Annotated in this window: 45 protein-coding genes and 2 pseudogenes (1 of these 47 running past the window's edge); 29 read left to right on the forward strand and 18 right to left on the reverse strand. The window is 58.9% G+C overall.

Annotated elements, in window-relative coordinates:
- Positions 1-181 (forward strand): hypothetical protein (locus CDA63_RS21135; RefSeq protein ID WP_206780461.1); only part of this gene is annotated, 181 nt, incomplete at its 5' end.
- A 17-nt stretch (positions 182-198) separates the two neighbouring features.
- Here CDA63_RS21135 and CDA63_RS13785 read toward each other — a convergent pair.
- Entirely contained in the window at positions 199-1,428 is a 1,230-nt protein-coding gene (locus tag CDA63_RS13785; RefSeq protein ID WP_088465045.1) for a hypothetical protein, read from the reverse strand.
- On the reverse strand, positions 1,421-2,407 hold the full coding sequence (locus CDA63_RS13790) for a DUF2157 domain-containing protein (protein ID WP_088465046.1): 987 nt from the start codon (positions 2,405-2,407) through the stop codon (positions 1,421-1,423). Before CDA63_RS13790 ends, CDA63_RS13785 begins: the two co-directional genes overlap by 8 nt.
- A gap of 157 nt (positions 2,408-2,564) precedes the next feature.
- Between CDA63_RS13790 and CDA63_RS13795 the strand changes: the two genes are divergently transcribed.
- Both CDA63_RS13795 and CDA63_RS13800 read left to right on the forward strand, forming a co-directional pair.
- Entirely contained in the window at positions 2,565-3,221 is a 657-nt protein-coding gene (locus CDA63_RS13795) for a SadB/YajI family lipoprotein (protein ID WP_088465047.1), read from the forward strand.
- A 63-nt stretch (positions 3,222-3,284) separates the two neighbouring features.
- Positions 3,285-3,767, forward strand: coding sequence for a PRC-barrel domain-containing protein (locus CDA63_RS13800; RefSeq protein ID WP_088465048.1), 483 nt, complete (start codon positions 3,285-3,287; stop codon positions 3,765-3,767).
- Positions 3,768-3,937: 170 nt separating this feature from the next.
- Here the strand turns inward: CDA63_RS13800 and hemH are convergent, their stop codons facing one another.
- Complete coding sequence (gene hemH, locus CDA63_RS13805) at positions 3,938-4,972, reverse strand: ferrochelatase (RefSeq protein WP_088465049.1); 1,035 nt, start codon at positions 4,970-4,972, stop codon at positions 3,938-3,940.
- 211 nt (positions 4,973-5,183) lie between these two features.
- On the opposite strand from hemH, the gene era reads away from it, so the two are divergent.
- The 3 genes and pseudogenes from era (at position 5,184) to CDA63_RS13820 (ending at position 8,070) form a co-directional block, all read left to right on the forward strand.
- Positions 5,184-6,092: a GTPase Era gene (era, locus tag CDA63_RS13810; RefSeq protein WP_088465050.1), complete on the forward strand. Its 909-nt coding sequence runs from the start codon at positions 5,184-5,186 to the stop codon at positions 6,090-6,092.
- A 219-nt stretch (positions 6,093-6,311) separates the two neighbouring features.
- Positions 6,312-7,633 (forward strand): annotated as a pseudogene (der, locus tag CDA63_RS13815) (ribosome biogenesis GTPase Der).
- Positions 7,634-7,830: 197 nt separating this feature from the next.
- Positions 7,831-8,070 carry a hypothetical protein gene (locus CDA63_RS13820; protein ID WP_088465051.1) on the forward strand — a complete coding sequence of 80 codons (240 nt, stop codon included), beginning with the start codon at positions 7,831-7,833 and terminating at the stop codon, positions 8,068-8,070.
- A 131-nt stretch (positions 8,071-8,201) separates the two neighbouring features.
- On the opposite strand, the gene CDA63_RS13825 is transcribed toward CDA63_RS13820, so the two are convergent.
- The 4 genes from CDA63_RS13825 to CDA63_RS13840 form a co-directional block, all read right to left on the reverse strand.
- A complete protein-coding gene (locus CDA63_RS13825; RefSeq protein ID WP_088465052.1) occupies positions 8,202-8,768 on the reverse strand; it encodes a hypothetical protein in 567 nt (188 codons plus the stop codon).
- A 263-nt stretch (positions 8,769-9,031) separates the two neighbouring features.
- Entirely contained in the window at positions 9,032-9,835 is an 804-nt protein-coding gene (gene murQ / locus CDA63_RS13830) for an N-acetylmuramic acid 6-phosphate etherase (protein WP_088465053.1), read from the reverse strand.
- A 150-nt stretch (positions 9,836-9,985) separates the two neighbouring features.
- Positions 9,986-10,222 (reverse strand): cytochrome b5 domain-containing protein, encoded by a 237-nt coding sequence (locus tag CDA63_RS13835; protein WP_242434672.1) that lies wholly within the window; start codon positions 10,220-10,222, stop codon positions 9,986-9,988.
- Between the two features lie 81 nt (positions 10,223-10,303).
- A complete protein-coding gene (locus CDA63_RS13840) occupies positions 10,304-11,497 on the reverse strand; it encodes a formimidoylglutamase (RefSeq protein WP_088465055.1) in 1,194 nt (397 codons plus the stop codon).
- Between the two features lie 199 nt (positions 11,498-11,696).
- Here CDA63_RS13840 and CDA63_RS13845 point away from each other — a divergent pair, with 199 nt between their 5' ends.
- The 6 genes from CDA63_RS13845 (at position 11,697) to CDA63_RS13870 (ending at position 21,803) form a co-directional block, all read left to right on the forward strand.
- Positions 11,697-13,478 (forward strand): AMP-dependent synthetase/ligase, encoded by a 1,782-nt coding sequence (locus CDA63_RS13845; RefSeq protein WP_088465056.1) that lies wholly within the window; start codon positions 11,697-11,699, stop codon positions 13,476-13,478.
- A 181-nt stretch (positions 13,479-13,659) separates the two neighbouring features.
- The gene (locus CDA63_RS13850) at positions 13,660-14,139 is read left to right on the forward strand and encodes a MarR family winged helix-turn-helix transcriptional regulator (RefSeq protein ID WP_088465057.1); all 480 of its coding nucleotides are present in this window, start codon (positions 13,660-13,662) and stop codon (positions 14,137-14,139) included.
- Between the two features lie 146 nt (positions 14,140-14,285).
- Positions 14,286-16,694 (forward strand): 3-hydroxyacyl-CoA dehydrogenase/enoyl-CoA hydratase family protein, encoded by a 2,409-nt coding sequence (locus CDA63_RS13855; RefSeq protein ID WP_088465058.1) that lies wholly within the window; start codon positions 14,286-14,288, stop codon positions 16,692-16,694.
- A gap of 193 nt (positions 16,695-16,887) precedes the next feature.
- A complete protein-coding gene (locus CDA63_RS13860; protein ID WP_088465059.1) occupies positions 16,888-18,066 on the forward strand; it encodes an acetyl-CoA C-acyltransferase in 1,179 nt (392 codons plus the stop codon).
- 298 nt (positions 18,067-18,364) lie between these two features.
- Positions 18,365-20,152 carry an acyl-CoA dehydrogenase family protein gene (locus CDA63_RS13865; RefSeq protein ID WP_088465060.1) on the forward strand — a complete coding sequence of 596 codons (1,788 nt, stop codon included), beginning with the start codon at positions 18,365-18,367 and terminating at the stop codon, positions 20,150-20,152.
- 226 nt (positions 20,153-20,378) lie between these two features.
- On the forward strand, positions 20,379-21,803 hold the full coding sequence (locus tag CDA63_RS13870; protein WP_088465061.1) for a Glu/Leu/Phe/Val family dehydrogenase: 1,425 nt from the start codon (positions 20,379-20,381) through the stop codon (positions 21,801-21,803).
- Between the two features lie 151 nt (positions 21,804-21,954).
- On the opposite strand, the gene CDA63_RS13875 is transcribed toward CDA63_RS13870, so the two are convergent.
- The 5 genes from CDA63_RS13875 to mutY form a co-directional block, all read right to left on the reverse strand.
- A complete protein-coding gene (locus CDA63_RS13875) occupies positions 21,955-23,406 on the reverse strand; it encodes a hypothetical protein (protein WP_126546873.1) in 1,452 nt (483 codons plus the stop codon).
- A 703-nt stretch (positions 23,407-24,109) separates the two neighbouring features.
- Entirely contained in the window at positions 24,110-26,206 is a 2,097-nt protein-coding gene (gene recG / locus CDA63_RS13880; protein ID WP_088465063.1) for an ATP-dependent DNA helicase RecG, read from the reverse strand.
- Positions 26,207-26,312: 106 nt separating this feature from the next.
- The gene (gene gldD, locus CDA63_RS13885) at positions 26,313-26,912 is read right to left on the reverse strand and encodes a gliding motility lipoprotein GldD (RefSeq protein ID WP_088465064.1); all 600 of its coding nucleotides are present in this window, start codon (positions 26,910-26,912) and stop codon (positions 26,313-26,315) included.
- Between the two features lie 145 nt (positions 26,913-27,057).
- Positions 27,058-27,486, reverse strand: coding sequence for a single-stranded DNA-binding protein (locus tag CDA63_RS13890; RefSeq protein ID WP_088465065.1), 429 nt, complete (start codon positions 27,484-27,486; stop codon positions 27,058-27,060).
- Between the two features lie 95 nt (positions 27,487-27,581).
- On the reverse strand, positions 27,582-28,682 hold the full coding sequence (mutY, locus tag CDA63_RS13895) for an A/G-specific adenine glycosylase (RefSeq protein WP_088465095.1): 1,101 nt from the start codon (positions 28,680-28,682) through the stop codon (positions 27,582-27,584).
- Between the two features lie 197 nt (positions 28,683-28,879).
- Between mutY and CDA63_RS13900 the strand changes: the two genes are divergently transcribed.
- From CDA63_RS13900 to CDA63_RS13910, 3 genes are all read left to right on the forward strand, one after another.
- A complete protein-coding gene (locus CDA63_RS13900) occupies positions 28,880-29,182 on the forward strand; it encodes an HU family DNA-binding protein (RefSeq protein WP_088465066.1) in 303 nt (100 codons plus the stop codon).
- Positions 29,183-29,274: 92 nt separating this feature from the next.
- Entirely contained in the window at positions 29,275-30,186 is a 912-nt protein-coding gene (locus CDA63_RS13905) for a tetratricopeptide repeat protein (RefSeq protein ID WP_242434670.1), read from the forward strand.
- Positions 30,187-30,625: 439 nt separating this feature from the next.
- The gene (locus tag CDA63_RS13910) at positions 30,626-32,233 is read left to right on the forward strand and encodes an Rne/Rng family ribonuclease (protein ID WP_088465068.1); all 1,608 of its coding nucleotides are present in this window, start codon (positions 30,626-30,628) and stop codon (positions 32,231-32,233) included.
- A 163-nt stretch (positions 32,234-32,396) separates the two neighbouring features.
- On the opposite strand, the gene CDA63_RS13915 is transcribed toward CDA63_RS13910, so the two are convergent.
- On the reverse strand, positions 32,397-33,062 hold the full coding sequence (locus CDA63_RS13915; RefSeq protein ID WP_088465069.1) for an outer membrane beta-barrel protein: 666 nt from the start codon (positions 33,060-33,062) through the stop codon (positions 32,397-32,399).
- A gap of 108 nt (positions 33,063-33,170) precedes the next feature.
- On the opposite strand from CDA63_RS13915, the gene gldB reads away from it, so the two are divergent.
- Positions 33,171-34,178, forward strand: a complete 1,008-nt coding sequence (gene gldB, locus CDA63_RS13920; RefSeq protein ID WP_126546874.1) for a gliding motility lipoprotein GldB — start codon at positions 33,171-33,173, stop codon at positions 34,176-34,178.
- Positions 34,179-34,351: 173 nt separating this feature from the next.
- A complete protein-coding gene (locus CDA63_RS13925; RefSeq protein WP_088465071.1) occupies positions 34,352-35,578 on the forward strand; it encodes a glycosyltransferase family 4 protein in 1,227 nt (408 codons plus the stop codon).
- A gap of 51 nt (positions 35,579-35,629) precedes the next feature.
- Here CDA63_RS13925 and nth read toward each other — a convergent pair whose 3' ends face one another.
- The 4 genes from nth to CDA63_RS13945 form a co-directional block, all read right to left on the reverse strand.
- Positions 35,630-36,340 carry an endonuclease III gene (gene nth / locus CDA63_RS13930; protein ID WP_088465072.1) on the reverse strand — a complete coding sequence of 237 codons (711 nt, stop codon included), beginning with the start codon at positions 36,338-36,340 and terminating at the stop codon, positions 35,630-35,632.
- Between the two features lie 128 nt (positions 36,341-36,468).
- On the reverse strand, positions 36,469-36,660 hold the full coding sequence (locus tag CDA63_RS13935; protein ID WP_088465073.1) for a hypothetical protein: 192 nt from the start codon (positions 36,658-36,660) through the stop codon (positions 36,469-36,471).
- Positions 36,638-37,273 (reverse strand): RNA polymerase sigma factor, encoded by a 636-nt coding sequence (locus CDA63_RS13940; protein ID WP_088465074.1) that lies wholly within the window; start codon positions 37,271-37,273, stop codon positions 36,638-36,640. The genes CDA63_RS13935 and CDA63_RS13940 overlap by 23 nt, the downstream gene beginning before the upstream one ends.
- A gap of 286 nt (positions 37,274-37,559) precedes the next feature.
- Positions 37,560-38,141, reverse strand: a complete 582-nt coding sequence (locus CDA63_RS13945; protein ID WP_126546875.1) for a DUF6799 domain-containing protein — start codon at positions 38,139-38,141, stop codon at positions 37,560-37,562.
- A 187-nt stretch (positions 38,142-38,328) separates the two neighbouring features.
- Here CDA63_RS13945 and CDA63_RS13950 point away from each other — a divergent pair, with 187 nt between their 5' ends.
- Positions 38,329-39,618, forward strand: coding sequence for an MFS transporter (locus CDA63_RS13950; RefSeq protein WP_088465076.1), 1,290 nt, complete (start codon positions 38,329-38,331; stop codon positions 39,616-39,618).
- 147 nt (positions 39,619-39,765) lie between these two features.
- Here the strand turns inward: CDA63_RS13950 and CDA63_RS13955 are convergent, their stop codons facing one another.
- A complete protein-coding gene (locus CDA63_RS13955) occupies positions 39,766-41,232 on the reverse strand; it encodes an alpha/beta hydrolase family protein (RefSeq protein WP_165768303.1) in 1,467 nt (488 codons plus the stop codon).
- A 738-nt stretch (positions 41,233-41,970) separates the two neighbouring features.
- Between CDA63_RS13955 and uvrA the strand changes: the two are divergent.
- From uvrA to CDA63_RS14010, 11 genes and pseudogenes are all read left to right on the forward strand, one after another.
- Positions 41,971-44,879, forward strand: a pseudogene (gene uvrA, locus CDA63_RS13960) (excinuclease ABC subunit UvrA).
- 126 nt (positions 44,880-45,005) lie between these two features.
- Positions 45,006-45,380, forward strand: a complete 375-nt coding sequence (locus CDA63_RS13965; protein ID WP_088465078.1) for a VOC family protein — start codon at positions 45,006-45,008, stop codon at positions 45,378-45,380.
- Positions 45,381-45,427: 47 nt separating this feature from the next.
- Entirely contained in the window at positions 45,428-46,240 is an 813-nt protein-coding gene (locus CDA63_RS13970) for a hypothetical protein (protein WP_126546876.1), read from the forward strand.
- 51 nt (positions 46,241-46,291) lie between these two features.
- The gene (tpiA, locus tag CDA63_RS13975) at positions 46,292-47,059 is read left to right on the forward strand and encodes a triose-phosphate isomerase (protein ID WP_088465080.1); all 768 of its coding nucleotides are present in this window, start codon (positions 46,292-46,294) and stop codon (positions 47,057-47,059) included.
- A 111-nt stretch (positions 47,060-47,170) separates the two neighbouring features.
- Positions 47,171-47,554, forward strand: coding sequence for a DUF6150 family protein (locus tag CDA63_RS13980; RefSeq protein WP_242434671.1), 384 nt, complete (start codon positions 47,171-47,173; stop codon positions 47,552-47,554).
- A 270-nt stretch (positions 47,555-47,824) separates the two neighbouring features.
- On the forward strand, positions 47,825-48,586 hold the full coding sequence (locus CDA63_RS13985; RefSeq protein ID WP_088465081.1) for an ABC transporter ATP-binding protein: 762 nt from the start codon (positions 47,825-47,827) through the stop codon (positions 48,584-48,586).
- Positions 48,562-49,947: a hypothetical protein gene (locus tag CDA63_RS13990; protein ID WP_088465082.1), complete on the forward strand. Its 1,386-nt coding sequence runs from the start codon at positions 48,562-48,564 to the stop codon at positions 49,945-49,947. The genes CDA63_RS13985 and CDA63_RS13990 overlap by 25 nt, the downstream gene beginning before the upstream one ends.
- An 84-nt stretch (positions 49,948-50,031) precedes the next feature.
- Positions 50,032-50,868, forward strand: coding sequence for a 50S ribosomal protein L11 methyltransferase (gene prmA / locus CDA63_RS13995; RefSeq protein WP_088465083.1), 837 nt, complete (start codon positions 50,032-50,034; stop codon positions 50,866-50,868).
- A 317-nt stretch (positions 50,869-51,185) separates the two neighbouring features.
- Positions 51,186-56,336: a hypothetical protein gene (locus tag CDA63_RS14000; RefSeq protein WP_126546877.1), complete on the forward strand. Its 5,151-nt coding sequence runs from the start codon at positions 51,186-51,188 to the stop codon at positions 56,334-56,336.
- A 113-nt stretch (positions 56,337-56,449) separates the two neighbouring features.
- The gene (plsY, locus tag CDA63_RS14005; protein WP_088465085.1) at positions 56,450-57,091 is read left to right on the forward strand and encodes a glycerol-3-phosphate 1-O-acyltransferase PlsY; all 642 of its coding nucleotides are present in this window, start codon (positions 56,450-56,452) and stop codon (positions 57,089-57,091) included.
- 446 nt (positions 57,092-57,537) lie between these two features.
- Positions 57,538-57,671, forward strand: partial view of a hypothetical protein gene (locus CDA63_RS14010; protein WP_088465086.1) — the 5' portion only. Its footprint extends 310 nt past the window's final position; only the first 134 of its 444 coding nucleotides appear in the window; the start codon lies at positions 57,538-57,540; the stop codon falls past the right edge of the window.

Raw genomic sequence — 57,671 nt, forward strand, 5'->3', positions numbered from 1 at the left:
CGATGCCGTAGCCAGCGAAACTGAAGAGGACTACAACCGCGAAACGGCTCAGCTCAAATCCGACTTCGACGCCAAAGTAGCCTCGGTAGATAAGTACGCAGGGACTTTTTGCTCTATGAAGGAGGGTTTTTACGAGCTGAGAAACATAGATTGCTTCGTGCTGCCCGCAATAGCAGCATAGCGCACTCATTCCCTGTCTCACCATTGTCCTTCCGCGCCGCCGCCGCCCGATTGGCCGCCGCCGAACTGGAAACCAGGTTCCGGGGCTTGGGGGGCGTGAGCGGTTTGAGCAACAATGAGGGCTTCCAGATTGAGGCCCGGGCGTTCGGTGGCCTCGTCGTCGGAGGCGGCGGTGAGGCCGTGGCGGGGCGTACGCAGGTAGCGTAAGGCCAGCGCCATGAGCGCCACCAGGAACGCCCCGAGCAGTGCACTCGCCAAGGTGGGCGGTAGCACCGAGTGGTAAAACCGCACCGTGTAGCCCGAAAAAGCTAGCGCCGCGAGGCCCGTCAGCAACCAGACGCGGTTGGGCCGGTGCAAACCATAGGCGAGGTAAACCAGCGGAATAACGGCCGTAAGCAGGTAGAACACCAGCGCGAAGGGAAGCTGTTGGGAAATGAGTTCCCCGCTGAGGGCTGCGTTAGCTTCGCGGACCACCAAATAGTTGCCGCCCAAATAGAACGTAGCCAGCGCCAGTGCCTGAAGGGTGAGCAGGCAGGAGCGGTAATACCAATAGTCGGCGCGCTGGCCCAAGCGGCGTACCAGATAGTAGAGCCCCGCGGCGGCCGCCATAACGGCAAAAGGCAACAGCAGCCTGCCGCTACCGAAGCGGAGCAGGATATTGGCTACCAATGCCAGCCCGGTTAGGTAAGCGGTGGCCGCTACTAATGGGTCGGCGTAGCTGACGCTCGCCAGTATCAATAGCCCCAGCACGGGCAACAGCAACAGGGGCAGGTAGGGGGAATTGAGCGTGAGCCAATCTCCTCCGATGGAAGGGCGCCCAGTCTCCACGAAGCAGAATATGGCGGCGGCCGCCAACCCCAGGCTGATGTAGAGCAGCGCCTGATCGGAGCCAGCACGGTAGGTGCGGCTGGATCGGATGATGTTTAAGAGGAGGGAATGTCCCCCCAACGAGGCCAACAGACAGGTGATTCCGAAGACTATTTCCTCGTGATTAGACCCGAAAGACTGATCCTGCCCAGCAGAGTAAATGAACAAGCCCAGTATACCGGTGGCTGCGAAATAGCCCAGGGCCACCAGCAGAAACAGCAGAATGCGCAGGTAGATAACGGGCCGGTAAAAATCGAGCGGGTAGGTTTCGTTGATGGTTTGAAGTTGGGGCTGGCTGATTTGGCCGCGGCGTTGCCAGCGGCGGGCCGCCTGCCGCAAGGCCTCTTGGTGCGCCCAGGTGGGATTATAGGCCTTAATCATGGGCAGCGGTGCTGGTTAGGCGTTTGAGGTGGGTAAGAAACCAGACGGCTGCCGCCGTGGAGGCCATGAAATAGCACAGGGCCGGCTCGAATACGACATCATTGCCTACCAAACTTAACAGGAGAAACAGCCCGTAGGTAAAGGCCACATAGCCGTACGCCGCGCCCAGCAGCAGAAATATGGCCGCGTGGGTCCGGCGCCCGTACCAGAACAGCCCGGCACTCACGCCCAGAATCAGGAGCACCAGCACGCCGGCTGGCCGCAGCACCTCTTCGAACATGGCGGCCGTGCTGGCAGCCAGTAGCAGATTGCCGCCCAGCAGCACGTAGGTATAAGCAAAGTGAGCTTTGCGGTGGCGGGTTTCACTCAGCCAGCCCACAAGCAGTAGCGCTGCCCCCAGCCCAATAGCGGCTCGGCTAACCGACCCGGTCAGAAACTGATTCTCAAACACCGACAGCGGCTGCACCGTGAGGCCGGCCCAGGCGGCCAGGGCTGTAATGCCCATCGAGAGCACGCCCCGGTGGTCGAGGCGGTAAGCCAGGTAGAAGAACAGCGCCGCCGGCAATATGAGGGCCAAGCCGTAGCGGGTACCGAAAAGCGTGTATTGAGCCTGCAAGTAGCCTTCCAGGGCCAGAAATAGCAGGCAGCCGAGCAGCAGCAGGTAGTCGGGGAGCAGGCCGGAGCTGGGTACCTGGGCCCAACTGAAGGGGCGGCGGTGACGGGCGGCGTAGGCAAAGCAGGCGGCCATCAGCAGGGTGATGGTGGCTACCACCACGCCGTGGCCGATACGGTCGATATGGTCGTAGAGCAGAAACCCCAGGCCGCCGCTGAGCAGGGTGATGCCCACGTACAGCAGCGTGCGGATTTCGTAGTGCAGCGAGAACGGGCGGGTTTGCTCGTCGGCCATTATGGTGCTGGCCTGTTCGGGAGTAAGCAGGCCCCGGGTCCGGAGCTCGGCAATAAAAGAAGCCACGTGCATAGAACAGACCAGGAGGTTACAAGCCTAAACATAGCAACTCCCCGGCACTGTTGGGCCAGCTATACGCGGCAGAGCGAATATTTAAAAACCGAATCATAATTTGGCCGGGCCGCGTAAGGCTAGCGCGTACTCCCGTCTTCTTTTTCCTTGTTTCTCCATGGCTGACATCAATATTCAACGCAAAAAAAATACTCCCAGCCCCTGGCTGCTGCTGCTGCTTGTGCTGGCCATTGTGGGCGTAGGGGCCTGGTTTCTGTTCAAGGCCGAAATCAATGCTTCCCGCGACCTGCCGCCGCCACCCCCGCCCGCCAGCACGCCCGCTGCACCCGACAGCCTGATCGGCGCCGAAACTGGGCCCCGCCCCGACAATAATGCTGTGAACGAGTTGGCCACGTCGGCCCCCGTAACGCCCGAGGTGCTGGCGGCCTTCGCGACTAGCGATGCGGGTCGCCCTGGCTATGCCACCGAAGGCCTGCGCCTGCTGACTTCGGCCCTAGTGAGCTTGGCCGACCGCGATGACCTGCGCACCCCGGAGGTCCAGACCCGCCGCGACGATCTGACCAGCGCCACCAGCCGCCTCGACGAGCCCGCTGCCCGCCTGCGCCCCGGTCTGGTAGCAGCGGCCAGCCTGATCGAAACCATGCAGCAGCAAGGCTACCCCGAGTTAGAGGCCGAAGTCCAACGCCTCAACAGCCAGGCCGGGGACCTGACCGGCCAGACGGCTACGGCCGAGCAGCAGCAGGCCCTGCGCGCGTATTTCGGCCGGGCTGCCGCGCTAGTACGTGCCCTCAATACGCCTCCAGCAGTCCGGTAAGGCCAACTCAACTAGTTTCTTTTTACCTGCACGCAAGCGTCCGCCCGGTGACGCATCACTCTTATGGAATCCACTCCCGACATTCCTTCCGGCCAGGGCCTGCACCTGCGCCGCCTGCGCGACCTCACTGAGTTTGAGGTGGCCGACGACAATCCCGATATCCGGGGCTGGGCCGTGCGTGGGGCCGATGGCCGCCAGTTCGGCCAAATATATGAGCTGATCGTGGACGTGGACGCTCTCAAAGTGCGCTACCTCGACGTGCTGCTCGACGATAGTCTGGGCGCTGATGAGCGTACCAACCATATCCTGCTGCCCATCGGCGTGGCTGCCCTCGACGAGGAGGCCGACAACGTGTTCGTGCCCTCGCTCACCTACGAGTCGGTGCCGGAATACCCGCCCTACACCGAAATCCAGATCACCCGCGCCTACGAGCAAGCCATGCTGCAGGCCCTGCGTTTACCGCTGCCCGCCAGCTCGGAGCCCGATTTCTACGACCAACCTAGTTACGACGGAACCACCTTCTACCAGCGCCGGCGGCTGAAATAGAAGGGTTAAAACCAGCACGTCATTCTGAGCGAAGGCGGAGCCGTAGTCGAAGAATCTCGCGTGCAATAGTAATCCTGACGTTAGGAATTATTACTGCACGCGAGATTCTTCGACTACGGCTCCGCCTTCGCTCAGAATGACTTTTTTATACTGGCAACTGAACCAGCAGACTAATTTCGGCGGAGCATGCCGGCCACGGCTTCCACCCACATCGGGTTCGAGTTGAGGCTGGGCACGAGCTGCCAGTGCTGGCCGCCGGCTTCTTCGAACAGCTCCTTGAACTCCTCACCCACTTCGATGGTGGTTTCCAGGCAATCGGCTACGAAGGCCGGGCTGAAGGCCAGCACGCTGTTGATACCTTTGGCCGGATACTCCTTGATAACCTCGTCGGTATAGGGCTGTAGCCACGGGTCGCGGAGGCGGCTTTGCAGGCGGCTCTGGAAGGTAGTGGTGTACTGCTCGGGTGTCAGGCCCAACGCCTTGCCCAGTTGGCGCGACGTTTCGAAGCACTGTGCCCGGTAGCAGTAGCGGTTGTTTTTGTTGTAGCTGGCGCAGCAGCTACCCAGCTTGCAGTGGCCGTTGTGGCTGCCTTTCAGCACGTGCCGCTCGGGAATACCGTGGTAGCTGAATACCACGTGGTCGTAATCGTGCTTGGCCATTTCGGCCTTGCCCAGTGCGGCGAAAGTTTCGATGAAGCCCGGCTCCTCCACGAAGTTGCTGATGAAGCTAATGTTAGGCACAATCCACCATTTGCTCACAATATTCATCACCTTCTCCTGCACCGAGCCGGTGCTGGCCGAAGCGTACTGCGGAAACAACGGCAGCACAATAATCCGGCTGACGGCCGCGTCGCGTAGCTCCTGCAGGGCGCTTTCGATGCTCGGGTTCTGGTAGCGCATCCCGAAGGCCACTAGGTAATCAGCCCCCAACTCCTGTTGCACTTTCTCCTTCAAATCGAGGCCGTGGAAGAGTAGGGGGGAGCCACGCTCCGTCCAGAGCTGCTGGTAGATTTTGGCCGATTTGGGGGCCCGTAGCGGAACCACCAGCCCCCGGAACAGCGGGTAGCGAATGGCCGCCGGCATATCGACCACCCGGGCATCGGTCAGGAATTCGTTGAGGTAGCGCCGTACGTCGGGCGTCTGGGGCGAGTCGGGCGTGCCGAGGTTGACGAGTAGCACGCCAATGCGGCCTTGGGAAGCGGACATATATTTTTGAGCTATTAGCTGACAGCTGTTGGCTGGTAGCTTTTTTCGGTAGAGCTGCCAATACTGCTGGTCAGCGGCAGTTGACTGGCTATGTAACCGTAAAGTTGGCCGGTTATCCTTAATTCAGCCGTAAAAAAAGCTAACACCTAACAGCCAATAGCTAACGGCTCAAAATAGCCGTACCTTTGCAGCCCAAATTTCAGCTGCTGAAATGACTACCGACCTCCCTGAACCTACTCCGCACCGCGCGGGCTTCGTGAGCATCATTGGCAAGCCCAACGTGGGCAAGTCCACGCTCATGAACGCCTTAATGGGTGAGCGGCTCAGCATCGTCACGAGCAAGGCCCAGACCACCCGCCACCGCATTCTGGGCATCCTCAACGGCGACGACTTCCAACTCATATACTCCGACACGCCCGGCATCATCCAGCCCAAATACGAGCTGCACAATGCCATGATGTCGTTCGTGTACTCCTCGCTCGAAGACGCCGATGTGGTGCTGTTCGTGACCGATATCTACGAAAAGCACGACGAGGAGCCCGTAGTGGAGCGCCTGCGCAAGATGGTGGATACGCCCATTCTGCTGCTGGTCAACAAAATCGACCAGGCCGACCAAGCCGAGGTGGAAGCCAAAGTAGAGTACTGGCGCGAGCACCTGCCCAACGCGGCCCGGGTGCTGCCTATTTCGGCCCTCGAAAAGTTCGGGACCGGCGAACTGCTCGACCTGGTGCTGGCCTATCTGCCCGTGCACCCGCCCTACTACCCCAAAGACGAACTGACCGACAAGCCCGAGCGTTTTTTCGCGGCCGAGATGATTCGGGAGAAAATCTTCAAGCTCTACAAAAAAGAAGTGCCCTATAGCTGCGAAGTGGGCATTGAGGAGTTCAAAGAAGACGAAACCATCATTCGGATGCGGGCCGTGATTTACGTGGAGCGCAACAGCCAGAAAGGCATCATCATCGGCCAGCAGGGCGCCGCCCTCAAGAAGGTAGGCACTTGGGCCCGCGAGGAAATGGAGAAGTTCTTCCAGAAAAAGGTCTTCCTCGAAATCTACGTCAAGGTCAACGAGAACTGGCGCACCGACCCTAAGGCGTTGAACCGCTTTGGGTACAGTCAGTAAAGTGAAAAGGAACGTCATGCTGAGCGAAGCCGAAGCATCTCTACTGAAGTGCTAATTCTGATAATTGAGTTAGCACTGCAACGAAGCAGTAGAGATGCTTCGGCTTCGCTCAGCATGACGTTCCAACCAAAAACAGCAACAAAATCCGACCACTCACAACTCACTTAACTACTCCGGGCACTGCCGAATTTGGTCGGGCCGGCGGCTGGAGTCAGACATATGAAGAACACCATTGCCATTGTCGGGCGCCCCAATGTGGGCAAATCGACCCTTTTTAACCGCCTCGTCGGCGAGCGTAAAGCCATCATGGACGACGAGAGCGGTGTAACCCGCGACCGGCACTACGGCTACGGCGACTGGATCGGGAAGTACTACACCGTGATTGACACCGGAGGCTACGTGCACAACTCCGACGATATCTTCGAAGGCGAAATCAACAAGCAGGTGAAGCTGGCCATCGATGAGGCCGACGTCGTGCTGTTCATGGTCGATACCATTGCCGGGGTACATAGCCTCGACGAGGAATTCGCCAGCGTGCTGCGCCGCTACCAGGGCAAAAAGCCCATCTACATCGTCGCCAACAAAGCCGACACCAATAACCGTATTCACGCGGCCGGCGAATTCTACGCTTTGGGCGTGGGCGACGGCGAAATCTACCCGATTTCTTCGGCCAGTGGCTCGGGCACCGGCGATTTGCTCGATGCCGTGGTCAGCCACTTCGAGGACGAAGGCGTGGAAGAGCCCGATCTGGGCATTCCTAAGATTGCCATCGTGGGCCGGCCAACGTAGGCAAGTCGTCGTTCGTGAACCTGTTGCTGGGTACCGACCGCAGCATCGTGACCGATGTGGCCGGCACGACCCGCGACTCGATTCAGGCCCGCTACAACGCTTTCGGCAACGAGTTCATGCTGGTGGATACGGCCGGTCTGCGCCGCAAAACCAAAGTCCACGAAGACGTGGAGTTCTACTCGGTGCTCCGCTCGCTGCGGGCCCTGGAAGAAGCCGACGTGTGCGTGGTGATGCTGGATGCCACCCGGGGCATCGAGTCGCAGGACGTGAACATCATCGGCCTGGCCGACAAGAACCGCAAGGGCATCGTGATTCTGGTGAACAAGTGGGACCTGATCGAGAACAAGGAAACCAACACAGCCAAGGAGTTCGAAGCCAAAATCATGGAAAAGATTGCGCCTATCGCGTATCCGCCCGTAATTTTTACTTCGGTGCTTACCAAGCAGCGCGTGCACAAGGCTATCGAAACGGCTATTGAGGTGTATAACAACAAGCGCCGCAAAATCCCAACTTCGGAGCTGAATGAGGTGATGCTGAAGGAAATCGAGAAGTACCCGCCGCCCATCCAAAAGGGCAAAATGGTACGCATCAAGTACGCTACCCAGCTACCAACGCACAATCCGGTGTTCGCTTTCTTCTGCAACCTGCCCCAGTACGTAAAGGAGAGCTACACGCGCTACCTCGAAAACCGCATGCGCGAGCATTTCGACTTCACCGGCGTGCCCATCGGCATCGTGTTCCGCAAGAAATAATCCGATTAGAAAAGTTACTCAGCATCGGCTGAAGTGCTTTTTTAGCCAGGGATGAAAAAAAGATGAGTTTTTTCTCACTGTCCGGGTTACCTCTCCGCTTTTTAGGTATAAAGCCCCAAATCAGCCGATAGTTCTTCGGAACCGGTGGTCTGGTTTATCAAAAACGACTTTCCAATTTCCTCAACAACCCCCCCATCATGAAAAAAGTACTGTTCCTCGCCCTGGCCGCTGTTTCTTTCTCGTTCGCTTCGTGCGACAGCAAGACTGAAGATGCAGTAGAAAACTCTGCTGACAACGTAGAAGAGGCCGGCGAAATGAAGGCTGACGCTATGGAAGAGAAGGCTGACATGGTTCGTGACTCGGCCGATGCTAAAGCTGACGCTATGGAGAACTCGGCTGATGCCATGGATGCTCCTGCTACCACGCCTGCTCAGTAATTACTGAAGTATCCTTCACCGGATACAAAAAAAGAGGCCTCCCGCTTGCGGGAGGCCTCTTTTTTGCGTTTATCGATAACTGGTTGCCCGTGCTAACTGAGTGTAAAGCAGAGGAACCGGACGCTTTGCACTTACCCCAGCCGCCGTTGCAATAGCCCATCGACAACCTCGAACAGCTTGCCGGGTGCGTAGGTCCGCCAGGGCAGCTCGTCGAGCTGGCCGCCGAAGTTGAGGTAGGAGTCGATGTTGTACTGGCGCATTTCGCGGCTCACATGCTCCTGGAAGTTCACGGCGGCAATCCAGCCGTCTTCCACGTCCTCGAACCACTCCTCGTAGTAGTCATCTTCGGAGCCATGGAAGTTGAATACGTTTTCGCCAATGAGGATGAATTTGCGGATTCCCTCGTGCGTCATCAGGTCGATGATATTGCGCTTGAGCTGCATCACATCGTTCTCAATGGCGTCGTTCCACTCCCCAATAAACTCAATGATGGCCGCGCCCAACTCGTAATCGACGAACAGGATTTTCAGAAACAGCGTCTCCGAGCCCAGGCTGTCCCACTGCGGATGGATGTAGTAGCCGTAGATGGTATTGACGTAGGAATCGAGGCTATTTTCAGCCTCGTGCAGGGGCGAAATTGGGTCTTCGGAGGCCGAGTACTGGTCGACCCAGGCATAGTGCGGCTCAATGGTGTGCATAGGTAATGAGCTGTTGGCTTTCAGCTGCTAACTTTTTCCTTGTTTGACAAACAGTACGCATCGAAGGCAACGTGCGATTAGGCAGATAGTGCTACTCATGGAAAAAGGAAGCAGTAGACAGGCTGTTTCTATCAAATCCTCAGTCTATCGGCTCTTGATAACTCCGAAAAAAGCCCACCGGTTTCCTGCTGCCCTAATATGTAGAAGTTCTGGGCTCATTAGAAACCAAGAACAACAGCTGCTAACCGCTAGCAGCCAAGAACCTAATGCCCGTTGTAGGCTGCCAGAGCGGCCCGCACCGAGCCGTGCAACTCTAATAGTTCGGCGGCTTTGGGCTGCTCGATGCGCAATTCTTCCATCAGCATCCGTTCGCCCCGGTCTACGAGCTTGGCGTTGCTGAGCTGCATGTCTATCATTTTGTTGCCCTGCACGCGGCCTAGCCGGATAAAGGTGGCCGTGGTAAGCATGTTGAGTGCGAGCTTCTGGGCAGTGCCGGCCTTGAGGCGGGTGCTGCCCGTCACGAACTCCGGCCCGGTCACAACTTCCACCGGAAACTCGGCCGCCGCTGCTACCGCCGAGTTAGCATTGCACACGATGCAGCCTGTAGCCAGTCCGTGCTGCCGAGCCTGTTCCAGCCCGCCAATTACATATGGCGTACGGCCCGAGGCGGCGATGCCCACCACAATGTCCTTGTTCGTAATGTTGTGAGCCGAAAGGTCGCGCCAAGCCTGCTGGGCGTCGTCCTCAGCGTTTTCCACCGCCTTGCGGATAGCGGTGTCGCCACCCGCAATAAGGCCTACTACCAGGCTATGGGGCACCCCGAACGTGGGCGGGCACTCCGAAGCGTCGAGGATGCCAAGCCGGCCGCTGGTACCCGCCCCAATGTAGAACAGCCGCCCGCCCGCCCTCAGCCGCGCCACGGTGGCTTCTACCAGCGCCTCCAGCTGCGGCAGGGCTTTGGCCACGGCCCGGGGTACCGTCTGGTCGACCTGGTTCATGGCGGCCAGCAGTTCCGGCGTGCTAAAGTTTTCGAGGTGGTTGAATTCGGAGGGGCTTTCGGTCGTCATAAAACAAAGGGAGGGTACTTACGAACCCGTTGCATGGAACAATGGTGTACACTACGGCCGGAGCCAGCCAAACGATATGGTAAGACCAGACAATTCCGCCGTATCACGTAATTAAGCCCGACCATACCGCCAAGCGCGTACAACGCGCCCCTATAACCGGCCGATAACCGGGAACCGGTCGAAAACATTGGGCGTGTGTGGGGCGTCTTGGTCCAGCTCGCGGGTCAGGTCCTGGCCAGCCCAGTGCTCGTAGTGGTTGCCGCGCTTCCAGAGTCGCGAGCGGGTCACGTCGTAAATCAGCCCCCGGTAAGCCACCCAGATTTCGTCGCGGTCCTGCCCGTTGCGTAGGGCCAGTTGGCTGCGGGTGTAGAGTGGCTGCTCGGCCACGGGCCGGCCGTCGGCGGTAACCGGCTCAAAACTTTCCTCTAACCCTTCCATTCGTAGCCTTCTGAATAAAATTTTCCTGCCTCAACCCAGCAGCGCCTGGGTCAGAATCCAGCGGTGGGGCACGTCGCCTTGGGCGGCGCGTAAGTAATCCTGGTAGCTGCAGGGCACAATGCGGCGGGCACTGCCGGTCATATTCACCACTTCCATCCACCAGCGGTCGGTTTGCTGCGACTTGTAAAACACGATGCGGTCGGGGCTTTCGTCGTCATCTTTTGCATCTGCCTGAAAGCTGTAGCGGACCGGGCCGTGCAGGCCGGCGGCGTAGCGCACGAAACTCGGGCCCCGGAAATCGGTTTCACGACGGCGGTAATAAAAGCCCTCCACGAAGTACCAGAGCATGGTAGCCAGCACGGTGGCGGCTAGGGCGTGGGGGTCGTAGTCGGGGCGGTAGCCGTAAAGGCCGAAGGAGGTGAGCTGGTCGTTGCAGCCGGCGTACCAGGCTAGCTTGGCGGCCTCCTCGTTGGTGAGGCCGAAGGGGTTGGCCGGGTAGTAGGCCGGGGCATCCTGCCAGCGCAAAGCCGCCACGTCGAAGCTCACGAAATCGGCCTGGCGCAGCAACGGTTCGGCCTGCCGGATGTCGTCGCGGATCTGGCCCACGCGCAGGGTTTCAAAGTGCAGCTTTTCGAGGGCTGTTAGCACGTCGGGAGCCACCAAATACTGCTGGTGGGCCAACTGGGCGAAGTTGAACAGGAAGCTGGGCGCGTGCACCAGCATCCGGCGCAGGTGGCTGTCTTCGGGGTAGGTACTGCCCCCCTGCTCGGCCATGTCTACGCGGGCATCCACGGTGGCAAAGCTCACGGGCCGATCGAGGGTTTCGTAGGCCAGAAACTGGCCGTAGTCGAGGTCGTGGGAGCCGCCCAGCAGCAGGGGCACCGTATTCTGCTCCAGCAGGGCGGCAATAATTTCGCGCAGCCGCTGGTAGGTGTCTTCCAGGGTGAGGCCGGGCCGCAGATTGCCCAAATCGACGAGCCGGCAGGGGCTGCTGCTTTTCTGGAGTTGATAGAACTGTCGGCGCACGGTATTAGCCCCGTGCGTAACCGGCGCCCCGGCCGCGCTGCCCCGCCACTCGTCGAGGCCAATCAGGGCCAAGTCGGCCGTTCGCCAGTCGGGAAAGGTGTGCAAAAAGGGCGTAACGGCTCCGGCCAGGGTGGTTGCTGCAGCAGGCGCGGCCACCAGGTCCTCAGGAAGCGGATCGAAAAAAATGGCCAGATTCATCGGTCGTAGAAGAGGCGGACTCCGCCAAAGCTACGCAAAACCCGGCCACGCGCCTACCGGTATTTCGGGTTGAATTACCGTTTTTCCCCGAAAAAAGTAGTTATTTAAGCAGGCATTGTAGTTGGCTTCCGGCTCTTGGTAGCCCAACTGCGCCTGTACTCTGTATTTTGCTTCTCCAACTCCCGAGCCCACCCATTTCATGGATATTCGCCGTACGTTCGATATTCTGCCCCATCTCCAGCAGAAATACAACAAAGCCGACTGCTTTGCCGCCAAAATCGACGGCCACTACACGCCCCTGAGCACCGATGCGGTGGTTGAGCAAGTCAACCAGGCTAGCCTGGGGCTACGGGCCCTCGGCATCGGCAAAGACGACAAAGTGGCCCTGATTTCGATGAACCGGCCCGAGTGGATGATTGCTGACTTCGCCATTGCCCAGCTCGGTGCCACCAGCGTGCCGATGTACCCCAGCATTACGGTGGAGGACTATAAGTACATCTTCGCCGATGCGGGCGTGAAGGCCGTGCTGGTGGCCGACCAGAAGCTGCTCGATAAAGTATTGGAAGCCACCGAAGGCCTCGACATTCCGGCCGAAAACGTGTTCACGTTTGACAAGCTCGCCGGAGCCCGCCACTTCTCCGAGCTGCTGGCCTTGGGCCAAAAGGGCAACCCCGCCGACCTGGAGCCCCTCAAAGCTGCCGTGCAGCCCGACGACCTGCTCACGCTCATCTACACCAGCGGCACCACCGGCAAGCCCAAGGGCGTGATGCTCACCCACAACAACCTGCTCAGCAACTGCCGCAACACCCAGCCCTTCGTGCCAGTGAGTGAGCGGGACAAGGCCCTGAGCTTCCTGCCGCTCTGCCACATCTTCGAGCGTATGGTGACCCACCTGTACCTCATCAACGGCGTAAGTATTTACTACGCCGAGAGCATGGAGAGCATTGCCGACAACCTGCGCGAGGTGAAGCCCGACATCTTCACGACTGTGCCCCGCCTGCTCGAAAAAGTGTACGACAAGATCGTGGCTAAAGGCCATGAGCTAACCGGCGTCAAGAAAAACCTGTTCTTCTGGGCCCTCGATCTGGGCCTCAAGTACGACAACCAGCAAGACCACGGCTTCCTGTATAATGCCCAGCTGGCGCTGGCCAACAAGATTATCTTCAACAAGTGGCGCGAGGCGCTGGGCGGCAATCTGCGTTGCATCGTGAGCGGGGGCGGAGCGTTGCAGCCCCGGCTGGCCCGCGTGTTCTGGGCCGCCGGCATTCGCGTGATGGAGGGCTACGGCCTCACCGAAACCTCACCCGTGATTGCCGTGGGTGGCTTCGAGCCCGAAAACAACATGATTGGTACGGTGGGCCCCATCATCAACAACACGGAAGTCAAAATCGCGGCCGACGGCGAAATCCTGACCAAGTCGGAGTCGGTGATGAAAGGCTACTACAACCAGCCTGAACTCACGGCCAAGGAATTCGACCAGGATGGCTGGTTCCATACCGGCGACATCGGCGAGATGGTGCAAGGCAAATTCCTGAAGATTACCGACCGTAAGAAGGAGATGTTCAAAACCTCGGGTGGCAAGTACATTGCCCCGCAGGTAATTGAGGGTAAAATGAAGGAGTCGCCGCTCATCGAGCAGTGCATGGTGGTCGGCGACGGCCAGAAATTTCCCTCGGCCCTCGTTGTCCCGTCCTTCACCGACCTAAAGGGTTGGTGCAAGCGCAACAACGTGCCCTGCGACGGTTCGCCCGAGGAGTTGGTAAAAAATGAGAAAGTGGTGAAGATGTACGAAGACCTCGTGCACAAATACAACAACGGCTTCGCCCAGTGGGAGCAGGTGAAGAAAATCGTGCTCCTGCCCGAGCAGTGGACCGTGGAGTCGGGGGAGATGACGCCCACCATGAAAGTGAAGCGTAAAGCTATTACGGCCAATAACCAGGACGTCATCGAGGGACTTTACAGCCAGGGTAATCAGCGGTAAGCCGCCGCTTGGTAATCTGCCCGGCAACGCCCCGCTTCCGCACCGAAGCGGGGCCGTTTAAATTGATGAAATAAGGCGGGCAAAAGCCTGACTGGCGGGAAGGGCAAAACTTTTTTCGGGTGATTTAGTATGCAAGCATAACATATTATCCGTATGTTTACCAGACTTGCTACTGCTCCCCATGACTCCCGAAGAAACCGTCGATTACAATATTAAAGTTGCCTGGCATGCCATTTCGCGCATGTACAATACGCAGGCCGCCAAGCACGACATCACGACCAGCATTGGATTCGTGCTGCTCAACATCGACCAGGAAAACGGTACTCCGGCTACCAAAATAGCGCCGTTGCTGGGTCTGGAAACCCGCTCGCTGACCCGTATCCTACGCTCGATGGAGGAAAAGGGGTTGATTTACAAGCAGGCCGATACCCAGGATAAGCGCTCGGTGCGCATTTTTCTGACCGAAGACGGGCTGCGCAACAAGGAAATCTCGCGCCAGACCGTGCGCCACTTCAACCTGAAGGTTCGCGAGGATATTCCACAGAGCGACCTGGATATTTTTTTCCGCGTCGTGACCCATATCACGAGTCTGATTGAGGGCAAAACCCTCTACGAAGACTTCAAGCTCAAGCCCCTGCGCCCCGAACCATCGGCCGCGTAAGGGGCTTTCCTATTGGAGCTTAGTGGCTCAGGTGCTGGGAGCTTTTCCTGAAATTACAGAAGCCCCAGAGTGTCCGAAGTGCTAGGGTTTATCCACTAAGTGCCAACAACCTACGACTAATTTACCACTACTTCTTTCCCATCAGAATGAACCGTACCATCAAGAAAGTAGCCGTTTTGGGCTCCGGGGTGATGGGCTCGCGCATTGCGTGCCACTTCGCCAATATCGGAGTTCAGGTACTGCTGCTCGACATTTCGCCGAGAGAACTGCTGCCCGCCGAGGAAGCCAAAGGCCTGAAACTGGACTCGCCACTGGTGAAGAACCGCTTGGTGAACAGTGCGCTGGAAGCCACCGTGAAGGCCAACCCTTCGCCGCTTTACCGCAAGCAGGACGTGAGCCGCATCAAAACCGGCAACTTCGACGACAACCTCAAGGATATTGCCGGCTGCGACTGGACGATTGAGGTAGTGGTGGAGCGGCTCGACATCAAGCAGAGCCTGTTTGAGCGCGTGGAGCAGTTCCGCAAGCCCGGCACCCTGATTACGAGCAACACCTCGGGCATCTCGATTCATATGATGACCGAAGGCCGTTCCGACGACTTCAAAAAGCACTTTTGCGGCACCCACTTCTTCAACCCGCCCCGCTACCTGAAGCTGCTCGAAATTATCCCGACCCCGGATACAGACCAGGCGGTGGTGGATTTCCTGATGCACTACGGCGACCTGTACCTGGGCAAAACTACGGTGCTGGCTAAGGATACGCCCGCGTTCATCGCCAACCGTGTGGGCGTGTTTGCCATCATGGATGTGATTCAGGTGATGCAGCAGCTCGGCCTCTCGGTGGAGGAAGTGGACAAGCTGACTGGACCGGTTATCGGCCACGCCAAGTCGGCCACCTTCCGCACCTCCGACGTGGTGGGCCTGGATACGCTGATGAACGTGGCCAACGGCCTCGCCCAGAACCTGCCCAACGACGAAGTCAAAGCCGTATTCGAGCTACCCGACTATCTGAAGAAGATGGGCGAGAACAAGTGGCTCGGCGACAAAACCGGCCAGGGTTTCTACAAGAAAACCAAGGACGACAAGGGTAAAACCGCCATTCTGGCCCTCGACCTGAACACGCTGGAGTACCAGCCAGGCCAGAAGGTGAAGTTTGCCACCCTCGAAACAACCAAGGCCATTGAGAAGCTGGCCGACCGTTTCAAGGTATTGGTAGCCGGCAAAGACAAGGCCGGCGAGTTCTACCGCAAGAGCTTTGCGGGCCTGTTCGCCTACGTGAGCAACCGGATTCCTGAAATCACCGACGCGCTGTACAAGATTGACGACGCCCTGCGTGCCGGCTTCGGCTGGGATATGGGTCCGTTTGAAACCTGGGACGCGCTGGGCTTGCAGAAGGGCTTGGAACTAGCCAAGGCCGAAGGCAAAACCGTTGCGCCGTGGATTGAAGAGATGCTGGCCGCCGGCCACGAAACCTTTTACAAGGTGAGCGAGGCGGGCGTGAAGCAGTTCTACGACCTCGACTCGAAAAGCTACCAGCCCATTCCGGGCATGGAGAACTTCGTGATTCTCGACAACCTGCGGGCCACCGGCAAGGTGGTCTGGAAGAACTCGGGTGCATCGGTGCTCGACATGGGCGACGGCATCCTGAACGTGGAATTCCACAGCAAGATGAACGCGCTGGGCTCCGACGTAATTCAGGGTCTGATGAAGGGCGTGGAACTGGCCGAAAAGGACTTCCGCGGCCTCGTGGTGGGCAACGACGCGCCAAATTTCTCGGCCGGTGCTAACCTGGGTCTGGTGTATATGTATGCCCTCGACCAGGAGTACGACGAGCTGAACCTAATGATTGCTCAGTTCCAGCAGGCTATGATGCGGATGCGCTACAGCAGCATTCCGGTGGTAAGCGCCCCTCACGGCCTGGCCCTGGGCGGCGGCTGCGAGCTGAACCTGCACGCCGATAAGGTGGTGGCCGCGGCCGAAACCTACATGGGCCTCGTGGAATTCGGCGTGGGCCTGATTCCGGCTGGTGGCGGCACCAAAGAAATGACCCTGCGCACCGCCCTCAAATACGAGGAAGGTGAGCCCGAGTACAACCTGCTCCGCAACACGTTCGTGACGGTGAGCACGGCCAAAGTATCTACTTCAGCGGCCGAAGCCTTCGATCTAGGCTTCCTGCGCCGGGGCGACGAAATCGTGGTGAACAGCAGCCGGGTACTGGCCCAAGCCAAAGCCGCCGCTATCGAGCTGGCCGAGGACGGCTACACCCAGCCAGTGCAGAAAACCAATATCAAGGTGCACGGCAAGGGCGCGCTGGGCATGTTCCTGACCGGCGTACACGCCATGAAGGAAGGCCGCTACATCTCTGACCACGACATGAAGATTGCCAACAAGCTGGCCTTCATCATGTGCGGCGGCGACCTTTCGGCCCCCACTGAAGTATCGGAGCAGTACCTGCTGGACTTGGAGCGCGAAGCGTTCCTTTCGCTGACTGGTGAGCGGAAGACGCTGGAACGGATTCAGTCGATTCTGACTACGGGCAAGCCGCTGCGTAACTAACAACGGCCGCCTCACCCCCTAGCCCCCTCTCCGAAAAGGAGAGGGGGAACTAGTGCTAGAAAACTAGATTTTTGTTTAAGACTGTGCCTCATAGCAGACCGAAAACTAGCTTCTAGTTCCCCCTCTCCCCTTGGAGAGGGGGCTAGGGGGTGAGGCGACTAGAGCTATCCACCTTCTCTAAGACTCAAAAACAATGAACGCATATATCGTAGCCGGTTACCGCACGGCCGTTGGCAAAGCCACCCGCGGCGGTTTCCGCTTCACCCGCCCCGACGACCTCGCCGCCGACGTCATCAAGCACCTCGTGGCCTCGGTGCCCGCCCTCGACCCCACCCGCATCGATGATGTGATTGTGGGTAACGCTGTGCCGGAAGCCGAGCAGGGTCTGCAAATGGGCCGTCTGATTTCGTTGCTGGCCTTGCCCATGAACGTGTCAGGCCTCATCGTGAACCGCTACTGCGGCTCGGGCGTGGAAACCATTGCCATGGCCACCGGCAAAATTGCCGCTGGCATGGCCGACTGCATTGTGGCCGGTGGTACCGAAAGCATGAGCTTAGTGCCTACTGTGGGCTGGAAAACGGTGCCTAATTACAACCTGGCCCAGAAGCACCCTGATTACTATCTCGGCATGGGCCTCACGGCCGAAGCCGTCGCCCAGGACTACAAAATTACCCGCGAAGACCAGGACCAATTTTCCTACAACTCCCATCAGAAGGCCATTAAGGCCATTGAGGCGGGCAAGTTCAAGGAGCAGATTGTACCCATCACGGTCAACGAAACCTATCTTGATCAGGCCAGCGGCAAGAAGAAAACCCGCTCCTACGTGGTAGATACCGACGAAGGCCCCCGCGCCGATACCTCGGTGGAAGTGCTGGGCAAGCTGCGCCCCGTATTCGCCGCCAACGGCTCGGTAACGGCCGGCAACTCCTCGCAGACTTCTGACGGGGCGGCCTTCGTTATCGTGATGTCGGAGCGCATGGTGAAGGAACTGAATCTGGAGCCGATTGCCCGCATGGTGACCTATGCAACTGAGGGCATCGACCCGCGCATCATGGGCATGGGCCCCGTGAAGGCTATTCCGAAGGCCCTGAAGCAGGCCGGCATGAAGCTGCAGGACATCGACCTGTTCGAACTGAACGAGGCCTTCGCCTCCCAGAGTCTGGCCGTGATGCGCGAGCTGGAGATGGACCAGAGCAAGGTGAATGTGAACGGCGGCGCCATCGCCCTCGGCCACCCCCTCGGCTGCTCCGGGGCCAAGCTCAGCATCCAGCTCTTCCACGAGCTGCGGGCTCAAAACAAGAAGTACGGCATGGTAACCGCCTGCGTAGGCGGCGGCCAGGGCGTAGCCGGCATCTACGAGCTGCTGAAGTAGCATTTGACTGTCATCCTGAGCGGAGCGAAGGATCTGGCGAGATGCTACTTTCTTCTGACGTCAGCATCCTCTCAGATTCTGCGCTCCGCTTAGGACAACAGGAGGCACCAAGGCCAAAACCTTAGCCCGAACGGAAACCCCGAAATACTTTTCGGGGTTTTCTTAACGCAAAGTACTCGGCAAGCATAACAAATTTATGTATCTTGCGGTACCTATAATAGCTCGGCCGCCTTAGCTGCCAAATAGTAGGCAAGCCGAACATCTTTCCCCGATTTCCCACTTCAACCCTCACATTATCATGGAAGTAGCCAATCAGCTTGTAAAAGGCGGCGAGTTCATCATCAAGGAAACCGACGCCCAGGACGTATTCACGCCCGCCGATTTCTCGGAGGAGCAGAACATGATGCACCAGACGGCGCTCGACTTCGTGCAGAAGGAAGTTACTCCGCTGCTGGACCGCCTCGATAACCACGAAGAAGGCCTCATGCGCGGCCTGATGGAAAAGGCCGGCGAGTTGGGCCTGTTCGGTGTAAGCATTCCGGAGCAGTACGGCGGCCTCGACATGGACTTCCCGACTTCGCTGCGCGTGACGGAAGGCGTAGGCGGCGGCCACTCGTTCCCGGTGGCTTTCGCGGCCCACACCGGCATTGCCATGCTGCCCATCCTGTACTTCGGCAACGAGGAGCAGAAGGCTAAGTACTTGCCCGGCCTCACCAACGGCGAGTTGATGGGCGCTTACTGCCTCACTGAGCCCGGCTCCGGTTCCGACGCCCTGGGCGCGAAAACCAAAGCTATGCCGACGGAAGACGGTGAGCATTATGTGCTCAACGGCCAGAAAATGTGGATCACGAACGGCGGTTTCGCCGACGTATTCATCGTTTTCGCCCAGGTGGATGGCGACAAGTTCACGGGCTTTATCGTGGATAAAGAGACGCCCGGCCTGACCCTCGGCAATGAGGAGCACAAGATGGGCATCAAGGGTTCTTCGACCCGCCAAGTGTTCCTGTCCGACGCGAAAGTGCCGAAATCGGCCGTGCTGGGCGAGATTGGCAAGGGCCACCTGATTGCCTTCAACATCCTAAACATTGGCCGCATTAAGCTGGCTGCTGCCTGCCTGGGCGCCACCAAAATGTGCGCTACCCAAAGCGTGAAGTATGCCAACGAGCGGGTGCAGTTCAAAATGCCCATCAGCAAGTTCGGCGCTATCAAGTACAAGCTGGCCCAGCAGGCTATCCGCATCTACGCCGTAGAATCGGCTATTTACCGCGCTGGCATGGACATCTTCCGCATGGAGCAGGAACTGCTCAGCCAGGGCCAGAGCCACAATGAGGCCCTGCTGGGTGCCGCCCGCGAATTTGCCGTGGAGTGCGCCATTCTGAAAGTGGAAGGCTCGGAAGTGCTCGACTACGTGGTGGACGAAGGTGTGCAGATTTATGGCGGCTACGGCTTCTCGGCCGACTACCCGATGGACCGCGCTTACCGGGATTCGCGCATCAACCGCATCTTCGAGGGCACGAACGAAATCAACCGTATGCTGGCCGTTGATATGATCCTGAAAAAGGGTCTGAAGGGCGAGTTGGACCTGATGGGCCCTGCCCAGGCGGTTCAGCAGGAGCTGATGGCCATTCCGGACATGAACTTGGAAGAGGAAACCGGCCTTTTCGCCACCGAGAAAAAAACGCTGGCTAAGCTGAAGAAGGCCATCCTGATGGTGGCTGGCACGGCCGTGCAGAAGTACATGAACTCGCTGGCCAAGGAGCAGGAAGTGCTCATGAATATCGCCGACATGGCCATCAAGGTCTACACCGCCGAAAGCATCCTGCTCCGCGTGGAGAAGGAGGCCGAAGCCAAGGGCGAAGAGGCCGTTTCGACCCAGATCGACATGGCTCGCGTCTACCTCTACGACACGGTGGACCAAGTGAACAAGTTCGGTAAGGACGCCATCGGCACCATGACCGAGGGCGACGAGCAGCGCCTGCTGGCCATGGGCCTCAAGCGCTTCACCAAGGCTGACCTCTACAACGCCAAGGAAGCCCGCCGCCGCATTGCCGATAAGCTGATTGCCGCCAACGAGTACGCCTACTAAGGCGCACGGATTAGCGTGGGTTTCAACGGATTGCCCGGATTTTGTAGTTGGCTTCGGCTGGCGCTAAATCGGGTCGAATTCAGTGGATTTAGTAGCTTGAACAACCAGCCGCTCCCATTTAGGGGCGGCTGGTTGCTTTTCAGTAGCTTTCGGGGGCCGGGCAACACCTGGGCCGCCAACGCCGTTTGTGCTATAATTCCACCATCCCACCCAAATCCTCCTACCTATGGCCAACGAACAGGTTCAGGGCAAAGACTTTTACGAAAGCGTGCTTCGGTTCTACGACCACGCGGCCAGCTTCTCGAAGCTGGACCCCGGCATTCTGGCCCAAATCCGGGCTTGCAACAGTATTTATAAAGTTAATTTCCCGGTTGAAGTTGACGGCCACGTGCAGGTATTCGAGGGCATCCGGGTGCAGCACAGCCACCACAAGCTGCCCAGCAAGGGCGGTATCCGCTACAGCATTCATGTGGATGAGGACGAGGTAATGGCGCTGGCCACCCTCATGACTTTCAAATGTGCCCTCGTCGATGTGCCGTTTGGCGGCGCTAAGGGTGGCGTCAAAATCAACCCTCGTACCACGCCCGAGCACGTGTTAGAGCGCGTAACGCGCCGCTACGCCAGCGAGCTGGTTAAGAAAAACCTGATTGGCCCGGGCATGGACGTACCAGCGCCCGACTATGGTACCGGCAGCCGCGAAATGGCCTGGATTGCCGATACCTACATGACCTTTAAGTACGGCGACACCAACGCCCTGGGCTGCGTTACGGGCAAACCCGTTGGCCAGGGCGGCATCCGGGGCCGGACTGAAGCCACCGGCCTGGGCGTATTCTACGGCCTGCGCGAACTGATGGCGGATGAGCCGCTGCTGAAAAAAATGGGCCTGAGCGAAGGCATGGCTGGCAAGCGCATTATTGTGCAAGGTTTGGGCAACGTGGGCTACTACGCGGCCAAGTTCTGCCAGGAGGCGGGCGCCCTCATTATCGGTATTGCCGAGCGCGAAGGCGGTATTTACAGCGAGAAAGGCCTCGATGTGGAAGCCGTCTTCCAGCATCGCCAAAGTACCAGCTCGATACTGGGTTTTAAAGGTGGGCAGGACATTGAGGAGTCGCTCGACTTGCTCGAATACGAGTGCGACGTACTGCTTCCCGCCGCCCTCGAAAACCAGATTACCGAGGAAAACGCGCCGAGGGTGAAGGCCAAAATCGTGGCAGAGGGTGCCAACGGCCCCACCACCCAAGGAGCCGAGAAAATCCTGCTGGAGCGTGGTGTCGTCATTCTGCCCGATCTGTACCTGAACGCCGGCGGCGTGACGGTATCCTATTTCGAGTGGCTGAAAAACCTGTCGAACGTGCGCTTCGGGCGCATGGGCAAGCGGGCCGAAGAAGGAGCCATGCGCCGCTTGGTAGCCACCATCGAGCGCACTACCGGCCGCACGGTGACAGACGTGGAGCGCCAGTCCATTATCCACGGTGCCGACGAAATCGACCTCGTGCATTCGGGTCTCGAAGACACGATGATTACCGCCTACCAGTCCATCCGCAAGGTGATGAACGACGTGCCCGGTATCACCGACCTGCGCACGGCCGCCTTCTACAGCGCTATCGAGAAAATCGGTATCAGCTACCAATCGCTCGGTATCTTCCCGTAACGGTTAGCTGATAGCTGATAGCTGATAGCAAAAAGCGCCCCTTCCCGCATATGTGGAGAAGGGGCGCTTACTTTTTACGCTAGAAATTCGGCTACAACATCCGTGTAATCCGCTAAAATCTGTGCTAATCCGTGATCCTGCTATGTGTTTCTCATTTAAGAACAATTTTGTTGAGCATCAGGGCCGCTGATTTCTTGCTGGGGCGGCTGACGCCGATAATGGTTTTGGCATCGAGCCAGGCCGTAAAGTCCTTTACGTAGGCCGGGTTTTGGTCGGCAGCTACGCTCAGCCCTAACGCCTTGGGCTCACTCACGACGCCCGTGGGCACGCTAATGCGGCGCAGGTAGAGGTCGGATTTGCCATTGATCTTCTCCCAGGTAACCAACTCCACATCGGACCCGAAGGTGGCAGCCTGGTAGCCGATGGCGCTGTAGCCCTCGGCGGCCGGCGCCACCTGGTCCTTGGCTACGATGCCGTGCCAGTCGGGCCGCAGAAACTCGTTGTAGCCAAACACATGCAGCTCGCGGGTGTGGCCGGGCGAGCCCTCGCCGCCTTCCTCAAACTTCTTTTCGGCCATAACCACCACCTGCTGTGCGTCGGTAAGCAGCAGGTCGGTGAGGTAGATGTCGTCGAGGCGGGTAGCTTTAGCGCCGGTCGCCTGGTTGGTCTGGGCCAGATATTCGGGCGAAAACAGCATCTCGGTGGCTAACTTCAGATCACCTTCGCCCGCAAAATCGAATTTCACCAGCTTGAGGCTGTGATAGAGGCCAGTCGCCCGCTCGTTGCAAATGGCGGCGGCGTAGAGTGTATTGTCGGGCCGGAGCACGAAGCGCGAGTCGAAGATATTAACCTCCTTGCCCCCGAACGTGCCGCCCACCGACACCGACATCACTTTCACGTCGGGCGAATCGTTGAGGTAGCGGCGCACGGCTAGCTTCTTCATATGGTCGCCGGCCAGCGTCACGAACTGCGTGCCGTCGTTGCCGATATGCACTGTTACGGAGAAAAAGTCTCCCTGATCCTGAAAATCGTAGCTGCGGTTCTTGAGCTTGAGCAGTTGGCCGTCGTAGACGCTGGCGCTGAGTGATTTGATCTGGTTGTTCTGAGTAAGGTAGCGCCAGGCCACGAGCCGGGTACCGTCGGGCGAGAAGGCCACGCCGGGGCGCCGGTCGCGGGAGTTGGCTTCAATGAGCTTCCTGGCGGGGCTTTTCTGGCCGGTAGCCAGATTCAGGGTATAAGCCACGAGGCGCTGAGTACCTGCCTCATTCTGGTGGACCACTACTGTCGCCTGGTCCTTGCTGCGGGCAAACCCATCCACGACTTCGCCGGCGGCCAGCGGCAGGGGCGTGCTCCACTGCCGCTTCAGGTCGGCATCGTAGCGCTCCACTGCGTACTGGCCGGCAGCCTGGTGGGCCAGAATCAGGAAGCCACCCGCCGCCAACGGCAGCGTTTTGCGGGCCACCCGCTGGTTATAGCGGTCAGCACTGACTTCGGGCAGATAATTGAACGCCGCCGACTTCACGCGCTGGGCCGCAACCGGGGCCGGATGTAAGGTGGAGGCAACCACCAGAAAAGCGGAAGTAAACAGAAAGGAAAAACGCACAGGCAAGAAGTATTTAAAAAGCAGGAAGGATAAAAATTAAAAAAAAGGTACTCTTCAAAGGTATCCAACTTTCAATGAATTGCGTACATGCGTCGGTTTGGGTACGCTTACTAGCTAAGTCTTTGGCAGTTAATTGGTATTATTTATTTGCAGACTGTAACCTCAACATGAACAATACGTTGTGAATAAGAGGGTAAAATGATGGTTGAATAAATATTTTGCCAATAAAATATATTATTTATCTGATAGAATGCCATAATTATTTTTAATGCTCTAAATACTCTTTTAACCGTCTTTTCTGTTTTTTTAGGCTTCCGGGCAATTCCTTTGGATTGGTTTTTGGTAGCCGTCAGTCGTTCCTTAAAGTCTTTATATAGAATGAAATCCATACTTCGTTTTTCCCTCATGATTGCCTTGGTGGTAGTTGGAAAGCTTAATCAGTCGTCAGCAGTGCCAGCCGTTATCACGCGAACCAGCAAACCGGCCGAGGCTATTCCGGTTAACCGGGTTTCTTCACACAATCAGCATTCGGCTCCGGTACGGTTGCGGGCCGCGGAAGAAGGCAAATTCAGATCGTGGCAGCTGGTTAATTGGCGGCAGAGCACCGAATAGGATTATGGCTGAAAAGCGGTTCCGAGCGAGCCGCTTTTTTTATACCCGCCGGGTAGCCGTTGCGTTGCGGTCTGGCAGCCGGTAGTAGCACTCAACTAATACGGCTCCAGTTTACGGCCGTAGCGGGCAGGCTCTCGATATGGTGACGAATGGCTTGGTTGGCGGGCAGGGCTAGGTTAGGATCTTCCTGAAGTAGGGCTTGGGCGGCGGCCCGGCTCTCGCTCAGAATACGGCCGTCCTTGGCCAGATCAGCAATTAGTAAATCGAGCACGCCGCTTTGCTGGGTGCCCATCAGGTCGCCGGGGCCGCGCAGCTTCAGGTCGATGTCGGCAATTTCGAAGCCGTTGTTGGTGCGTACCATCGTTTCGATGCGGGTGCGCGAATCCTTGCTGAGCTTATAGCCGCTCATCAGGATGCAGTAGCTCTGGTCGGCCCCGCGGCCCACGCGGCCCCGCAGCTGGTGGAGCTGGGAGAGGCCGAACCGCTCGGTGCTTTCGATAACCATTACCGAGGCGTTGGGCACGTTCACGCCCACCTCAATGACGGTGGTAGCCACCATAATCTGGGTTTGGTTTTGCACGAAGCGCTGCATTTCGGCATCCTTCTCGCCGGCCGTCATGCGGCCGTGCACAATGCTGATCTGGAACTCGGGAAAAGCGCGGGCAATGCTCTCGTAGCCATCCATCAGGTCCTTATAGTCAGCCATAGCCTCACTCTCCTCAATGAGCGGGTACACGATGTAGACCTGCCGGCCCAGCTTAATCTGGTCGCGCAGAAACTGGAACACTTTCAGGCGGTTTGAGTCGAAGCGGTGGACCGTGACGATAGGCTTACGGCCGGCCGGCAGCTCGTCAATCACCGATACGTCGAGGTCGCCGTAAAGTGTCATGGCCAGCGTGCGCGGGATGGGCGTGGCCGTCATCACGAGCACGTGGGGTATCACGTGAGGGTTTTTCTGCCAGAGCTTGGAGCGCTGGGCCACCCCGAAGCGGTGCTGCTCATCCATGATGGTAAGGCCCAGGTTCTTGAACTGTACCACGTCTTCGAGCAGGGCGTGGGTGCCCGTGAGAATGTGCATTTCGCCCGAGCGCAGCTGCTCGTGCAGCACCCGGCGGGCGGCCGGGCGGGTGGAGCCCGTCAGCAGCCCGATTTTCAGGCCCAGCAAGTCGGCAAACTCTTTGAGACCGGAGTAGTGCTGGTTAGCCAGGATTTCGGTGGGTGCCATCAGGCAACTCTGGGCGCCGTTGTCGGCGGCCATCAGCATGGCAATAAAGGCCACGATGGTTTTGCCCGAGCCCACGTCGCCCTGGAGCAGCCGGTTCATCTGCTGGCCGGCGCAGAAATCCTTGTAGATGTCGTGGATAACACGTTTCTGAGCCCCGGTGAGGTCGAAGGGCAGCACGTTTTTGTAGAAGTGCACCAGCGTGGGTACCTCCTTGAAAATCTGGCCCGCCAGCGTCACTTTGCGCTGGTCGCGCTGGCGCAGTAGCTTGAGCTGAATATAAAACAGCTCCTCAAACTTAAGTCGGAACCGGGCCGTCTGGAGCAGGTCGGGCGTTTGGGGAAAGTGAATCTGCTGGAGCGCCGTAGCCTTGTCCATCAGCGCATACTGCTCAATCAGGGCCGGCGAGAGAGTCTCCTGCACGTAGGGCAACGCCAGCTTGAGCAGGTCGGCCACCATGCGGGCAATGGCTTTGCTATCGACGCGGTGGTAGTTCTTGAGCTTCTCGGAGGTATTGTAAACGGGCTGCAGGAAGCTCTGGCCGGGCTTCTGCTCGGTAACTTCCTCCATTTCGGGGTGGGCCATCTGGGGGCGGCCATTGAACATCGTGGGCTTGCCAAACACGATGTACTCCTGGTGGTTCTTGATGATTTTCTCCAGGTAGTTCACCCCCTTGAACCAGACCAACTCCAGCTCCCCGCTCTCGTCAGCCACCTTGGCCACCATGCGCTTCTTGTGGCCCTCACCAATCACTTCACGCCCCCGCAGCATACCCTTCACCTGCACGTAGGGCAGATCATCGTGCAAATCCACGACGTTGTAGAACTGAGTGCGGTCGAGGTAGCGGAAAGGGTAGCGCTGGATCAGGTCGCCGTAGGTGAACAGGCCCAATTCTTTTTGTAGCAGCTGGGCCCGTTGCAGGCCCACGCCCCGCAGGTGCTCTATTTTGGTCTGAAAAAAACTCATTATCGGAGCTGTTAGCTGATAGCTATTAGCTGCTAGCTTTTTAGGGTTGGGTAAGGTGTTTGATTTCAGACGGAAAGCTAATAGCTATCAGCCATTAGCTAACAGCTCACTTAGTGTAGCGCAGCGTATTCAGCAAATGCACCATGTCCTGCTTCACGTACTCGATAACCGGGGCCAGCGAGTCGTTGGCTGTGGCGATGCGGAAGTACAGAGCCCCGCGTAGGAAGTGGCGGGTGCTGTCGGTGGTATAGAACTGGAACTGGCTGGGCACTTCACCCTGCAACTCAAATACCGACACCCCCATGCCATTGGGCGTTTTCAGCGTCCGCTCATCAATGGCGGAAGCCTTGATTTCGTGCTTGTTGGTGAGCTTGCGGGCATCTTCGAGCAACCGATTATAGCTCTTGGGGTTGGCCCGCAAGTCGGCGTAGGTGAGCTGCACGCTGGCTTTTAACTGGGGATAATATACGTTGATCCAGTGCGGCTGGGCCAGGTATGACGAATCGCGCAGGATTTTGGCCGCCCGCGAATACTCGAACGTGTAGGGGTGGACCGGAGCAAGCTGCTGGTAGGCGTGGGGCGGCAGATCGATACGGTTATAGCCCTTGGGCTTGGGTGTATAATCGGGCTCCGAGGTGCAGCCAGCCACCGCCAGCAGGCTGGCCAAAGCCACGCACCAAGCACCAGAAAATCGGGAAACGGCCATGCGGAAAGCGGGACGAGTGAACAGTAAAGGTAACTAGGAAAAGCCGCCTAACGTGCCAATTGGGCCTAACCATACAGACCGGCACGCAAAAAGCCCCGGCAGAGCCGGGGCTACAGAGTCCAAACCTACTGAAACCGCCCCGCCGCTAAAACGGCAGTTGGTCGAGCTCCGGCTCCTGGCGGAAAGTAACGGGCTCCTCTGCCGAAGACCCGGCGGCGGCCGGCTGGGCCGTTGCGCCGCCGGGCCGTGAGCCGAGCAATGAGATTTCCTCGGCCACGATTTCGGTAACGTAGCGGGTCTGGTTGTCCTTGTCTTGGTACTGGCGGGTTCGGATACGGCCCTCCACGTACACCTGCTGGCCCTTGCGTAAATATTTCTCGGCTAGTTCGGCCAACCCGCGCCAAGCTGCAATGTGGTGCCACTCGGTTCGCTCGATGCGGGTACCCTGCTTGTCTTTATAGTACTCGTTGGTGGCTAAGGTAAAGTTGGCTACTGAGTTGCCGCCTTCCAAGTGGCGTACTTCAGGATCTTTACCCAAATGCCCGATCAGAATAACTTTGTTAACGCTGGCCATGTGATTCGTGATAAGTAAGTGAGAAGATATTGTGGGTGAAAATCAACAGAATAAAGATAACGATTAGAATTCAAATTGCCAAAGAAATTGGCTGTTTAAATTCGATTATTGCTAATGTAGTTAGTGATTAGGATTGACTTCGGCAACTGCTCCACTTCTGCACTCTGGTAAGGGGCTAAACCCGTAGCCAGCGCGGTAGCCGGCAGCGGCTCGGCCAACCATACGGTATGGAATTGGGCTTCTACTTTCTGGTGGCTCAGCACATGGCGTGCCGCCACCAACGGCTCCTCGGCGCGGTCGGTGGCTATCCGTCCGCCCAGGCTTTCCACTGCCTCTAGCAGTTCGGTAGCCGGCAGATGGGCCGTTTCGGTTTCGCGTAGGGCAAAATCGTAGAGGCCTTCCCAAATGTCTTTGGGGCCGCGTTTGCGCAGGTATACGGTATCGGCATGGCGGAGCACGAGGTAGTGAAAGTAGCGGGTGCGGGCAGCTTTGGCCTTACTTTTTACGGGTAGTTCGGCCACCATGCCGTGCTGAAAGGCGAAGCACTGAGCCTGGAACGGACAGAACAGGCAGTCGGGCCGGGCCGGGGTGCATTGCAGGGCCCCAAACTCCATAATGGCTTGGTTGAACTCGGCGGGTTGGTCATCCGGAATCAACTGATCGGCTAGCAGCTGGAATACTTTGCGGCTGGCAGGGGCCGCAATATCCTGAGTCAGGCCAAATATGCGGGCCAGCACCCGGTACACGTTGCCGTCGAGCACGGCCACCCGCTCGTCGTAGGCGAATGAGGCGATGGCGGCGGCCGTGTACTGGCCCACGCCTTTAAGTTTGAGTAGCTCGGCATAGGAGCCGGGGAAGCGGCCGCTGTACTCGGCCACTACCTGCTGGGCAGTATAGTGCATGTTGCGGGCCCGCGAGTAATAGCCCAAGCCCTGCCAGTGGCGCAATACCTCGTCGGCGGGGGCCGCAGCCAGGTCCTGCACGGTGGGGTAAGTAGCGACGAAGTTCTGGTAATAAGGCAGGCCCTGCTGCACGCGGGTTTGCTGCAGAATTACTTCCGACAGCCAGATGGCGTAGGGGTCGCGGGTGTGGCGCCAGGGTAGGTCGCGGCGGTGGCGCGGGTACCAGGCTAGCAGGGTTGAAGCGAACCAGGAATAGGAATCCGGCGTTGGAGAAGGAGCGGGGTCAGAAGTCAAGTTTTTGAGCAATAATAAGTTGGACGCAAGTGGGGCGGAAACGCGGATTGCATGAAAACGGTTTGTATTACCAAAAAAGGGGGCTACCTTTGTGCCCCTCAAAACGTAGGCAAACTCTTACCGGGCAAGTGCTTACGTTTTGAGGGGGCACCCGGTGCCGACCTACCTATTTTTCACTCCCCAGTACACCTACCAGCGTGACTAAAGCAGAAGTAATTGCCGAAATTGCCGACAAAACCGGCATTGAGAAAGCCGACGTATCGGCTACCGTAGAAGCCTTCTTCAAAGTTGTAAAAGACTCGATGGCCGACGGTAACAACATTTACGTGCGCGGCTTCGGCTCGTTTGTTAACAAGAAACGCGCTAAGAAAGTAGCCCGTAACATCTCCAAAAACACGTCGATCATCATCGACGAGCACTTCATCCCGAGCTTCAAGCCATCGAAGACGTTCATCGGGAAAATCAAAAACAGCAAAAAAATCAAGGAAATGGCCGCCTAAGCGACATTCGTTGTACTATTGCCGGCCGTGCCGCCGGGAACTCCAATCTGGAACCCCTGGCGGCCGGTCTTTTTTCTGTCTTGTCCCCGCCGATGGCCGTTGCTTCCTCTTCTAAACATCAACTGATAATGCTGGCGCTGGCGCTGGCGTTGGTAGCCGGGTTATTTCTGTTGCCGAAGGTGATTGTGAAGCCGAAGGAGGGCAAGGGTACTCTGGCCCAGGACGCGGCTCGCACGGCTAACCGCGACCAAGGGGCCGCCGCTCCTAACGTGGGTGAGCTCGACGAGCATGGCCACGCGGCCGGTAGCCACGAAGGTCCGACTGCCGAACAGCCCCACATGACGATGCCCCCGGCCCAGCGCCGGGAAATCAGTGTGTTGGTGGCCAAGTATGCGGCCGAGCCCGAAATGGGGGCTAAGTTGAGTATAGCCCGGCAGTTGGCCGAGAAGTACAAAGCAGTGGAGCGTTTCGATAGCGCCGGCTACTACCTGGAGCAGATTGCCCAAGTGCGCCCCGGCGAGCAAACGTGGAAACGGGCTGCCGACGAGTACTACGAGGCCTTTAGCTTCGCCACTACCGAGGAGCGCCAGAAGCTGCTGGGCGGCAAGAGCCAGGAGTTGTACGAGAAGGTGTTGAAAAACAACCCCGATAACCTCGACGCCAAAACCAACCTCGGCATGGCGTACATGGCCAGCACCAACCCGGTGCAGGGCATTACGCTGCTGCGCGAAGTACTGGTAGCCGACCCTCGCAACGAAAAAGCCCTCTATAACTTGGGCTTGCTGGCTATCCAGAGCAATCAGTACGACAAAGCCGCCGAGCGTTTCCGGGAGTTGACCCAGGTCAATGCCGAAAACGTCAACGCACAGTTCTATCTTGGCGTATCGTTAGCCCAAACGGGCGCGAAACAGGAAGCCCGCAAAGCCTTTCTGAAAGCCAAGAGCATCAGCTCCGATCCGGCCCTGGCCGCTTCAGTTGATGAAGAGCTGAAAAAACTCCAGTAGCTTTAGCCCTTCGTTTTCCGTTGTTTGTTGGTTGTTTTTCGTTTCACCTGATCGAAAAGCGAGTTTCCACCCAACAACAGAAAGTGAAGCGAAAGCAATGGAAACAACCATAATTCAACCACTTAACCCCCAACAGCATGCCTTGCGGTAAAAAAAGAAAGCGTCATAAGATTGCTACCCACAAGCGGAAGAAGCGCCTGCGCAAGAACCGTCATAAGAAGAAGTAAGCCCCGGCGGGGTTTGCCGACGCGGATTTTCGGTTGAAAATCGAGCGTCTATCTCTCACTCAGGTTCTTCCGAGAGTGGCCGGAAATGTGCTTTCCCCGTGGCTTGGAAGGGAAGCCGGTGCCCCTAGGGCGCTGGCTTCCCTTTGCGGGTTTCGGGGCAGTAGGTTTTAACGGGCTATTTCTTGGGGTCGCCTCTCTAACCGCTTAATCCATTGAGTAACGAATTAATCATTAATTCTACTCAGGACGGAGAACGGATTGCCTTGCTACAGGATAAGCGGCTCATCGAATATCATTTCGACCGCAACGACACCGCCTATTCGGTTGGTGACATTTTCCTGGGTACGGTCAAGAAAGTTATGCCCGGTCTGAACGCCGCGTTCATCGATATCGGGTATCAAAAAGACGCTTTTCTGCACTACGGCGACCTAGGGGAAAGTTTCCCCTCGCTCATCAAATGGGGTAAAAGCGTTCAATCGCAGAAAATAACCGTCGGGTCGCTGAAAAACTTCCAGTTTGAAGCGCCCCTCGACAAAGTGGGCAAAATCGACCTCACGCTCAAAAAGGGCCAGCAATTGGTGGTCCAGATTGTGAAGGAGCCGATTTCGACCAAAGGCCCGCGCCTTTCCACCGATATTTCGATGGCTGGCCGGTATTTGGTGCTGGTACCGTTTTCCAACACCATCAGCGTATCCAAAAAGATTGTCAGCCGCACGGAGCGGGACCGGCTCAAACGCCTCATCGCCTCCATCAAGCCCGACAATTTCGGCGTGATTATCCGCACCGTGGCCGAAGGCCGCGAGGTGGCCGAACTCGACCGGGATATGCAGAACATGACGGAGAAGTGGAACATGCTGTTCCAGAATCTGAAGGAGGGCAAGCCCAACGACAAGATTCTGGGCGAGCTGGGCCGCACGTCCTCCATGTTGCGCGACATGCTCAACGAGTCGTTTGATGCCATTACCGTGGACTCGCCGGCCCTGTACGAGGAAATGCGCAGCTATTTGCAACAGATTGCCCCCGACAAGCTCGGGTTGCTAAAACTGCACACCGGTAAGGTGAAAGTGTTTGAGCAGCACGGCATCGAGAAGCAACTCAAGACGCTGTTTGGGAAAGCCGTGACGGCCCCCGGCGGCGGTTACCTGGTTATCGAGCACACGGAGGCCCTGCACGTTATCGACGTGAACTCCGGCAACAAGAGCAACCAGGAAGGCGACCAAGAAGCCACGGCCCTAGCCGTGAACCTCGCGGCCGCCCGGGAAGTAGCCCGCCAGCTCCGGCTGCGCGACATGGGCGGTATTATCGTGGTCGATTTCATCGATATGAAATCGGCCGAGAGCCGCAAGAAGGTGGAGGATGCGGTCCATAGCGTGATGAAACACGACAAAGCCCGCTACACGATCCTGCCCATCACCAAGTTTGGCCTGCTTCAGATTACCCGGCAGCGCGTGCGGCCGGCCGAAGCCATTGTTACCGGCGAGGTGTGCCCCACCTGCGGCGGAACGGGCAAGATTTCGGCTTCCATCCTCGTGACGGACGAAATCGACAACAGCATTGACGACCTACTGGTTGCCCAGAACCAGTCGGGCATTACCCTTTCGGTGCATCCTTTCCTGCACGCTTACTACACCAAAGGGTTAGTAAGCCGCCAGATGAAGTGGTACCTGAAGTATTACAAGTGGGTAAAGGTGATGAAGGACACCAGTCTGGGTCTCACCGAATACCGCATCGAGGACGAGCTAGGCGAGGAAATCGAGCTGCACTCGGCCGCCGCGGCCATGAGCCGGTTGCAGGACCGGGAATTGGAAATAGTTGATTAGCTTAATACATTGACGGATTTTTTCTGCGAAAAAAACTCCTCCTGATAGAAGAAACCCCCGCGCTGCTCAGAGCAACGCGGGGGTTTTTCGTTACGGGTTGATGGGGAAGTAGGAGTGCCGCCTGCATGACGTGCTGACGGCACTCCTTTGGACCAACTTATCCCTAAAACTTAATGCCCACATCGAGCATAAACTCGCTGTTTTTCAACTCCGCATCCTGGATGTTGAGGGTTTGTTCGAAGTAGCGGTCAATGTTGAGCAGGCCGCGGTGGTAACTGACGCCCGCTAGCAGCTTGGTGCTTTGGCCCAACTGGCGCTCGATGCCGCCGCCCAGGCGCAGGTTCACGTCGGGAATGATAACGTGCTTGCTGGCTTTGGTGCGGTTGCCAACTTGGTCGACGTAGTACTTATCGCCGTCGATGCGGGCGCCGATAACGCCGCCCACGGCCCCACCGAGCTGGAAGTAAACTTTGGTATCGGTAGCAACGTCGTTGGTGAAGAGCTTCACCGTGAGAGGCACCTGCAGGTATTGGAGAGCAATTTTCTGCTCGATGCGCTTGCCGGTGGGGTCGTCGAAGTAGTCGATTTTACCGCCCTTGCCTACCAGTTCGAGGCCGGTACCGAAGGCGTAGTTCTGACCGAAAAAGTAGTCGATAACCAGACCGCCGCCAAGACTAAGCTTGGGGCTTTTGTTCTGGAGCTCATCCCCGACCGAAGCAGCCCGCAAGTTGGTGATGGAAGGCGATATTTTAAGGCCGATTTCAACTTGGGCGGCAGCCGTACCGATGGTGGCAGCGCTGCCCAGCAGGGCCAGCAGAGTCTTTTTCATAGCGAGAGAAGTAAAGCAGTGAATCCAACCCTAACGCCGGGCGGCGGACCGTTGGTATTTGGCTAATTTCGCATCAAAGATAGAACCGTGATGCATATTCCTGCCCGTTTGCGTACCCTGCTCGCCGTGTTGCCCGTTGCTTTGGGCCTGTTGGCCTGCTCCAAGCAGGAGCAAAGCTGCGAGATGAGCCCCGAAGTGGCCAAAGTAAAGGCTAGCGTTCAGCTCGTCCACCTCGAAGAGCCCTTCTTCCAGATTCGGACCACTGCCGATGCCGACCGGTTTTTGCGTGAGCACGGGCTGTTTGCGCGGCAGTTTCTGCAAAGCCAGCAGTATCCGCCGGGCGTGCTCAGCGGTACGCTCACCCGCTTAGCCACCAACGCTGGTTTGCAGAAGCTCGGAGCCCAGTCCGACAGCACCTTCCGGGGCCCGGCCCTGCAACAGGACCTGACGCACCTGTTTCAGTATGTGCGCTACCACTTCCCCGATTTCCGGGTGCCACCAGTGCGTACGTTCGTGAGTGGGTTGAGCCAGGATTTGTTCGTCAACGACAGCCTGATGGTGCTGAGCACCGACTATTTCGTGGGGCCGAAAGCCGTATACCGCCCCAACGTGCCGGCCTACATCATGCGCCGCTACACGCCGGCTCACATGCTGCCCAATGTGGCGCTGGCCATCAGCAGCAAGTACAATCAGAAATCGGCCGCCAACCCTACCATGCTCAGCGAAATGGTGCAGTTCGGCAAGGCGCTGTATTTTGCCGAAAAGGTACTGCCCTGCACACCCGACTCACTGCTTATTGGCTACACCGATAAGGAAGTGGCGGGCGTAACGTTCAACGAAGGGAAAATTTGGGCCCATTTCATCGAGAAAAACCTGCTCTATAACACGGCTCCTTTCGTGGTGCAGAAGTATATCGGGGAGCGGCCCAACATTCCGGAAATCGATAAAACGGCTCCTGGTCGGGTCGGGGCCTGGGTGGGCTGGCAGATTGTGCGCAAGTACATGGCCGAAAACCCTAAGGTCACGCTTGCTCAGCTCATGGCCGAAAAGGATGCCCAACGCATCCTCAACGCCTCCCGCTACCATCCGAAAGTGAACCGGGGTAAGCTCAATTAAGAATCAAAGCTGTTTCCAAAGTCCCTGGAATCAATCGGAACGTCATGCTGAGCATGACGTTCTTTTGACTTTCTAAACAGCTCCATTAGGCATGTTCTACTGAGAGCATCGGGTTGAGGTTGGAGGATCGTGAATCAAGAGAACTTGGGGTTGAATTCTTAATTCAAAAACGAATGCACGTTGCCGTTTTCAGCCAGTACCACACCAACCCAGACTGCCCGGCTACCAGCCGGCACTACTCGCTGTTAACCCAACTGGCCGAAACGCACCGCGTTACCCTTATTACCACCCGCACCTGGGAGCCGCAGCGCCTGACCCGGGAGTTTGCCTGGGTACCGCCTGGCGTAGAGCTGCGGGCGGCCGACATTACCTACGAGAACCGCATGGGCGTGGCCCGGCGCGGACTGGCCTTTGGGCAATACGCGGCTTACGCTTTACGAGAAGGGTTACGCATCGATAAGCCCGATGTTATCTGGGGCATCAGTACGCCGCTTACGGCGGCTTGGGCCGCTGCGCAGGTGGCACGGTGGCGGCGGGTACCTTGGATTTTCGAGGTGCAGGATTTGTGGCCCGATTTCCCAATTGCCATGGGCGCCGTGCCCAACCGGCTGGCCCAACGGCTCCTTTACGGGCTCGAAGGCCGCCTTTACCAGCAGGCCCAGGCCGTACTGACCCTTTCGCCCGGCATGACGGAGCACGTGCAAGCCATCGGCCGGGGCCCGCGCTGGCCTTTCGACACCGCCAAAGTGCGTACCTCCCTCAACGGTACCGACCTGGAGCTAGCCGCCCGGGCCACCGACGCGGCCGTGGCGGCACTACGGCAGGCCGAAAACCTGACCGGCCGGCGCGTCATTCTCTACGCCGGTACCTTCGGGCGGGCCAATGCCATTCCGCTACTCCTGGCTGCCGCCCAGGAACTGGCCGTTACCTGTCCCGACGTAGTGTGGGTGTTTATGGGCCACGGCTTTTATGCTCCCGAGTTGGTGGCCGCCGCCCGGCAGCACCCCAACATCCGGGTGGTAGTACCCCAGCCGCGCCACGCGGTATTTAGCTGGTTTCGGCTGGCGGAAGTTTCAGTGGTGTCGTTTCTGGGCCTGCCGGTACTCGATACCAACTCCCCGGCCAAGCTCTACGACAGCCTCGCCGTGGGCACGCCGGTGGTGTTAACCAACCCTGGCTGGACCCGTGAACTGGTAGAGCGCCACGGCTGCGGCTGGTACTCGCCGGCTGATGATGCCCCGGCGCTGGTCCGCCGCTTAGCTGCGTTGTTGGCCCAGCCCGAACAGCTCCGTCAAGCTGGTGAGCGGGGCCGCCAACTGGCGGCCACTCAATTCGACCGCCAACTGATTGGCGCCGAATTGCAACGGGCGCTGGAACGCGCGGCACAGACAGGCTGGTAAGTGTATGTACTAGCTATGACTACTTATATACTATGTTGTGCCGAGACTTGATTATTTTGGGGCTTTACCACTCTTGAGAGTAGTTTTGATGACTTTTTTCGGAGGCACGAGTAGTTCCTTGCTGACTACCTCCGCGTAGTATTTGCACCAGCCAGTGAGTGGGCAGCTCCCGCATTTGGGCTGCCGGGCCACGCAGACGTAGCGGCCGTGCAAAATCAGCCAGTGGTGGGCTTTCGGAATCAGTTCCTCCGGGATTTGGCGCACGAGCGCCTTCTCGACGGCCAGCGGGGTAGTGGCTGTTTTGGGTACCAAGCCCAGCCGGTGCGATACCCGGAACACGTGCGTATCGACGGCCATGGCGGGCTGGTTATGCACCACCGACACGACGACGTTGGCCGTTTTGCGGCCCACGCCTGGCAGGCGCTGCAACTCCTCAATGGTGGCCGGCACCTCACCCCCGAAGTCATCGACCAGCATCCGCCCCAACCCGGCTAGGTGCTTGGCCTTGTTGTTAGGATATGAAACGCTGCGGATAAACGGAAACACCTCCTCGGCCGAGGCAGCGGCTAGGTGCGCCGGGGTGGGGAATTGAGCCAGTAGGGCGGGCGTCACCAGATTAACGCGCTTATCGGTGCATTGGGCACTCAGCACAACGGCCACAATCAGCTCGTAGGGATTGGCGTAGGTTAGCTCGGTTTCCGGCTCCGGAAAGTGAGTGGTGAAGTAATCGATAAACTGACGGTACCGTTCGGTTTGGCGCATGGGGCAACGTTACGAAGAAACCTGAAAACGCGCTTTGCTTTAAAGTTGTGGTCAGATAAAAAAGCTGCGCCGCTGCCCGGGGAGGGGCGGCGGCGCGGCGGCGTTGTAATCGATAGGGCAGATGAGCGTCAGTTCTTGCGCATAAAGGAGCGTGCGTACTGCAGAATGGCTTCCGTGGAGCGAGCCGACGGCGCGGTTCGCAAGCCGTTGAGGGTGCGCTGGGCCTGCAACAGGTCGGCGCAGGTGGTGGCTAGGTCGGCGTCGTGGAGCAGGGCCTGTTCCACTTCCTGCTGCTCTTTAGCCGGCAATTCGTTGTACACGTACCGGAGCAGCGTCTCTTGGGTAAAGATTTTGATCATAGAAAACGGGTTGCGCGGCTATTTTTTTCCGCAGGTTAATCAACGCATAGCGCATCCGCCCCAGCGCCGTATTAATGCTAACCCCCGTGGCATCGGCTATTTCCTGAAAGCTCATGTCGCCGTAATGGCGCATAACCAAGACTTCCTTCTGCGCAGCGGGTAGTTGCTGAATCAGGTCGCGGAGCCGGGCGTGGGATTCCTCCCGCGTGAGCACGGCTTCGGCCCCCTCATCTGCTAACGACAACGAGTTGAAGGTATGACTTGTTGTGTCGAGGCTAACTAAGGGGCTACGTTTTTCGCGCCGAAAGCAGTCGATGGCCAGATTATGGGCAATACGGCAAATCCAGGAGGAAAATTTCCCCTCCTCGTTATAGCGTCCGCTCTGCATAGTGTGGATGGCCTTGATGAAGGTATCCTGCAACAGGTCCTCCGCCACGTCCGGGTTGCGAACGATTAACTGGATAGTAGTGAATACGCGGGCCTTGTGCCGCTCCAGCAACTGGGCGAAGGCACTTTCCTGGCCGGCAATATAAAACGAGATGAGCGCGGAATCGCTCGGCTGCATGGTTTCCATAAAGACTACGAAAAATTAGGGGACGTAGAGCTTTAGGCCATAGAGTGCAGTTAGCGGGCGGGATGCGCTTGAGTGAAGGGTACGTGAAGAACCCGGGGAAATCAAATGTAGAAAACCGCTGGCCCATTCACAACGGGCAATCAGCAGAAATGACAAAACTTTTTTACAGGCGCCGATGAAACCTAGGATAAAGGATCAGCTATTCTCTATGCTTTGGTATAAACCGCTGAGCAATTTAGGTAACCACAGGACCAGAACCCCCAAGCTACTGAGGGCAGCCAATCGTTTATTTCAGGGCTAGTTGCTGGATTAGCTGCCGGATCTGGGAATCTAGCATGGCGTTGGGAGCGGTGCCGGCGGACAGGGAAGTGGCGCGTTGGTCGAGTAGGCTGGTAAGCTGCTGCAATTGGGCCAGCCGGCTAACGGTCCGCTCGAACTGGGGCACGAGCGCCGCCAGGTTGGCGGCCGCGGGTACGGCAATCGTGGTGGTGCTGCCGCCGGTTACCTGCTGGTCGTGTTGGGCAATGGCGGCGGGCGTGAGCATATCGTCGCGCAGCAATACTACATTGCCCTGCATCGTAACGGCTTGGCCATTTTGCAGCAACTGGCGCGTTACGCCGTTACGGATGAGCCGGCCGTCGGGGCGTAGTTCGAAGCCATCGGCCAAGGGTAGGCTTTCGGTGAGCGGCGACTCCTGGCCGTTGAGGAGACGGTAGGTGCGGCCGGCGCGGCGAAACGCACCGTCTTTGAGCTGAAGCGGCGAAACGCTGGTCGCCGCTGCCGTTGTTGTTTGGGCTTTAGCGGCCGGGGCGGCGGCGAGTAGCAAGCCAGTTAGGGCTAAGGGGAAAAAGCGGAGGGCAGACATCATAAGAAAAACAGGAGAATAGCCTGAATGGGAGAGAACAAAAATAACCGGAGTCGGCCGAAAAAGAGTTAGCGCTGTGGCAAAGCCGGGGAAGCGACGGAAAGTACGCAAAACTCCGGCCGGTTGGCTAGCAAGCCGGATCTGCGGCCGTTACCTTTGCCCGGCCGTTGGTTTTCCGGCCCGTTGCTTCATGTCCGTTCCCACCGCCAGCTCTGCCCGGCACGATCCATACGCCGCGTTGCGGATTCCGGATTTTCGCCGCTACCTCACGGCCCGTATTTGCCTCACGCTGGCCACCCGCATTCAGGGCTTGGTCATTGCCTGGCAGATTTTCAAGCTTACCAACGACCCGCTGGCCCTGGGCCTGATCGGGCTGGCCGAAGCCGTGCCCAGCATCGGGGTATCGCTCTACGCCGGGCACGTGGCCGACTCGGTAAAGCGCAAGAACATTATTATGGCGGCCGTAGTCTGCCTGCTGTTCTGTGCCTTGGCCCTCACGTGGCTGGCCTCGCCGGCTGGACTGCGGCTGCTCACCCGCGATGCCTTTTATACGCTGCCGCTCTACGCCGTGATATTTGTGAGCGGTATTGCCCGCGGGTTTATGGGACCGGCTACGTTCTCCTTCATGCCCCAACTGCTGCCCGACCGCGAGCACCTCGGAAACGCCATTACTTGGAACAGCACCACCTGGCAGGCGGCCTCGGTGCTGGGCCCGGCCATCGGGGGCTACCTGATTGCGCATTTAGGCGTCGCCAACGCCTACGCGGCCTCAACGATGCTGCTCGGGCTGGCGCTGCTGCTGTTTGGCACGGTGGCCTCGCGGCCGCTGCCGCCCGCGGTGGGAGCCCGCGAGGATCTGCGGACCAGCATCCTGAGCGGTATCCGGTTTATCTGGGGCAACCAGCTGATTCTGGCGGCGCTGGCCCTCGACTTATTTGCCGTGCTGTTTGGGGGGGCGGTGGCGCTGTTGCCCATTTTCGCAGTTGATATCCTGAAAGTGGGGGCGGCGGGGCTGGGCCATCTAGAGGCCGCGCCGGCCGTGGGCTCGGTATTAATGGCCGCGCTGCTCACCTATTTCCCGCTACGCCGTCATGCCGGCCGCAAGCTGCTGTGGGCGGTGGCGGGCTTCGGGTTAGCCACTATCGGCTTTGCGCTGTCGACCAACATCTGGCTCTCGCTGCTGCTGCTGTTCCTGACGGGCGTATTCGATTCGGTGTCCGTTATCGTGCGCTCTACGCTACTGCACACCTTCACGCCCGAGCACCTCAAGGGCCGCGTATCGGCCGTGAATAACATCTTTATCGGCTCCTCCAACGAAATCGGCTCCTTTGAGTCGGGCACGGTAGCCCGGCTGCTGGGCGTCGTGACGTCGGTGGTGTTTGGCGGTACGATGACGCTGGTGGTGGTAGCCCTCACGGCCCTCAAAGCCGATAAGCTCCGGCACCTCGACCTCACCCCAGAAGCAGTGAAGAGTGAGTGAGGGAAAGGAAACGTCATTCAGAGCGCAGCGAAGAATCTCGCGTGCTAATCATTGAAATAAGCCTCAACGATTGGCACGCGAGATTCTTCGCTGCGCTCTGAATGACGTTTTTTATTCACCCATTCACCCATTCACCCATTCACCAAGCTACCGGCTGGCTTGGCTTGATTTGACGGACTTACGCAGCCCTTTAAACAGGTTTGCTGAATTGCTGCCGGCGCCGCCGGTAGTAGGATTGGCGCGGGGGCGCTCGGTGTTATCGAAAATCCACTCCCGAATGGTTTCCAGTGTTCTAGGTGAGAAAACGGGCTGCTGTTCGCCGTTCACTACGGGCCAGTCTTTCATTTGGGGCTGGAACCAATGGTTGACGCCAGCCAGTCGGGTAGAGTTAACGGAGGCATTCTTCAGTCCTTTCCTTAAAGGACCCATGTTCTGGCTGGCGTTCACCTGCAAATCGGCAGACCCGGCCAGCAGCAGTACCGGGCACTTTACCTCAGGCAGCGAGCGGGTAGGGTTGAAATCGAGGAAGTAGCGCGACCAGGGCGAGGTGAGCTGTACCGCCCGGGCCCGGGCCATATGGGGGTCGAGGTCGGTGCTGTTGAAGCGCAACGTGGCGGCCACTTTGCCTCGGGCCTGGTTGTCGTTGGGCGTCTGGCGGATGATGCTGATCATCTCCTTATGCATCGCCAAGGCTGCTTTTACCTGAGCCGGATTCGAGCCGATCAGGCGCATAATTTCCAGCTGTTGGTGCTGAACCACCTCGCGGCCCGGCACGCCGTAGCCAGCCAGCGACACCACGAAGGCTGGCGCGGCGGCCGTCTCCGGCTCGGCGGCGGCCAGCAAAGCCACGTTGGCTCCTTCGCCGTGGCCCAGCAACCCAATATAGCGCTGGTCGATGAGCTGGCGGGTTCGTAGCAAAATCAGGGCCGCCTGGGCGTCGCTGACCAGGTCGGCGGTGGTGGCCGCGAAATTGTTGCCCTGCGACTTGCCCACGCCCCGGTCGTCAAAACGCAGCACGGCGATGCCGCGGCGAGTGAGGTAGTCGGCCAACGAACCGAACATGCGATAATCCTGCTGCTCTACGTCGCGGTTCTGGGGTCCCGAGTCGGAGAGCAGCACCACGGCTGGGAAAGGGCCGGGGCCGGCGGGCGTGGTAAGCGTACCGGCCAGCCGGATATCGGCGACCTTGTTATAGAAAGTTACGTCTTCCTCGCGGTAGGGCGGCGTGAGGCGGGCCTTGGCAGCGACGGTGGGGGGCTTGGGCGCTTCGAGGCGGCTGAGCGTGAGCGGAGCCGAGAGGCCCGGCTGGGTCCAGGTTCCCTGAAATACAGCCCCGTCGTTTTTGACTTTTCCCACGAAGCGGCTGCCCGCCTGCTCGATGCTGATGGTAATATCGGAGCCCTTCAGCGTCACTTCGGCCGGCATCCGGCTGATGCGCTGCTGGGGCGCGTCGAGGGCGGCGTAGTAGGTGCCGTTGGCAAGCGGCACGATGGTAATGATGAGCTTCAATTTGCCACCCGGTACTTTCAGGGGCCCGCCCCATTGACCGTTGAGCTTGGGTGGCTCGGCCGCTACGGCAGGGTTAGGATAACCGGCCAGGAGGCTCAACAGCAAGGACAGCGCAAGTAGAGTTGTCTTCATAAAGTGAAATTCAACAATAGTATTTTACTCCTTTAGGAGCAAGGTGGAATTCAAATTATTGAATTTGACGTATTCGTCCCAACAGAAGTTACGGTGATTTCTTCAGAAGTGGTTTTGGAGCCGGGAAGGCCCTAAAAAAGTTTTTCTGAGCGGCGCTAAGAACGTCAGTTTAAATAGCACTTCTATGATATTTGCCGCATCAGGATGTTCGACCGATGTAGCACACACTGATCCGGCCCGGCCGGTAGCCGGGAGGTGCTTACCAACTTGTGAGTCTAGGTACAGCCCAGGCATATGCGTGGGGGCGGCTACCACACGCCGCCGCCTGCAATCGGCCCCGTAGCCTAACTTGGTTAGCCAGCCCTTTCTTTATCAAGGAGCAGCTGCACGTAGGTATTCAGCTTCACCAATAGCTTGACTAGCTGCCAACCCCCAAAAATTACAAACAATAAGCCGCAGACCGACAGCAATACAGGTAGTAGTCTCAAGATGGAGAACAAAGAATAGGAGCGTTTGGCAGTGAAGATTGAGATAGTGGCCGGAGCTGACCGGCGGTAGGAGCTAGCGGAAGGCTAAATCGCCCTTGTATCGGTCGGGCAAGATAACGATGGCACTCAAACCGGCCTTCATCTCTTACCCCGCCGTACCTTTGCCTGCCCCAAACTACGCCGGGCCGAAACCAAATCCGGCCCATTTGCTGTTTACCAACTTATGGCCGAAAATTCCGCTTTGCAGCTCGCCGCCCCCGCGGCCGACCCGATTGACCAGCTCGACCCGCGCGAGTTTATCCTCATCAAAAATGCCCGGGTTCACAACCTGAAAAACCTGAGCGTGGCCCTGCCGCGCAACAAGTTTATCGTGGTTACCGGCCTCTCGGGTTCGGGCAAATCGAGCCTAGCCTTCGATACGCTGTACGCCGAGGGACAGCGCATGTACGTGGAAAGCCTGAGCAGCTACGCCCGCCAGTTCCTGGGCCGCATGGATAAGCCCGATGTGGACTATATTCGGGGCATTTCGCCGGCCATTGCCATCGAGCAGAAGGTGAGCATCAAGAACAACCGCTCTACCGTTGGCACCAGCACCGAAATATACGACTACCTAAAACTGCTGTTTGCCCGCGTGGGCCGCACCTACTCGCCCGTGAGCGGTGAGCAGGTGCGCAAAGACAACGTGGCCGACGTGGTAGACTACCTCATGCGCCTGCCCGCCGATACGCGGGTGATGCTGCTGGCCCCGCTCATGCGCTCCGCCGACGGCCGCCCCATGAGCAAAGAGCTGGATTTGCTGCTCCAGAAGGGCTATAGCCGGGTGGTAGTGAACGGCGAAACGGCTTTCATCGAGGACTTGGTAGCCGAGGGTCAGCCCGAAGTTAAAGGCTCCGTCTTTGTCATGATTGACCGCGCCGTCATCATCCCCGATGATGAAGACCTGACTTTCCGCCTCGCCGATTCGGTGCAGACCGCCTTTTTCGAGGGCCACGGTAGCTTGGTTATTCGTTATTCGTTGTTCGTTTCTCGGGACGGGCAGGAAGTCGGCCAGCTGCCGGAAGACGAACAACCAACAACGAAAAACGAACAACGAAACGAAAAGGCCTTCTCCGACAAATTCGAGCTCGATGAGCTGGTGTTTGAGGAGCCGAGCGTGAACTTCTTCTCGTTCAATAACCCCTACGGAGCCTGCCAGACCTGCGAGGGGTTTGGGTCGGTGCTGGGCATTGACGAGGACCTGGTAATTCCCGACAAGAGCCTGACAGTGTACGAGGGCGCCATTGCCCCCTGGCGCACCGACAAGCAGAGCGAGTGGCTCAAACCGCTGATCAAAAACGGTATCCGCTTCGATTTTCCGATTCACCGGCCCTACAACGAGCTGAGCGAGGCCGAGCGGGCCTTGCTGTGGAAGGGCAACAAGTACTTCGAGGGCCTCGATGCCTATTTCAAGTGGGTAGCCACCCAGACCCACAAAATCCAGTATCGGGTGCTGCAAAGCCGCTACCGGGGCCGCACCACCTGCCCCGACTGCCGGGGTACCCGCCTGCGCAAAGACGCCCAGTACGTGACTATTCAGGGTCGCAGCATCACCGATATTGTGCTGCTGCCAGTGAGCGAGGCGCTGGTGTTTTTCCGGGAGCTCGACTTACCCGTGCACGAGGCCAAAGTGGCCGAGCGGTTGGCTACCGAAATCACGAACCGGCTCGAATACCTCAACCGCGTCGGCTTGGGCTACCTCACGCTCAACCGGCTCAGCAGCACGCTGTCGGGCGGCGAGAGCCAGCGGATTTCGCTGGCCACGTCGCTGGGTTCGGCGCTGGTGGGCTCGATGTATATTTTGGATGAGCCCAGCATTGGCCTGCACCCCCAGGATGCCGAGCAGCTGATTGGCGTGCTGCGCTCCTTGCAGCAGCTGGGCAACACTGTGATTGTGGTAGAGCACGAAGACAAGATGATGGAGCAGGCCGACCAGATCATCGATATCGGCCCCGAGGCCGGTTCGGGCGGCGGCATCCTGCAATTCCAGGGTACCTACGCCGAAGTGCTGACTTCTGACACCTATACTGGCGAGTACCTGAGCGGCCGCCGCGAGGTGGCCGTGCCCAAAACGCGCCGCCCCTGGCGCAACGCCCTGGAGCTAACGGGCGCCCGCGAGAACAACCTCAAGAACGTGAGCGTGAAGTTCCCGCTGAACGTGATGACGGTAGTAACGGGCGTATCGGGCTCGGGCAAAAGCACGCTGGTAAAGCGCATTCTGGCTCCGGCCCTGCTCAAGCAACTCGGCGGCGGCGCGGGCGAAAGCACCGGCAAGTTCGACCGCCTCGTTGGGGCCAACGGGCAGGTCACGCACGTCGAGTTCGTCGACCAGAACCCGATTGGCAAGAGCAGCCGCTCCAATCCCGTAACCTACGTGAAGGCCTACGACGCCATCCGGAGCCTGTTCGCCGACCAGCCGCTGGCCAAGGCCCGGGGCTTCAAACCCTCGCACTTCAGCTTCAATGTGGAGGGTGGGCGCTGCGAGGTGTGCCAGGGCGAGGGGCAGGTGAAAATCGAGATGCAGTTCATGGCCGATATCTACCTGACCTGTGAAGCCTGCGAGGGCCGCAAGTTCAAGCAGGACGTGCTCGATGTGCAGTACCAGGGCCAGAGCATCAACGACGTGCTCGAAATGACCATCGAAGACAGCCTGGACTTCTTCAAGGAGCAGGCTAAAATCGTGGACCGCCTGCGGCCCCTCGACGACGTGGGGCTGGGCTACATCCGGCTGGGCCAATCGGCCAATACGCTGAGCGGGGGCGAGGCCCAGCGCGTGAAACTGGCCTCGTTCCTGACCAAAGGAAACACCCTGCAGAACGATAAAATCCTGTTCATCTTCGATGAGCCCAGTACCGGCCTGCACTTCCACGACATCAACAAGCTCATGCTGGCCCTTAACGCGCTGGTCGAGCAGGGCAACTCGGTGCTCATCATCGAACACAACATGGACATCATCAAGTGCGCCGACTGGCTCATCGACTCGGTCCCGAGGGCGGCCTGAATGGCGGCCATCTGCTGTTCGAAGGCACGCCCGAGCAGTTCGTTAAGCTGAAAGACACGAACGCAACGGCCCGGTTCCTGGCGGATAAACTATAAATCACAGATGGTGCAGATAAAAAAGATTCGTTCTGGTAAGGGATTCGTCCAACGATTCACCGAACAGCTTCATCTTTAGTGAGAACGAATCCTTTTCATCTGCACCATCCGCACCATCTGTGATTTATGGAGCTGAACCAAGTAACTGTGCCCGCGCTGGACGTGGCCAAATCAGTGGCGTTTTATCAGCAGTTGGGCTTGCGGCTGCTAGTGGATGCCGGCCCGCGCTACGCCCGGCTGGAGTGCCCCGATGGGGAGGCCACCTTTTCGATTCATCAGGTGCCGGAGTTGCCCCAGGGGCCGGGCGTTACCGTGTATTTTGAGCACGAGCAGTTGGATGAGTGGGTAGCCGAGCTGCAACGGTTGGGCGTGGTGTTTGACGAATTGCCTACCGACCAAAGCTGGCTTTGGCGCGAAGCCCGGCTGCGCGACCCAGCTGGCAACCAACTTATCCTGTTCTACGGCGGCGAGAACCGCAAAAATCCGCCCTGGCGGTTGTAAGTATTGGTTGCGGGCGGGTTGCCGGATTTTTGCGGTTCTTCGCCTTCATGGATACTTTCCCTGATTCGACAGTTCACACTTCCTCCTTCGCATCTACGGAAAGCCGCACCTGGCGCTGGGCCGCTGCTGCCGCTACGGTGGGCAACATCGCGCTCAACTACGTGTCGCAGGCGTTTCCCTTCAATGGGCAGACCAATGCCGTGGTGTCGGGCAAATACCCCACGCCGGTTACGCCGGCCGGTTACGCGTTCAGCATCTGGGGTCTGATTTTCCTGAGCTTGCTGGCCTACGCGGTGTGGCAGCTGCTGCTGGCCCAGCGCCGTAACCCGTTGCCCGATATGCTGGCCCGGCCGCTAGTGCTGGTGAATGTGCTCACGGGATTCTGGCTGGTAATATTTGCTTACGAATTACTGGCGCTAAGCGCCCTGGTGATGGTGGGCATCCTGGCCGGGCTGGCCGTGGCTTACGGCCGGTTGCGGCGGCAAACCCGGCGCGAGCCGGCTACCGTGCCGGTATGGGTAAACCTGCCGTTTGGGTTGTATCTGGGCTGGATTTCGGTGGCGCTGGTGGTGAATGCCACGGTGGCTTTGGGGCAGCTCTGGCAGCCCGGGGCAGTTACCGGCATACAGCTAGGCGTTGCCCTGATGGGCGTTGTGGCCGGGCTGGCCCTGGGCATTACCGGCAAATTCCGGGAGTTGGCCTACCCAGCCGCCGTGGCCTGGGGCCTGGTGGGCATTTGGGTGGCCCGCAACGGTGCGCCCGACACCCAGTTGCTAGCTTGGACCGCGCTGGTGGCCGCCGCCGTGGTGGCGTTGGGCGCCCTGCGGCTGGTGTGGGCGGCGCGGCAGCGGGTGGGCTAAACGGCAGCCTGCTAACTTGCAGGGATAACTCCCACCCCAACCCTTTCCGCTATGCGCAAGAATATGGTGGCCGGCAACTGGAAAATGAACACCACGTTGGCTGAGGCCCAGGCTCTGATTTCCGAAATCGTACACATGGTGCAGGACGAAACCACTGGCTCCCCGGCCGTGGAGGTAGTCGTGTGCCCGCCCTTCCCGTTTCTGCTGCCGGTAGGCAAGCTGCTGCCCGAGGGCGGCCGCTTCCACCTCGGGGCCCAGAACTGCCACCAGAAGGAGAGCGGCGCGTTTACCGGCGAAGTGTCGGCCCCGATGCTGCAATCGGTGGGCTGCGAGTACGTGATTCTGGGCCACTCGGAGCGCCGCCAGTATTTCCGCGAAGACAACGAACTGCTGAGCCAGAAGCTCAAGGCCGTGCTCGGGGCGGGCCTCAAGCCTATCTTTTGCGTAGGCGAAACGCTGGAAACCCGCGAGCAGGGCGACACCTTTAAGCACCTCGAAAAGCAGTTGCAGGAAGGACTGTTTCACCTTTCTAATGAGGAATTCGACCAGGTAACCGTGGCCTACGAACCCATCTGGGCCATCGGGACCGGCAAAACGGCCACCAGCCAGCAGGCCCAGGAGGTGCATGCCTTCATCCGCGAGCAGCTGGCCCGCGCCTATGACGCCAAGGCGGCCATGAACACGAGCATCCTCTACGGCGGCTCCTGCAACGCCCAGAACGCCCGCGAGCTGTTCAGCCAGCCCGATGTAGATGGTGGCCTGATTGGTGGCGCGGCCCTCAAATCGCGCGACTTCACCGACATTATCAAGTCATTCTAGAGGATTGAGACAGGAGAGGTGAGAAGTAAGACAGACAGCGGCTGTAAACTTATTGCCGGCCGCATTTTTGCTTCTCACTTCTCGCCTCTCCTGTCTCACTTCTACTCAAAGATGCTTTCCACCCTGCTGATTTCCGGTTTGCTGGCCCTGAACCCATTCGCGGCGGCTCCACGCGTGCCGTTGGCGCCGGCGGCAGTCGTGGCCGGCTCCATCGATGCCTGCCGCATCTATGGCTCGGTGTACCTGGAGCGCGACCCGCGCCGGCGCGGCTACTGCTTCGCCACGGTGTACCTGGAGCCCGAGGAGACCTTTGCCGACTTGCTGGTGTATTCGGAAACTAACAAGCTGTTTGCCGACCGGGCCGGACTCTGGTATTTCACCGAGGCCCGCGACTTCGCCGACTATGCCCTGTTCGTTACCGACAACCGCAACCTGGCCGACTTTTCGTTTCAGTACACCAAAGTGCGCAACTACGCCGGTTGCCAGAAGCAGTAAATGAGTGACTTGGTCAATGAGTGAACTGTTCTGTTAAGGCCGATGGAGCGACGCAATGCGTTCTTCATGCAGTTTGATCTCCTCCAGCAATACAAAGCCCCTGATGCCTTTTATGGCTGTCGGGGGCTTTTTGCTTGTTGGGCTTTGCGCTTTGTAAGCTGTTCTGTGGTGGCGAAAAGGTAAGGCCCAGCAACTAATTGAGCGGTTTACTCAGCTGGCACTTCCGTACCTTACTGCTCACATACAGGCTCCCCATTCACCGATTGCCCAATGCTACTAGAGGTAGAGAATCTGACTAAATCCTTCGGGCCTAAAACGGTGTTGCGCGACCTGAGCCTGCGGGTGGAAACGGGTTGTTGCGTGGGCGTGGTTGGCCGCAACGGAGCCGGCAAAAGCACCCTGTTCAACTTGCTGGTGAATGTGCTGCTGCCCACGTCGGGTCGCATCGTGCTCGACGGGCAGCCGCTGGGCGAAACGTTTCCGGTGGCCGTGAAGCGCCGCATCGGGGCTCTTATCAACCAGGGGCACCTCGTGGAGCAGCTGACGGCCGAGGAATACCTGCAATTCGTGGCCCGGGTATACGAACTGCCCGATGCTGCCCCGCGCATCGAGAGCCTGCTAGGCTACTTGCTGGAGGAATTTGAGCAGGTGCGCACCAAGCGGCTCGGCGCGTTTTCGACCGGCATGAAGCAGAAAGTAGCAGTGGCAGCCTGCCTGTTGCACCGCCCCGAGCTACTGATTCTCGACGAGCCACTCAACGGCCTCGACGTGTTTTCGGCCGAGCGGGTACTGGCTCTGCTGGGCAGCTACCGCCCCCAGGCGCTTACCTTCATTTCGTCGCATAACCTGGCCCACATCGAGCAGATAGCTACCCATCTGCTCATCATCGACGAGGCCGAGGTGAAGTTCTGGGGGCCGATGGCCGAGTTCATGGCGGGCCGTAAAACCTTTCTCTCCGACGCACTGCTGCAATTGCTCCATCCTACGGCCTCCACCCACGACCTCACATGGCTCACCGCAACGGAACGCTAGGCCATTTTCTGCCCTATTTGCTGGGCCGGCAGTTGCGCACGGTTTTTTGGCCCGCCGCCGGTGAAAGCCGGGCGGCCACGCTGCTGCTCGGTGCCCTGGCCGCCTGCTACGGCCTGGGAATGGGCTATGCGCTCAACCATGCCGCCCGCTTCCCGGCCGGTACGGTGCCCAAGCTGCTGGCGGGCATCAATGCCGTACTGTTTGCGTCGGTCCTGCTAGCCGATTTCCTGCCCACCTACCGGGCGGTGCGGCGGCCGCTGCCCGAGCCGCTGCCGGTATCGGCCCGCCTGAACGCGGCCACGGCCTTCGGGCTCGACCTGGTATCGGTGCGCCGCGGGTTGCTGCTGGTGTTTCTGCTCCTGACGCTGGCAGCGGCCCCGGCGTTCTGGCAGCCACTGGGCCTGAGCCTGCTGGTGTGGGGGAGCGCGGCGGCCCTGAGCTTCAATGTTCGCCTGCTGCTATCGGTGGGGGGCTGGCGGCATCCGTTGCTGGCCCTGAATCTGCTGTGCCTGCTGGCGGCGGCCGCTTGGCTGGGTGGCAGCGGGAGTGAGTGGCCGGCTGTTGTTAAGGGCCTGCTGATGGTGCTGGCCGTGGCCGGACCGCTGGGTTTGTGGGTCGCGGGACTCTGGCAAGTGGGGCCGCGGTTCAGCGCCCGGCACATGCCCGAGCAAACCGATGAGCCAGCGGGTAACCGGTGGCTGGCCCGCCTTTCGCCGGAGTGGAAACTGTACCTGCGCAAAGCCTGGCCCGCCCTGCTGATGGGCGTGGCGTTCAAGCTCGTGATGCTGGTGGCAGCGGGCGTGCTGCTGCTCAAGGGCAACGATGAGTTCATGAAAACCCTGTTCTACTTCGCCTTCATGCCAGTCATCAGCTTCACCTATGTGAACAATAACCTGCTGGGCTACTGCTGGGCCGCCACGGCCAACGAGCTGGAGCGCCTAGGCCTGACGCCGCGCCTACTAACCGGCTACCTGCGGCTGGTGGTGCCGGTGGTAGCAGTCGAGTGCCTGCTGTCGGCGGGCGTGCTGCTGGGGCTATTTCCGCGCAGCCTCTGGGGGTTGCTGGGGCTGCTGCCGCTGTCCGCGCTGCCGCTGCTGGCCCTGGGTTTGTGGGGCAGCGTGTATAAGGCCAAGCCGATTCGCCAAAAGGTTGATTTCAGCACTATGCGCCATAATGCTTCTACCCTGATTAACCTGCTGAGCATTGGGCTGGCCGGCGCGCTTTACCTCATGCCCTGGTGGTGGGCGCGGGTGGCCTTGGCGCTGGCCGTTACGCTCTCGGTGCTGGTGCCGGTGAGCCGTATCCTGGCCAACCATGGCCCCACTCGCCGCCAACTCTGGCAGGCCCTCATGCAACCCTGAGCAACCCGGCTTCCCATTTTTTGGCCGACCTTTGCAGCCCGGCCAGGCCGGATAGTCCTTGTTTTTCTTCTGATTGAACCGCTGATGGATTTTATTGAACTGCGCGTAACGGCTCCCGGCGAGCTGTCGGATATTCTGGTGGCCGAGCTGGCCGAAATTGGCTTCGATACCTTCGAGGACAACGACGAGGGATTCTGCGCCTACACCACCCAGGACCTGTTCAATCCCGATAGCGTGGCCGAAATTATGGCCCGCTACCAGGGCCAGGGCGAGCTGCAGTTCGAGGACCGCATCATCACCCGCCAGAACTGGAATGCCGAGTGGGAGAAGAACTTCGAGGCCCTCGTCATTGCCGACCGCGTATCGGTGCGGGCGCCCTTCCACCCGGCCCGACCCGACCTCGACTACGAAATCGTGATTATGCCCCGCATGTCGTTCGGCACCGGCCACCACGATACCACGGCCCTCATGATTACCAACCAGCTGGAAGTAAACCACCAGGGCCAGCGGGTGCTCGATATGGGCTGCGGCACCGGTATTCTGGCCATTATGGCTGTGCATCTCGGCGCGGCCTACGTACTGGCCGTTGATGTGGAGCCCTGGACGGCCGAAAACGCCGCCGACAACGCCCGCGAAAACAACGTGGAGGATAAGGTGGAAGCTCGCCTCGGCGACATCACGGCCCTCGATAATGAAGAGCCCTTCGATATCATTCTGGCCAATATCAACCGCAACGTGCTGCTCGACGACATGGGCGCCTACGCCCGGTACCTGAAGCCCGGCGGCCCCATTCTGTTCTCGGGCTTCTACGAGGAAGATTTGGCCCAGATTCGGGCGGCCGCCGAGGCCGCTGGCTTCGTTTACGAAAGCCACCGGGTGCAGAACCACTGGGTATCGGCCATTTTCCGGCAGCCGGCCTAGCCCGTTGCGGCCGCTTTTGGCTCCGTTGTTGCGCGGCCCCAACCAGCTGGTTGGGGCCGCGTCTTTTTAGGGCAGAAAGCGGCTGGCTTTCAGAATATAAGGAATTTTGGGAAGACTATAATTGTGGCTGGTTGTGCCGCACGGCCGCCCAAAAAGTGCCGGCTTTTCCTGAAATTGTAGGCGGTTAACTAAGTCGGGGCGGTTCGGGTAGGGGGAAGTGGGCGGTTGAAGTTGGCCGCCCGGCCCCGCAGCCCGGCCGTTGCGCCCCCACTTCAGACCACTTATCACGTCAGCTTTTGCTAAGACAAGTACGATATATGAAGCACGTTGCTTTCCGGTGGATTTGGGCTGTGATGGTAGGGTTACTGCTGGCCGGGCCGGCTGAGGCCCAGCAGAAAACGCCGCCCCCCGCGCAACCCACTGCCCCCACGGCTCCGCCTAAGTTCACGGGTAAATTCAGCTCGGAGCCCGAGCAGTTTATGGTGGATGTGCAGGCGCTGATGGCCACCACCAAAGACCCCACGGCCATTGCGGCCGGCACCCGCCTGCAGCAAGTGTGGGCCAGCAACCGCCTCACGGCCACCCAGCAGCGCTACATTGTGTCCTTGAGCCAGTACATGCTGGCGCGTAAGCTGCGGGCCCGGCCCCAGTTCGAGCACTTCTTCACGGCCATTGCCGCCGGTGCCCTGGTTCAGAACCTCTCCGACGACCAGATGACCCAGCTGCTGAACACGGTGGGCAAAACGCTGGAAAAAGAGCCGCCCGCCGACGCCGACAAGTTTCTGGCCACGGCCGCCCGGTTTCTCGATACCAAATTCCTGTACCAGTCGCGCTACAATTCGTTGCGGGTAATAGGCGGCACGTTCCGCTTCGCCTACAACGCCACCGACCTGCCCTCGATGGTGCCGCCCGCGGCCCCCATGGCGGCTCCGGCCAGTGCCCAGCCCGGCAAAGCCGCCGCCAAAAAAAGTAGCGGCTGGGGCGATGAGGACCCCTGGAGCAACGCCGATGACGCCAGCGCTAAAAAGGGCGATAAGGCCGCCAGTTCGGGTTGGGGCGATGCCGCGGCCACCTACAGCGCAGGCTACGTGGCCCCGCCCACCCGTGGCGCGGCCATCATGCTCGACAACGCCGATTTGTACCTGATAACGGCCTCCGACTCGGTGTACATCCGCAAAACCAGCGGGGCCGTGGTAACGGGCCAGAACCGGTTCGTGGGCTACGGTGGCGAGTTCGCCTGGCAGGTGAGCGGCAACCCCGTGTCGGCTGCCCTAACCACCTACGACTTCGATATCACTAAGGCCGAGTTCGTGGCCAACCCCGTCACGCTCACTTACCCGGCCGTGCTCGAAAACCCGGTGCAGGGTTGGCTGGCCTACAAGAGCGTACAGCGCAAGGCCGGCGTGGCCAAGGATACGGGCTATCCGCGTTTCATCTCGACCACCAACGATGCCCGCGTCAAGAACATCGGCCAGAACATCCGCTACCTCGGCGGCTTCTCGCTGTCGGGCTCGCGGGCGCTGTCGGCCTCGCTCGATGGGGCGTTGTCGCGCATTATCGTCGATGTGGATGGCCAGCCTAAGTTCCGGGCCTCGTCGCGCTCCTACCTGCTGGGCGACTCGCTGATTACGGCCCAGCACGCGGCCATCTCCATTTTTCAGGACAAGACCGACTCCATCACGCACCCGAGCGTTAAGTTCAAGTACAACAAAGGCAACCAGGTGCTGCAGCTCACCCGCGAGGAGGGACTCTACAAGAACACGCCCTACCACGACTCCTACCACCAGATGGAGATAACGACCGAACTGCTCAACTGGCCCGTGCGCACGCCCTACATCGATTTCTCGATTCTGACGGCTAAAAACCAGGTGACGGCCGATTTCGAGTCGAAGGAGTTCTACACCAACACCCGCTACCAGCAGGTTAAAACCATTAATAAACTGCACCCGCTGCAGATGATTGTGGGCTACAGCCTCGAAAACGGCAATAAGCGCCTATTCACGGTGCAGGACGTGGCCAGCTTCCGCAAGCTGAAGGTTGATAACGTGCGCTCGATTGCCGCCGGCCTGGCCCGCGACGGCTACGTGGGCTGGTATCCGCAAACCGATCAGATCGTGATTCTGCCCAAGGCCCTGCACTACGTGAACTCGTCGCGGGGTAAGAAGGACTACGACCACCTGGCCATCAAGAGCCTCTCGCCCTCGGGCAAAAATGCCACCCTCGACCTGACCAACAACGATTTGATTGTGCGCGGAGTGGACCGCTTTAACTTCTCCGACGACTCGGTGACCGTGTTCGTGAAGCCCGATTCGAGCATCGTGCGGATTCAGAAGAACCGGGGCGTGCTTTTCAACGGTACGGTGGTGGCCTCGGCCTTCGTGTTTAAAGGCAAGGAGTTCAAGTTTGATTATGATGGCTTCTTCATCGATCTGGTCAAGATTGACTCCATTATCGTGAAGGGCAAGGGCTCGAAAGGCTCGGTGATGAAGACCCGTAAGGAGCTTGACTGGGCCCTGACCAATAAGAAGAAGAACTCGGCCGGCCGCCTCTACATCAACGCGCCCAACAACAAATCGGGCCGCAAGAAGCTGGGGGCCTACCCCTCGTTCGATGCCAGCACCGGGGCCTACGTGTTCTTCAACAAGCCCGAGGTGCTGGGTGGGGCCTACGACACGACCGTGTACTTCGATATTCCGCCCTTCAAGCTCGACTCGCTCAACAACAAAAACCGGGCGGCCGTGGGCTTTAAGGGTACGTTCGTGTCGGGCGATATTATGCCCAGCTTCGCTACCAAGCTCAGTATGCAGGAAGACGGCTCGCTGGGCTTCGTGTACGACGTGCCCAAAGCCGGTTTCCCGCTCTATGGCGGCAAGGGTACCCTCTATAATAAGGTGAGCATGAGCAACCGCGGCCTGCAGGGCATCGGCAACATCAAGTACCTGACCGGCAGCTTCAACAGCGACCAGTTCATCTTCTACAAAGACTCGGTGGTGACGGTGGGCAAGTCGGCCGCCATTCTGCCGGGGCCACTCAACGGCACCGAATTCGCCAAAGTCGATTTTCTGCCCGGCTACCAGATGAAGTGGGCCGTGCGCCAGGATTCGATGTACCTGACCACCCAGGCCAAGGGCGAGGCCTTCCGGATTTATGACGTGGCCTACGGCTTTAAGGGCACGCTCACCTATACGCCCGGGGGGCTGCTGGGCCGCGGCGCCATGGACGGGCCGCAGTCGTTTGTGCGCTCCAGCTCGTTCGTGTTCAAACCTACCCGCTACACGGGCCAAGGGGCTACGTTCAACATCAAGTCGGCCGAGGTGAACAAGCCGGCCCTGACGGCCAACAACGTAAACTTCACCTACGATCTGAAGGCTGGTAACACCGAGTTTGCCCGCGAGGCCAACGACAGCAAATCGAGCATCGACCTGCCGTACTCCGACTACCGCACCACGCTTTCGGGTGGCAAATGGGATTTCAAGAAGAAGCTCGTGCAGCTGCGCGTGGCCCCCGGGGCCGATTCGGCGCGCTCTTACTTCTATAGCACCAAGCCCGAGCAGCAGGGCCTCAAGTTCCAGGCCTCGACCGGCCAGTACGACTTGAGCCGCTACCGGCTGGTAGCGGGCGGCGTGCCCCGCATCTCGGCCGCCGACGCCTGGATTGTGCCCGACTCGAACAAGGTGTACGTGCTGCCCAACGCCGAAATGCGGGAGTTCCAGAACGCCGGCATCACGATGGATACGCTGACCAAGTACCACAACCTCTACAAGGGCCAGATCCGGGTGCTCTCGCGCACGGCCTTCAGCGGCAACGCGCTGTACAACTACAAAACGTCGGCCGACTCGTTCGCCATCAAGTTTGCCAACTTCCACGTCGATTCGCTGGCTACGGTTACTGCCATGAACACCGGGGGCAAGAAGGGCGGCGTTACGAGCCTGCTCAAGCGCGGCCCCGCCGCCGATGGTCCGGGCCTGCCCACGCCGCCTACTATTGCGGTGGCCACCATCGCGGCGGCCGACAAGTTCAGCCTGGCCCCGCGCATCAGTTACCGGGGCGGCGTGATTATGAATTCGCAGAAGAAGGGCTTCAACTTCGATGGTCAGGCCAAGCTCAACTTCGTGAAAGCCGCCTCGGCCTCCGACTGGTTTGCCGTTCAGGATACCATCGACCCCCAGCGCATCCGCATCAAGCTCAACGGCCCCAAAATGGCCGACGACACGCCCATGCTTTCGGGCCTGTTCGTGGGCGAGGGCTCGGGCAAGGTGTACCCATTGTTTGTGGCCCCCAAGCCGGGCGTGACGGATATGAACCTGTTTACGGTGGACGGCACGCTTAGCTACGACCGTCGCCAGCGGGTGTACGCCATCAGCCGCCACAACCCTTACGACCCTGATATTTACGAGGGGTCGGTGCTTACGCTCCAGGATTCGACCGGGGCGCTGAACTTCCGCGGCAAGTTCAACTTCATCAACTCCAACAAGGACTACACCATTGCCAGCGCCGGCTTGGGCTACGCCAAGCCCGATAGTGCCATCTACGACCTCGATGCCTTCATGTCTATTGACATCAACCTGCCCGAGAAGGCAGTGGAGGCCATGGCCCAGGATCTAGCCACTAACTCCAAAGGCGCGCCCGAGGCCCTGAACACCACCCCGAGCCAGCTTTATAAGATCGGGGACCTGTTTGGCAACGCGGCGGCCCGCGACTACGCCACCCGCAAGAGCGGGGCGCTGTCGTTGCAGAAGTTCGCGGGAAAAGTGGCGCATACGCTCGTGCTCAACCAGGTAAACCTGCGCTGGAACGAAAAGGCGCGGGTCTGGTACTCGGTGGGTAAAATCGGGCTGGCCAGCGTGGGCAAGAAGGACGTGAATGCCCTGATCGACGGCTACATCGAAATCAAGAAGGAAGCCAATGGCGACGCCGTGGAAATTTACCTGGAAGCCGAGCCCCAGACCTGGTACTACCTCAAGTACACCAACAACGTGCTGCTGGCCAAAGCCCAGCACGGCTCGTTCGACGAAATCATCGGTCTCAAGGCTAAGGGCGATTATAACACGGCCACCGAGTACGGCTTCTACCTCGGCGATGAGCAGGAAGTGCAGCTCTTCCTCAACCGTTTCCGCAAAGACTACCTCAACGAAACCGGCAAGCGCCGCATCAACGTGACCCAGCCCCAGAGCACGGGCAACTTCGATTTCATGGAAGATACGGGCAAGAAGAAAAAGCGCAAGAAGAACGACCCCGTCGAGGACGTGATGCAGGACACGCCGCCCGCCCCCACGGAGGACACCGGCCGCAAGAGCCGCAAGAACAAGGAGGCCGCCGCCGACCCGACCCCGCCCGCCGCCCCCGAAGGCCGCAAGAAGAAGGACGCCGTGGAGGCCGCTCCACCCGCCGACGAGCCGCCGGTAGAGGATTCGAAGAAGGAAAAGAAGAGAAAGAAGAAAGCCGGCGACGACCCCTTCGCCGACTAACCCTGAGAAGACCCGGTAGCGTAGCTGCCGGGTCTTTTTGCTGGGGGCATTGCGCCGTGCAACGGCCCGGCTCTTATCTTTACTGACCGACCAAACCGCTACTCCCGCTCCTTATGAACTTTCCGTTAGTGCTCGGCCTGCTGGTGGCCGCTTACCTGATTGGCTCCATCCCGACGGCGTTGTGGGTGGGCCGCGCGTTTTTCGGGCTCGATATCCGGGAGCACGGCTCGGGCAACTCGGGGGCTACCAACACGTTCCGGGTGCTGGGCAAGAAGCCGGGCTCGTTCGTGATGGCCGTAGACGTGCTCAAGGGGTGGGTCGCTACCTCGTTGGCCACCGTGCTGGTAGGACAGGGCGCCATCCGGCCCGAGCAACTGCTCTATTTCCAGCTGGCCTGCGGGGTGCTGGCGGTGGTGGGACATATCTACCCGATCTGGGCGGGCTTTCGGGGGGGCAAGGGCGTGGCCACGGTGCTGGGCATGATGCTGGCCATTGCCCCGGCCACGGTAGGCGTATGCATTCTGGTATTTATTACGGTGTTGCTGATTTCGCGCTACGTGTCGCTGAGCAGCATGAGCGCCGGCCTCACTTTCGCGTTGCTCCAGCTGCTGCCCGCTTTCCGCCCCGATAATTCGCTGCTTCTCTGGTTTGGCTTCGTGCTGGCCGCGTTGCTCGTGTACACCCACCGCGCCAATATTGGCCGGCTGCGGGCTGGCACTGAAAGCCGCGTACCCATGCCCTGGGATAAGAAATAAGCTGCCTTAGCTATGGTTTCCGGCTATTTTTTCTTTTGAGGTGCTCATAAACTGAATAGACCACTGTAAGAGTCATGAGCAGAATAAATATCAACAATCCTCTCTGTCCTTCTGGCGAAGACCAGTTTACATTGCCGCTGAAAACATAATTGTGGATACTTGCCATCAGAATTAGTTGTAGCTGACCTGTCTGGTCTAAATGTATAATAGTATTCGTAATGCTCGTCTATACTACTGTTTAGCATATCCAAACGGGCGCCTAGTTTAGGCGAGTACCAAACCAGCTGATTTTCCAGAAAAATACGTCGAAGCCGGTTTTGCGGGAGGAACAAGATTTCGGTTCGGCTTGGGCATGCGGCGCGTTGGCGGTACTTTTAAGCAGTCACTTGGCACCTTGGCTATGCGGGCGCAACGCCGGTCCGATATTCTTTCCGCTACCTTCGCTTATGCCCGATCTGGCCCTGCTCACCGAACCTTATGGCAGCATGCTGCTGGCTTCTGAAGTGCCCTGCCTGATCGTGCAGTGGCACAGTTTCGCTAACCGGCAGCAGTTTCAGTCGCTCATGGACCGCGGCCTCGC

This window comes from Hymenobacter amundsenii (assembly GCF_002204745.1).
GTDB classification, from domain to species: domain Bacteria; phylum Bacteroidota; class Bacteroidia; order Cytophagales; family Hymenobacteraceae; genus Hymenobacter; species Hymenobacter amundsenii.

Bases quoted from the DNA above. Each gene is read 5' to 3' on its own strand.
- CDA63_RS13845 (WP_088465056.1), top strand. From the start codon at position 11,697: ATGGATATTCGCCGTACGTTCGATATTCTGCCCCATCTCCAGCAGAAA.
- CDA63_RS13915 (WP_088465069.1), bottom strand. From the start codon at position 33,062: ATGAAAAAGACTCTGCTGGCCCTGCTGGGCAGCGCTGCCACCATCGGT.
- CDA63_RS14000 (WP_126546877.1), top strand. From the start codon at position 51,186: ATGAAGCACGTTGCTTTCCGGTGGATTTGGGCTGTGATGGTAGGGTTA.
- CDA63_RS13990 (WP_088465082.1), top strand. From the start codon at position 48,562: ATGGCTCACCGCAACGGAACGCTAGGCCATTTTCTGCCCTATTTGCTG.
- CDA63_RS13970 (WP_126546876.1), top strand. From the start codon at position 45,428: ATGGATACTTTCCCTGATTCGACAGTTCACACTTCCTCCTTCGCATCT.
- CDA63_RS13965 (WP_088465078.1), top strand. From the start codon at position 45,006: ATGGAGCTGAACCAAGTAACTGTGCCCGCGCTGGACGTGGCCAAATCA.
- CDA63_RS13855 (WP_088465058.1), top strand. From the start codon at position 14,286: ATGAACCGTACCATCAAGAAAGTAGCCGTTTTGGGCTCCGGGGTGATG.
- CDA63_RS13850 (WP_088465057.1), top strand. From the start codon at position 13,660: ATGACTCCCGAAGAAACCGTCGATTACAATATTAAAGTTGCCTGGCAT.
- gldD (WP_088465064.1), bottom strand. From the start codon at position 26,912: ATGGCCGTTTCCCGATTTTCTGGTGCTTGGTGCGTGGCTTTGGCCAGC.
- CDA63_RS13790 (WP_088465046.1), bottom strand. From the start codon at position 2,407: ATGCACGTGGCTTCTTTTATTGCCGAGCTCCGGACCCGGGGCCTGCTT.
- CDA63_RS13905 (WP_242434670.1), top strand. From the start codon at position 29,275: ATGGCCGTTGCTTCCTCTTCTAAACATCAACTGATAATGCTGGCGCTG.
- CDA63_RS13800 (WP_088465048.1), top strand. From the start codon at position 3,285: ATGGAATCCACTCCCGACATTCCTTCCGGCCAGGGCCTGCACCTGCGC.
- CDA63_RS13795 (WP_088465047.1), top strand. From the start codon at position 2,565: ATGGCTGACATCAATATTCAACGCAAAAAAAATACTCCCAGCCCCTGG.
- CDA63_RS13840 (WP_088465055.1), bottom strand. From the start codon at position 11,497: ATGAATCTGGCCATTTTTTTCGATCCGCTTCCTGAGGACCTGGTGGCC.
- CDA63_RS13865 (WP_088465060.1), top strand. From the start codon at position 18,365: ATGGAAGTAGCCAATCAGCTTGTAAAAGGCGGCGAGTTCATCATCAAG.
- CDA63_RS13985 (WP_088465081.1), top strand. From the start codon at position 47,825: ATGCTACTAGAGGTAGAGAATCTGACTAAATCCTTCGGGCCTAAAACG.
- CDA63_RS13945 (WP_126546875.1), bottom strand. From the start codon at position 38,141: ATGATGTCTGCCCTCCGCTTTTTCCCCTTAGCCCTAACTGGCTTGCTA.
- prmA (WP_088465083.1), top strand. From the start codon at position 50,032: ATGGATTTTATTGAACTGCGCGTAACGGCTCCCGGCGAGCTGTCGGAT.
- murQ (WP_088465053.1), bottom strand. From the start codon at position 9,835: ATGACGACCGAAAGCCCCTCCGAATTCAACCACCTCGAAAACTTTAGC.
- CDA63_RS13785 (WP_088465045.1), bottom strand. From the start codon at position 1,428: ATGATTAAGGCCTATAATCCCACCTGGGCGCACCAAGAGGCCTTGCGG.
- CDA63_RS13820 (WP_088465051.1), top strand. From the start codon at position 7,831: ATGAAAAAAGTACTGTTCCTCGCCCTGGCCGCTGTTTCTTTCTCGTTC.
- CDA63_RS13925 (WP_088465071.1), top strand. From the start codon at position 34,352: ATGCACGTTGCCGTTTTCAGCCAGTACCACACCAACCCAGACTGCCCG.
- CDA63_RS13890 (WP_088465065.1), bottom strand. From the start codon at position 27,486: ATGGCCAGCGTTAACAAAGTTATTCTGATCGGGCATTTGGGTAAAGAT.
- CDA63_RS13950 (WP_088465076.1), top strand. From the start codon at position 38,329: ATGTCCGTTCCCACCGCCAGCTCTGCCCGGCACGATCCATACGCCGCG.
- CDA63_RS13940 (WP_088465074.1), bottom strand. From the start codon at position 37,273: ATGGAAACCATGCAGCCGAGCGATTCCGCGCTCATCTCGTTTTATATT.
- CDA63_RS13870 (WP_088465061.1), top strand. From the start codon at position 20,379: ATGGCCAACGAACAGGTTCAGGGCAAAGACTTTTACGAAAGCGTGCTT.
- era (WP_088465050.1), top strand. From the start codon at position 5,184: ATGACTACCGACCTCCCTGAACCTACTCCGCACCGCGCGGGCTTCGTG.
- CDA63_RS13980 (WP_242434671.1), top strand. From the start codon at position 47,171: ATGCTTTCCACCCTGCTGATTTCCGGTTTGCTGGCCCTGAACCCATTC.
- hemH (WP_088465049.1), bottom strand. From the start codon at position 4,972: ATGTCCGCTTCCCAAGGCCGCATTGGCGTGCTACTCGTCAACCTCGGC.
- recG (WP_088465063.1), bottom strand. From the start codon at position 26,206: ATGAGTTTTTTTCAGACCAAAATAGAGCACCTGCGGGGCGTGGGCCTG.
- nth (WP_088465072.1), bottom strand. From the start codon at position 36,340: ATGCGCCAAACCGAACGGTACCGTCAGTTTATCGATTACTTCACCACT.
- CDA63_RS13825 (WP_088465052.1), bottom strand. From the start codon at position 8,768: ATGCACACCATTGAGCCGCACTATGCCTGGGTCGACCAGTACTCGGCC.
- tpiA (WP_088465080.1), top strand. From the start codon at position 46,292: ATGCGCAAGAATATGGTGGCCGGCAACTGGAAAATGAACACCACGTTG.
- CDA63_RS13860 (WP_088465059.1), top strand. From the start codon at position 16,888: ATGAACGCATATATCGTAGCCGGTTACCGCACGGCCGTTGGCAAAGCC.
- plsY (WP_088465085.1), top strand. From the start codon at position 56,450: ATGAACTTTCCGTTAGTGCTCGGCCTGCTGGTGGCCGCTTACCTGATT.